Origin of the sequence: Modicisalibacter xianhensis (assembly GCF_900113605.1) — a bacterium.
Taxonomy (GTDB): Bacteria; Pseudomonadota; Gammaproteobacteria; order Pseudomonadales; family Halomonadaceae; genus Modicisalibacter; species Modicisalibacter xianhensis.
Genome location: NZ_FOPY01000010.1, coordinates 57672 through 115342, shown reverse-complemented (window position 1 = coordinate 115342; position 57671 = coordinate 57672). Strand labels below are relative to the sequence as shown.

The 57671-nt window shown below is 62.9% G+C and carries 38 protein-coding genes (2 of these 38 cut by a window edge); 11 read left to right on the top strand and 27 right to left on the bottom strand.

All coding sequences use genetic code 11. From position 1 onward, the window contains the following. From glgB to BM194_RS13120, 12 genes are all read right to left on the bottom strand, one after another. Positions 1-36 carry the 5' end (the start) of a 1,4-alpha-glucan branching protein GlgB gene (glgB, locus tag BM194_RS13175; RefSeq protein WP_092847435.1) on the bottom strand. It extends 2193 nt beyond the left edge of the window, so the window shows 36 of its 2229 coding nt (coding positions 1-36); it begins with the start codon at positions 34-36; its stop codon lies beyond the left edge, outside the window. Continuing rightward, positions 29-3367: a maltose alpha-D-glucosyltransferase gene (treS, locus tag BM194_RS13170; protein WP_092847554.1), complete on the bottom strand. Its 3339-nt coding sequence runs from the start codon at positions 3365-3367 to the stop codon at positions 29-31. Before treS ends, glgB begins: the two co-directional genes overlap by 8 nt. A 23-nt stretch (positions 3368-3390) precedes the next feature. After that, positions 3391-5424, bottom strand: a complete 2034-nt coding sequence (locus BM194_RS13165) for an alpha-1,4-glucan--maltose-1-phosphate maltosyltransferase (RefSeq protein WP_218155399.1) — start codon at positions 5422-5424, stop codon at positions 3391-3393. A 92-nt stretch (positions 5425-5516) separates the two neighbouring features. Continuing rightward, complete coding sequence (gene glgX, locus BM194_RS13160; RefSeq protein WP_218155398.1) at positions 5517-7703, bottom strand: glycogen debranching protein GlgX; 2187 nt, start codon at positions 7701-7703, stop codon at positions 5517-5519. A 90-nt stretch (positions 7704-7793) separates the two neighbouring features. Next, complete coding sequence (locus BM194_RS13155) at positions 7794-8459, bottom strand: DUF2934 domain-containing protein (RefSeq protein WP_092847434.1); 666 nt, start codon at positions 8457-8459, stop codon at positions 7794-7796. A 90-nt stretch (positions 8460-8549) separates the two neighbouring features. Next, a complete protein-coding gene (gene treY / locus BM194_RS13150) occupies positions 8550-11342 on the bottom strand; it encodes a malto-oligosyltrehalose synthase (protein WP_092847432.1) in 2793 nt (930 codons plus the stop codon). Further along, positions 11339-13471: a 4-alpha-glucanotransferase gene (gene malQ / locus BM194_RS13145; protein WP_092847430.1), complete on the bottom strand. Its 2133-nt coding sequence runs from the start codon at positions 13469-13471 to the stop codon at positions 11339-11341. Before malQ ends, treY begins: the two co-directional genes overlap by 4 nt. Next, the gene (gene treZ / locus BM194_RS13140; RefSeq protein WP_092847428.1) at positions 13468-15288 is read right to left on the bottom strand and encodes a malto-oligosyltrehalose trehalohydrolase; all 1821 of its coding nucleotides are present in this window, start codon (positions 15286-15288) and stop codon (positions 13468-13470) included. The genes malQ and treZ overlap by 4 nt, the downstream gene beginning before the upstream one ends. Continuing rightward, positions 15285-16712: an alpha amylase C-terminal domain-containing protein gene (locus tag BM194_RS13135; RefSeq protein WP_177223413.1), complete on the bottom strand. Its 1428-nt coding sequence runs from the start codon at positions 16710-16712 to the stop codon at positions 15285-15287. Before BM194_RS13135 ends, treZ begins: the two co-directional genes overlap by 4 nt. A 77-nt stretch (positions 16713-16789) precedes the next feature. Next, complete coding sequence (glgA, locus tag BM194_RS13130) at positions 16790-18373, bottom strand: glycogen synthase GlgA (RefSeq protein WP_092847425.1); 1584 nt, start codon at positions 18371-18373, stop codon at positions 16790-16792. A gap of 585 nt (positions 18374-18958) precedes the next feature. Further along, entirely contained in the window at positions 18959-22159 is a 3201-nt protein-coding gene (locus tag BM194_RS13125) for an efflux RND transporter permease subunit (protein ID WP_092847423.1), read from the bottom strand. Positions 22160-22174: 15 nt separating this feature from the next. Next, complete coding sequence (locus BM194_RS13120; protein ID WP_244890965.1) at positions 22175-23455, bottom strand: efflux RND transporter periplasmic adaptor subunit; 1281 nt, start codon at positions 23453-23455, stop codon at positions 22175-22177. A 143-nt stretch (positions 23456-23598) separates the two neighbouring features. Here BM194_RS13120 and BM194_RS13115 point away from each other — a divergent pair, with 143 nt between their 5' ends. Then, positions 23599-24216 carry a TetR family transcriptional regulator gene (locus BM194_RS13115; protein WP_092847422.1) on the top strand — a complete coding sequence of 206 codons (618 nt, stop codon included), beginning with the start codon at positions 23599-23601 and terminating at the stop codon, positions 24214-24216. Positions 24217-24283: 67 nt separating this feature from the next. Continuing rightward, entirely contained in the window at positions 24284-25204 is a 921-nt protein-coding gene (locus tag BM194_RS13110) for an alpha/beta fold hydrolase (protein WP_092847421.1), read from the top strand. A gap of 72 nt (positions 25205-25276) precedes the next feature. On the opposite strand, the gene BM194_RS13105 is transcribed toward BM194_RS13110, so the two are convergent. From BM194_RS13105 to BM194_RS13095, 3 genes are read right to left on the bottom strand one after another with little or no spacing between them, the layout of a single operon-like run. Further along, positions 25277-26107: a fructosamine kinase family protein gene (locus tag BM194_RS13105; RefSeq protein ID WP_092847420.1), complete on the bottom strand. Its 831-nt coding sequence runs from the start codon at positions 26105-26107 to the stop codon at positions 25277-25279. A 48-nt stretch (positions 26108-26155) separates the two neighbouring features. Next, on the bottom strand, positions 26156-27970 hold the full coding sequence (locus tag BM194_RS13100; RefSeq protein ID WP_092847418.1) for a monovalent cation:proton antiporter-2 (CPA2) family protein: 1815 nt from the start codon (positions 27968-27970) through the stop codon (positions 26156-26158). A 19-nt stretch (positions 27971-27989) separates the two neighbouring features. After that, a complete protein-coding gene (locus BM194_RS13095; protein WP_244890964.1) occupies positions 27990-29141 on the bottom strand; it encodes a GNAT family N-acetyltransferase in 1152 nt (383 codons plus the stop codon). A 137-nt stretch (positions 29142-29278) separates the two neighbouring features. Here BM194_RS13095 and BM194_RS13090 point away from each other — a divergent pair, with 137 nt between their 5' ends. Both BM194_RS13090 and BM194_RS13085 read left to right on the top strand, forming a co-directional pair. After that, positions 29279-29578 (top strand): DUF4190 domain-containing protein, encoded by a 300-nt coding sequence (locus tag BM194_RS13090; RefSeq protein ID WP_244890963.1) that lies wholly within the window; start codon positions 29279-29281, stop codon positions 29576-29578. Between the two features lie 13 nt (positions 29579-29591). After that, positions 29592-31013: a coniferyl aldehyde dehydrogenase gene (locus BM194_RS13085; RefSeq protein WP_092847416.1), complete on the top strand. Its 1422-nt coding sequence runs from the start codon at positions 29592-29594 to the stop codon at positions 31011-31013. A gap of 6 nt (positions 31014-31019) precedes the next feature. Here BM194_RS13085 and BM194_RS13080 read toward each other — a convergent pair whose 3' ends face one another. From BM194_RS13080 to gap, 4 genes are all read right to left on the bottom strand, one after another. Then, on the bottom strand, positions 31020-31874 hold the full coding sequence (locus tag BM194_RS13080) for a dienelactone hydrolase family protein (RefSeq protein ID WP_092847415.1): 855 nt from the start codon (positions 31872-31874) through the stop codon (positions 31020-31022). A gap of 64 nt (positions 31875-31938) precedes the next feature. Beyond that, the gene (locus BM194_RS13075) at positions 31939-33612 is read right to left on the bottom strand and encodes a sensor domain-containing diguanylate cyclase (RefSeq protein WP_177223412.1); all 1674 of its coding nucleotides are present in this window, start codon (positions 33610-33612) and stop codon (positions 31939-31941) included. A 13-nt stretch (positions 33613-33625) separates the two neighbouring features. Beyond that, on the bottom strand, positions 33626-33988 hold the full coding sequence (locus BM194_RS13070) for a hypothetical protein (RefSeq protein WP_092847411.1): 363 nt from the start codon (positions 33986-33988) through the stop codon (positions 33626-33628). A gap of 257 nt (positions 33989-34245) precedes the next feature. Beyond that, complete coding sequence (gene gap / locus BM194_RS13065; RefSeq protein WP_092847409.1) at positions 34246-35247, bottom strand: type I glyceraldehyde-3-phosphate dehydrogenase; 1002 nt, start codon at positions 35245-35247, stop codon at positions 34246-34248. 200 nt (positions 35248-35447) lie between these two features. Here gap and edd point away from each other — a divergent pair, with 200 nt between their 5' ends. The 6 genes from edd to BM194_RS13035 all read left to right on the top strand — a co-directional run bounded on the left by edd (position 35448) and on the right by BM194_RS13035 (position 42742). Then, the gene (gene edd / locus BM194_RS13060; RefSeq protein WP_092847407.1) at positions 35448-37304 is read left to right on the top strand and encodes a phosphogluconate dehydratase; all 1857 of its coding nucleotides are present in this window, start codon (positions 35448-35450) and stop codon (positions 37302-37304) included. Further along, on the top strand, positions 37301-38269 hold the full coding sequence (gene glk, locus BM194_RS13055; RefSeq protein WP_092847405.1) for a glucokinase: 969 nt from the start codon (positions 37301-37303) through the stop codon (positions 38267-38269). The genes edd and glk overlap by 4 nt, the downstream gene beginning before the upstream one ends. Continuing rightward, entirely contained in the window at positions 38266-39129 is an 864-nt protein-coding gene (locus BM194_RS13050) for a D-hexose-6-phosphate mutarotase (protein ID WP_092847403.1), read from the top strand. The genes glk and BM194_RS13050 overlap by 4 nt, the downstream gene beginning before the upstream one ends. Positions 39130-39131: 2 nt before the next feature. Continuing rightward, positions 39132-40001, top strand: coding sequence for an aldo/keto reductase (locus BM194_RS13045; protein ID WP_092847401.1), 870 nt, complete (start codon positions 39132-39134; stop codon positions 39999-40001). Positions 40002-40103: 102 nt separating this feature from the next. Beyond that, positions 40104-41774 (top strand): glucose-6-phosphate isomerase, encoded by a 1671-nt coding sequence (pgi, locus tag BM194_RS13040; protein WP_092847400.1) that lies wholly within the window; start codon positions 40104-40106, stop codon positions 41772-41774. After that, entirely contained in the window at positions 41771-42742 is a 972-nt protein-coding gene (locus BM194_RS13035) for a carbohydrate kinase family protein (protein WP_092847398.1), read from the top strand. Before pgi ends, BM194_RS13035 begins: the two co-directional genes overlap by 4 nt. Before the next feature lie 3 nt (positions 42743-42745). On the opposite strand, the gene BM194_RS13030 is transcribed toward BM194_RS13035, so the two are convergent. From BM194_RS13030 to BM194_RS13005, 6 genes are all read right to left on the bottom strand, one after another. After that, positions 42746-43678: a prenyltransferase gene (locus BM194_RS13030; RefSeq protein ID WP_218155397.1), complete on the bottom strand. Its 933-nt coding sequence runs from the start codon at positions 43676-43678 to the stop codon at positions 42746-42748. Positions 43679-43699: 21 nt separating this feature from the next. Further along, on the bottom strand, positions 43700-44365 hold the full coding sequence (locus BM194_RS13025) for an alpha/beta hydrolase (protein WP_092847394.1): 666 nt from the start codon (positions 44363-44365) through the stop codon (positions 43700-43702). A gap of 73 nt (positions 44366-44438) precedes the next feature. Further along, positions 44439-46208: an SLC13 family permease gene (locus tag BM194_RS13020; RefSeq protein WP_092847391.1), complete on the bottom strand. Its 1770-nt coding sequence runs from the start codon at positions 46206-46208 to the stop codon at positions 44439-44441. A gap of 104 nt (positions 46209-46312) precedes the next feature. Then, positions 46313-48331, bottom strand: a complete 2019-nt coding sequence (gene mdoH / locus BM194_RS13015; protein WP_092847389.1) for a glucans biosynthesis glucosyltransferase MdoH — start codon at positions 48329-48331, stop codon at positions 46313-46315. A gap of 22 nt (positions 48332-48353) precedes the next feature. Beyond that, positions 48354-50063, bottom strand: coding sequence for an OpgD/OpgG family glucan biosynthesis protein (locus BM194_RS13010; protein ID WP_092847387.1), 1710 nt, complete (start codon positions 50061-50063; stop codon positions 48354-48356). A 771-nt stretch (positions 50064-50834) separates the two neighbouring features. Next, the gene (locus BM194_RS13005; protein ID WP_092847385.1) at positions 50835-53498 is read right to left on the bottom strand and encodes a bifunctional acetate--CoA ligase family protein/GNAT family N-acetyltransferase; all 2664 of its coding nucleotides are present in this window, start codon (positions 53496-53498) and stop codon (positions 50835-50837) included. A 311-nt stretch (positions 53499-53809) separates the two neighbouring features. On the opposite strand from BM194_RS13005, the gene BM194_RS13000 reads away from it, so the two are divergent. Then, a complete protein-coding gene (locus tag BM194_RS13000; RefSeq protein WP_092847383.1) occupies positions 53810-54232 on the top strand; it encodes a CBS domain-containing protein in 423 nt (140 codons plus the stop codon). A gap of 47 nt (positions 54233-54279) precedes the next feature. Here the strand turns inward: BM194_RS13000 and BM194_RS12995 are convergent, their stop codons facing one another. Both BM194_RS12995 and BM194_RS12990 read right to left on the bottom strand, forming a co-directional pair. Beyond that, complete coding sequence (locus BM194_RS12995) at positions 54280-56163, bottom strand: diguanylate cyclase domain-containing protein (protein WP_143097592.1); 1884 nt, start codon at positions 56161-56163, stop codon at positions 54280-54282. A 149-nt stretch (positions 56164-56312) separates the two neighbouring features. Beyond that, a protein-coding gene (locus BM194_RS12990) for an N-acetylmuramoyl-L-alanine amidase (protein ID WP_092847379.1) crosses the window boundary here: on the bottom strand, positions 56313-57671 show its 3' portion. Its footprint extends 66 nt past the window's final position; 1359 of the gene's 1425 nt are visible here — the last part of the coding sequence; the start codon falls outside the window, past its right edge; the stop codon is at positions 56313-56315.

The window sequence follows — 57671 nt, the reverse complement described above, 5'->3', positions numbered from 1 at the left end:
ATCGTCCTTGATGATATTGACGTTCAGATCAGTCATGTGCCCCTCGCGTAGACAGTTGGTCGACGATGGCTGCCAGTCCGCGCAGCGGCACACCCAGCCAGGCGGGGCGATTGGCAGCCTCGTAGGCGATTTCATAAGCCGTCTTTTCCAGCACGAACAATTCCAGTGCCGCGTTGGCGCCTTCACTGGCCGTCCAGCGGTGAGCGATATTGCTGGCACTCTGCCAGTAGGCTGTCAGGAAGGCACGACGGCTCGTCAGTAGGTAACGCTCGGCGACGCCATGCGCCACTTCGACCGCGCTTTCGTCGCTGGCCTTGCCGGCGGCCGCCTCGTCCAGCTTGGCACCGGCATAATCGAAGGAACGCAACATGCCGGCCACGTCGCGTAGCGGGCAGTCCTTGGCGCGCCGTTCTTCCAGCGAGCGCGCTGGCTCACCCTCGAAGTCGATGATGTAGGCGTCGTCGTGTGCCACCAGCACCTGACCGAGATGCAGGTCGCCATGGATGCGGGTCAGCAGACTGCCCTTGGCCTGCTGCGCCAAGGGGTCGATGGCAGCCAGCAGGACATCGCGCTCGGCCAGCACCCGCTCGGCCAGCGCCTGGTCGGCCTCTCCGGCACTGCTCTTGTGCCGTTCGAGCAGACCCAGGGCCTTATCGACCTGTTCTCGAACCCGCTGCGACCACGCAGCCACGTGCGCGTCACCGGCCTGTTCCGGAGCAAAGTCAGGATTTTCACTCGGCGACGCCAGCACCCGATGCAGTTCGCCGAGTCGCTGCCCAAGGGTCGTCGCGAACACCTCGAGTTCGTCGAGTGCCCCGTAGCCCCCCTCCTCGGGGTTGGCCTCGGTGTCCTCGCTCGCCTCGCGAATCGCACGCTCGAGGGCGTTGCGCGTCCATGACCAGGCATCCCCCTGGTTGGCGATGAAGCCCTGTACGAGCATCAGGGTCTGCGACTCGCCGTCAACGTTGCGACGCGCCACCTCACCGTAGAGCGGCGGCACGTTGGCGAAGCCGTGCTCGCTCAGGTAATGGCCGATCTCGGCTTCGGGATGCAGCCCCGGCTCCAGACGCCGGAACAGCTTGAGCACCACCTTGTGGCCGATGATCACCGAACTGTTGGACTGCTCGACGTTGTTATGGGCAACATCGACGTCCTCGGGCAGTTCCAGTTCGCTCAGCGCCTGCGTTGGCACGAAGCGTATCTCGCCTTCGTCACAGGGCAGGCTGACCCCGGTGCGCAGCAGGTCGAGGATGCGCAGGGCAAAGGCGTCCAGCCCCAGTGCATCGGTCAGCAGGCCAACGTCGCGCCCGCGACGAACCCGTGCCAGCGCCAATTGCTGGGCCATGGCCCCGCCACGCTCGTCCTCGCCCAAAAAGCCCAGCGGCAACTGGTAGCGCTCGGTACCCTGGGAATGCTCAACCTCGAGTTCACTGAGCAACATGGTGTGCTGAGCATCCTCGATGCGTACCGCATAGGGGATACGGACCCGCTGGATACGTGCCTGCTTGGCAGCGAACCAGCGCCGCTTGGGCAGGTACTTGGGCAGGGCCTCGTTCTCCAGCATGCCGCGTGACGGCGTGTCGAGAATCTCCTCCAGATGGCGCTTGATGATCAGCGTGACGTAATCCGGCATGGGCTCGGGGGCCGGCACGTGCCACTCGGGCATGGCGGTCTCGGGCGCCAGCAGGAACCAGTAGAAGCCGTAGGGTGGCAAGGTCAGCAGGTAGGGCAAGTTGCCTATCGGCGGAAAGGCGCTGCCGCCGACCATTTCCACCGGCACCTGTCCGGCAAAGGCCGACAGGTCGAGTTCCACCGCCTGGGCGTTGCGTGCCACGTTGGCCACGCACAGCAGCACCTCGCTCTCGCCATTGTCCAGGGTCATCTCGCGCAGGTAAGCGAGGATGTGCCGGTTACGGGGATACAGCGGACGCATGGTGCCACGACTGAACGCGCGATGCTGGCTACGCACCACCAGCAGCCGGCGCATGTTGTTGAGCAGCGAGTGGGGATCGCGGGCCTGCGCCTCGACGTTGATCGATTGATAACCGTACAGCGGATCCATGATGGCCGGCAGCACGAGCTTGGCAGGGTCGGCCTTCGAGAAACCGCCGTTGCGGTCCATCGACCACTGCATCGGGGTGCGCACGCCATCGCGGTCGCCCAGGTAGATGTTATCGCCCATGCCGATCTCGTCACCGTAGTAGAGCACCGGCGTGCCCGGCATCGACAGCAGCAGGCTGTTGAGCAATTCGACGCGGCGCCGGTCGCGCTCGAGCAGCGGTGCCAGGCGACGCCGGATGCCCAGATTGATACGTGCACGGCGGTCGGCGGCGTAATGATTCCAGAGATAGTCACGCTCCTTGTCGGTGACCATCTCCAGGGTCAGTTCGTCATGGTTGCGCAGGAAGATCGCCCACTGGCAGGTCGGCGGGATCTCCGGCGTCTGCCGCAGGATATCGGTGATCGGGAACCGGTCTTCCTGGGCCAGCGCCATGTACATCCGTGGCATCAGCGGAAAATGAAACGCCATGTGGCATTCGTCGCCATCGCCGAAATAGGGCCGCGTATCCTCCGGCCACTGATTGGCCTCGGCCAGTAACATGCGGTCCGGATAGCGCTCGTCGATCACCGTGCGGATCTTCTTGAGTACGTCGTGCGTCTCGGGCAGGTTCTCGTTATTGGTGCCCTCGCGCTCGACCAGGTAGGGAATCGCATCCAGGCGCAGCCCGTCGACCCCCATGTCCAGCCAGTACTCCATGACCTTGAGCACTTCGTCGAGCACCTGGGGGTTGTCGAAGTTCAGATCCGGCTGGTGGGAATAGAAGCGGTGCCAGAAGTAGGCATTGGCGACCGGATCCCAGGTCCAGTTGGACGACTCGGTATCCAGGAAGATGATGCGCGTGCCGGGATACTTCTGGTCGCTGTCCGACCACACGTAGAAGTCGCGCTCCGGCGAACCCGGCGGCGCGCGGCGCGCGCGCTGGAACCACTCGTGCTGATCCGAGGTGTGGTTGATGACCAGTTCGGTGATCACGCGCAGGCCACGCTTGTGTGCTTCCGCGATGAAGCGCTGGGCGTCCTCGAGCGTGCCATAGTCGGGGCTGACGCCGGTATATTCGGCAATATCGTAGCCGTCATCGCGCCTCGGCGACGGGTAGAACGGCAGAATCCAGATGGTGTTCACGCCCAGGCTGACAATGTAATCCAGCTTCTCGATCAGCCCCCTGAAGTCCCCGATGCCGTCATCGTTGGCATCGAAGAACGACTTGACGTGCACCTGGTAGATGACGGCGTCCTTGTACCATAGCGGATCGTCGAGAAAATCGATGGTCTCGACGGCGTGCGACTCGCTGCTGGCATCCATCATGGTGCTATTTCCTCCTTGGCTGATCAGCGCACCGGGTGGATGCGCCAGATGGCGAACGGCAAATGCCACGGCTCCAATCGCATCGACTGCCATTTGCCATGCCATGTCCAGCGATGACCGGACATCAAGTCTTCCACGTGCAGCGCTGCGTCATCGGGCAGGTCGAACTCCCACAGCGGTAGTTCGAAGGGGCCTTCCTGGGCCTCGAACGGATCGAGGTTGACCATCACCAGAATGAAGTTGCCCAGGTCATCGGTACGCTTGCCGAAGTACAGCAACCGATCGTTGTGCACGGGATAGAAAGCGATCCCTAGATGAGTCTGCAGCGCCCGATTCTCGCGGCGGATGCGATTGAGCTGGGTAATCTCGTAGGTGATGTTGCCGGGTGCGGTGTAGTCGCGTGGCTTGATCTCGTACTTCTCGGAGTCGAGGTACTCCTCCTTGCCCGGCACCGGCTCGCCTTCGCAAAGCTCGAACCCGGAATACATGCCCCACAGCCCGGAGCCCATGGTGGCCAGTGCGGCACGGATCAGGAAGCCGGGGCGCCCCGAGGACTGCAGGAAATAGGGATTGATGTCCGGCGTATTGACGAAGAAATTGGGCCGGTAGCACTCGCGCATCGGCGACTCGTTGAGCTCGGTCAGATACTCGGTCAACTCGCCCTTGGTGTTACGCCAGGTGAAGTAGGTATAGCTCATGTTGAAGCCGATCTTGCCCAGGCGCTTCATCATCGCCGGCCGGGTGAAGGCTTCGGCCAGGAACAATACGCCCGGATCACGCGAGCGGATGTCAGCGATCAGCCATTCCCAGAACGGCAGCGGCTTGGTATGCGGATTGTCGACGCGGAAGATCTTCACGCCTTCGTCCACCCAGCCCTGCACCACGTCGCGCAGCGTCAGCCACAGCGAGGGCACGGAATCCTCGGCATAGAAGTCGACGTTGACGATGTCCTGGTATTTCTTTGGCGGGTTCTCGGCGTAGCGCAGCGACCCGTCGGGCCGCCAGGAAAACCAGCCGGGATGCTCCTTGAGCCAGGGGTGATCCGGCGAGCACTGGATGGCGAAGTCCAGGGCGATCTCCAGGCCGTGTTCGGCGGCAGCCTTGACCAGGTTGCGAAAATCCTCGCGCGTGCCGAGTTCGGGATGGATCGCGTCATGGCCGCCCTCTTCACTACCGATGGCATACGGGCTGCCAGGATCATCCGGGCCGGCCTGCAGCGTATTGTTGCGCCCCTTGCGGTGGGCCCGCCCCACCGGGTGGATCGGTGGAAAATAGAGCACGTCGAAGCCCATGTCGCGGATCATCGGCAAGCGCTTGTGAACATCGTCGAAGGTGCCATGCCGATTGGGGTCGTCGGTTTCAGAGCGCGGGAACAGCTCGTACCAGCTACCGAACTGGGCCGCGCGGCGCTCGACCTCGAGTGGATAGGCCGCCTCGCTGCGCGCCAGGTGCGGTCGTGCATCGGCGGCATGCATCGCCTGGGCGGTGCGGGTATCGAGCATGACGCCGACGCGCTCGCCATCGCTGTGGCAGGCCTGGAAGCGTTCGTGGATTTCTTCCAGGGTGTCGCGCAACTCCCCTTCCGAGCGCTCGGCGGCGGCCGTCACCAGGCGACGCCCTTCCTCGAGCTCGAGCGAGACCGGCACGCCTGCCTGATGCTTCTTGAACAGTTCGTCGCGGTAGGTGCCGAACACATCCCACCACGCCTCGATCACGAAGGTATGCCGACCGACCCGGTGCGGAATGAAGGTCGTCTCCCAGATATCCTTGCCCAGCGGCCGCACCAGATGCATCGGCTCGCGCCGGCACTGGTCCTGGTCGTCGCACCAGTTAACGGCGGCCGCCAGCACGTCATGGCCGTCGGCAAAGATCACTGCGGAGACGGTGACCGGCTCGCCGGCGATCGCCTTGGCGGCAAACCGCCCATGCTCGAGCGACGGCTGAACGGACTCGATGGCGATACGCGGCGATTGCGCCGCTGCCTGGACACTGTCATCTCCCGGCGATGACGCAGCCATCGTGTCCGGAGTCAGGTGTACGGATGAACTCGTTGTCATTGGCGTCTCCTTCCGTCCCTGGGGCGGAGTTGCGGTCTGTGCGGCATGGCCGTGCTGCCCCTTACGGGCATCACACGGCCGCGACTTCAAGGCTAGGCGCGCTCCTGGACCAGTTCCAGCAGCGCTAGAGAGCGCCCCATGAGGCGATGGTCATCACCGAAGGCGCGTTGACAGTTGGTATCCTCGGGGGCCATGGCCGTATCCAGCCGACACATCCAGCCATTGCCCCGCGGGACCTCGGGCAACTGGAATGACACGGCCTCGGGATGGGCGTTGAGCAACAGCAGCAGCGTGACATCGGCGCCAGGTCGGCGCACACCGCTGGGCCGGGCACGCCCATCGAGAAGCACGCCAATGCTGCGCGCCTCGGGATCTTCCCAGCGCTCGACATCCATCTCGCTGCCATCCGGTGTCAACCAGGTGACTTCCTTGAGCCCCAACTCCTCATTGTAGTCACCGCTCAAGAAGCGTCCGCGGCGCAGGATCGGGTAACGCTGACGCAAGGCGATGATATGGCGCAGGTAGTCGATCATGGCGTGCGCATCGCCGCTCATGTTCCAGTCCAGCCAATTGATCTCGTTGTCCTGGCAATAAGCGTTGTTGTTGCCGCCCTGGGTACGCAGCATCTCGTCGCCGGCAAGCACCATCGGGGTGCCTTGGGAGAACATCAGCGTGGCAAAGAAATTGCGGATCTGGCGCAGGCGCAGCGTGCGGATGTCGGGATCGTCGGTCGGCCCCTCGACACCGTGGTTCCACGACAGGTTGTGGTCGTGCCCGTCGTTGTTGTCCTCGCCATTGGCCTCGTTGTGCTTTTCGTCGTACGAGACCAGGTCGTACAGGGTGTAGCCGTCGTGGGCGGTCACGAAATTGACCGAGGCGAACGGGCGCCGCCCGCGACGATCGAAGAAGTCCGCCGACCCCATGATGCGGGTCGCCAGTTCGGCCAGTTGGCCTTCGTCGCCACGCCAGAAGGCGCGTGTGGTGTCGCGATAGCGGTCGTTCCACTCCGCCCAGCCGGGCGGAAAGCCGCCCACCTGATAACCGCCAGGACCGCAGTCCCAAGGCTCCGCGATCAGCTTGACCTGGCTGAGCACCGGGTCCTGACGGCAGGAGTCAAGGAAGCCACCGCCTTCGTCGAAGCCATGCGGCTCGCGACCGAGAATGGTCGCCAGATCGAAGCGGAAGCCGTCGACGCGCATTTCGGTAGCCCAGTAGCGCAGCGAGTCGGTGACCATCTGCAGCACGCGTGAATGGCTAAGATTGACCGTGTTGCCGGTACCGGTGTCATCGATGTAATAGCGCAGGTCGTCCGGCATCAGCCGGTAATAGGAGGCATTGTCGATGCCCTTGAGTGACAATGTCGGGCCAAGCTCGTTGCCTTCCGCCGTATGGTTGTAGACGACGTCGAGAATCACTTCGAGATCGGCGGCATGGAAACGCGCCACCATCTCCTTGAACTCGTTGATGCTGTCGCCGGCCAGGTAGCTGGAATGCGGCGCGAAGAACCCCAGGGTGTTGTAGCCCCAGTAGTTGCGCAGCCCTTTCTCCAGCAAATGCTGATCCTGAACGAAGGCGTGAATCGGCATCAGCTCCACCGACGACACCCCCAGCGAGCGGATGTGGTCGATCACCTCGTTGACCATCAGCCCCGAGAACGTGCCGCGCTGCGCTTCAGGCACCGCCGGATGGTGCATGGTGTAGCCACGCACATGGGTCTCGTAGACGATGGTGTGATCCCAGGGCATCTGGATACGTTGCGAACGCCCCCAGGTAAAGGCGGGATCGACGACCCGGCATCGCGGCATGAACGGCGCGCTATCACGCTCGTCGAAGCTCAGATCCTCGTCGGGATGACCGATGGTGTAGCCGAACAGCGCCTCGTCCCAGACCAACTCGCCAACGATCTGTCGGGCATACGGATCGAGCAGCAGCTTGTTGGGATTGAAGCGATGCCCCTCTTCAGGGGCATAGGGCCCGTGAACGCGATAGCCGTACAACTGTCCCGGACGCGCATCGGGCAGGTAGCCATGCCACACCTCGTCGGTGTATTCAGGCAGTTCGATGCGCTCGACCTCATGTTCGCCATCGGCATCGAACAGACACAGCTCGACCTTGGTGGCATGGGCCGAGAACAGGGCAAAGTTGACTCCCAATCCATCCCAGGTCGCCCCCAGGGGAAAGGGCAATCCTTCACGCACCCGCGAACGGTTCCTGACGAGCGGAGGCTCGTTGGTCATGGCTGGCTCGTCGTTCTGGCGCGGTGCTTCCTTGGTAGTCATTCCTTACATCCTTGGGTCAGGCAGGCCAACGAGACCCTTCCCGATCGCCTGCCCGACATCATGTCGCAGGGGTTACTCAACTGTCCGGCGTCATTTTTTGTTCTTGCGCGCCGTGTCGCTGGTCTTGGTCTTCTTCTCGCCCTTCTCGGGCGTCTCGCTCTTGGTGCCTGTCGCCGACCGCGACCGGGTCGATGTTCCGGCCGCCTTGCCGCCCGACTTGGCTTTCGACGCGGTACTTGCCTTGGCCGACTTGGTGCTGGTCGCCTTGGTCGCCCCGGCCCGTGAGCGCGTGGTGGCACTTCTGCCTGGCGACGAGGTATCGGTGGCATTGGGTTGGGAAACAGTGTCTTCGGTGCGACGGGGTTTGCGCGCACGCTTCACCGTGGCGGATTCCTCAGGCAATGGCGTTTCAGCACTGGCCGCATCGCTCCGCGTTACCGGCACCCCCTCCCGCTCACGGCCCAGATTGCGATCCGGGGCCTCGTCGGCGAGCGCATCCGCCTCCGGGTCCGTGGACGACCCCAGGCCCAAGTCATCCTGGTCCACACCGAGGTCGTCATCGCGTACGGGCAGATCCGGGTCTGTATCGTCGGGTTCGATTTCGACATCCGGATGCGCCTCGCGTCCCGACTCATGCTCAGCCGCGACGATCTTGCGCGCCATTTCCCAGTGACGTTGTTCCTGCCCGTCGGGGCGTCCCTCGGATTCCCAGATGCGATAGGCCAACTGGCGTATCCGCAGTTCGTCGTCTGCCATCCTCTAGCTCCCCTTAGCCCTGGTCATGAGACGTCAGCACGCGAGCATGACCCGGCGGCTTATGTGTGCCTCATTGAAGTCCATATATCTCTAGCCATCGCGCGCAGCCCCATCGTCCCTGGCCAGGACAGCGACCGGGAACGCACCCAGCAACTCACCGACCGGAATCGTCCCTTCGCGTAGCCGAAGCGTGGAATCCGACAGCACATCGCGCCACTCTCCCTGCATCGCTGGCATGACCTGAAGTTGGGTATCGCCCCAGTTTTCCGCCGGTATATGGGGTAGCGTAGTCCCTTCCAGCAGTTTTGCGGGCATGCGCGGCACCACGACCATTACCGCCTGTGCGTCATGCTCACGCATGAAGCCCAGCACATGACTGGCCTTGTCGCCAGCGACATGCAGCGGTTGATAATCGCCTTCGGCAAACAGGGTCGGAGAGTGGCGGCGCAACATCAGCAGGCGATGCACCACCGCCTGCTTGACCTGACCATCGTGCCAGTGCGCCATGGCCTCGGCCGGCGATTCGCCCCGCCCCAGCGAGGCTTGGCGGGCCGCATAATCGACGGGACGGCGATTGTCCGGATCGACGAGACTGAAGTCCCAGTATTCGGTGCCCTGATAGAGGTCGGGCACGCCGGGCACGGTCATGCGCAGCGCTACCTGAACCAGGCCATTGATGGCGCCGGGCAGGTCCAGCTCCCGGGCAGCGGTACGCAGGGCGAGACGACGGCCCGGCTCGGCGAGCCACCCTTCGAGGAATGCCCGGCACGCCTGTTCGTAGCCTTCGTCAGGCCACAGCCAATGGCTGCGCAGCTTGGCCTCACGCAACGCCTTCATCTGCCACTGGGCAAGGCGCTCGGTAAATTCGCCCATGGCCTCGTCGTCGTCTGCCTCGAGAGATGGCGGCCAGGCCCCCAGCAGCATCTGGTAGAGAATCAACTCGTCGCCCGGTGAGGGTGCCATGCCGCTGGGCACGTCGCGACGCAACGGGCTGGCCTGGCTACGCCACTCGCGCACACGCTCGGCGAACGCCTCGGCCCGTTCGCTCAACACCGCCAGGCGCGCTCGCACGTCTTCGCCACGCTTGTGGTCGTGGGTTGCCGTAGTGACCAGCGAGTGCGGAAAATGGTGATGGCGAAACGCGCTGGCAGTGTGGAATTCCGCAGGAGCGACACAGAAGTTCTGCGGGTCGAAGCCCACATCGTTACGCGATATGAGTACGGTACTGCGATACCCGGCGGTGTCCTCCACCGCCTTGGCCGCCGCCGGTGACGTCAGTTGCTGGAAGCGGGTCATGGCACGCAGGCGCAGGCTACGCACATCGTCATCCTGGCAGTCGCGGGGCGCTTCGCCGCCCAACCAGCGCTCCAGTTGCTCAAGCACCGCCACATCGGGGGGATTCAGCGCATCTCGCGCCCCGGTCATTGCCTGCTGAAAGAACGGCTCGTCCTGCCTGGGGCGCCCGTGCTCATCAGCATAGGTGCGATAGACCGGGAAGTGCACAACCAAGGCCTTCAAGGCGCGCTTGATCGCGCCCAGCGTAATGTCCCGCGTCTCGCGGCTGGCCCGGGCCACCCTGTGCAGGGCCAGGCCGCAGGCCTCGAATTCGCTGGCCAGCACGGTGTCGAGCATTTCCGCTCGCGCCTGGCGAACCTCGGCCAGGAAATCGTCTTCACGCCCGCTGATCTCGCGCCACAACCCACGCAACGGCACCGCCCCGTCGGGATCATGCTGGACCCCGGACACCTCGTTCATGAATTCATAGCCGGTAGTGCCGTCCACACCCCAATCGGTATGCAGGTGCTCGCCTTCAGCGAGGATCTTCTCCACATACAGCGCAGCCCGACCAGGCACGTCGGCGGGCCGCTTGTCCTGCAGCAGGTCGAGGCGTTCACGCAGGCGCAGGCAATAGCCCCGCGGGTCGGCCAGCCCATCGACATGATCGACACGCAGGCCATCCACCCAGCCCGCCTCGACGAGACGCAGGATCAAGGGGTGTGTTGCCTCGAAGACCTCGGGCAGCTCGACACGCAGGCCGCCCAGTTCGGTAATGTCGAAAAAGCGCCGCCAATTGATCTCGTCGGAGGCGGTGCGCCACCAGGCCAGCCGGTAATTCTGTCGCTCGAGCAGGGCATGCAATCGCTCGGCCCCGGCCGGTGAATTGCCTGCGAAATGTTCCAGTGCACGGGACAATGCACCTCGGGCCATCTCGTCCTCGAGTGCGTGGCGCAACTGACGCCGCAACTCACCGACGCTGGTATAGGCATCGAGACGCGTCTGCAACCCGTCGAACTGCACCGCGAGTTCGTGCAATGCCTCATGCTCGGCATGACGCAGGATATCGCCATAGCGGCGCGGATCGATGGGAAAACGATGTTCGTGGTATTCGAGGGTGAAACTCGCCGACTCGGGGACATAGGCCAGCTTGAGCAGGCCCGAGGTCAGCACTTCATCGTAGGGCGCCCCCAGAAACGGTACCAACAGACGCCCCTTGAGCAGCGGATCGGGCGATTGCCAGTCGATGTCGAAGAAATCGGCGTACGGACTGTCGCGCCCCCAGGCCAGGACTTCCTGCCACCAGGGATTTTCCGAGCCGCCCACCGCAACATGGTTGGGCACGATATCCAGGATCAGTCCCATGCCTCGCGAGCGCAACTGCTCCACCAGCCGCTCGAGTGCCGCTTCGCCACCGATTTCCGGATCGATGCGGGTCGGGTCGATGCCGTCATAACCATGCGTCGAGCCGGCCCGGGAGGCCAGTAGCGGCGAGGCATAGGCATGACTCACACCAAGCTCGGCAAAATAGTCGACCCACTGTGCAGCATCGTCGAGGGTAAAATCGGCATGAAACTGCAGTCGTACGGTCGCACGAATGTCCTTCATGACTTGGGCTCCAGAGGCGCGTGTGCGACCTGTCGCGAAATGTCTCGGGTGCGCTGCAACTCGCCCAGGCGATGACGCACTTCATCGGGCGCCAGCAGCGTATCGGCCTCGCTCATCCAGCGCCGCCGCCAGTTGGGATGCTCATCGAGCGTACCGGGCAGGTTGGCCTGCTCCTCGAGCCCCAGCACGTCTTCTACTGGCAGGATCGCCAGCGGTGACGGCGTGTGCCCTATATGCCGGGCACAGGCATCCAGCACCTGCGACGCCGACAGGTCCGAGGCCTGCAATGTCGCGGGGCGTGGGGATGCGTGACCAAGCAGTTCCAGTGTGCCTGCCAGGCTGGCCCGTGCCTTGCCGCGTGCCTGACGCTCGCTATCGGCATCCTGATCCTCGCCAAGCATGTCCAGCCGGCTTCGCCAGTCGATGTCGCGCCCGGCCCACCAGCCGGCCACGGTGGGCAGGTCATGGGTCGAGGTAGTCGCCATGGCGGTGTTCGACCACTGTGTGGCGGGCAGGAAACCACCGTTGTCATCCTCCTCGAACCACAGCACCTGCATGCCGAGGATGCCGCGCTCGGCAAGCTTGTCGCGAAAGCCGGGCGCCACGGTGCCCAGATCCTCGCCGATGACAATGCCGCGATGACGCCAGGATTCCAGCGCCACCAGCCGCAGCATGTCGTCCAGCGGATAGCTCACGTAGCCACCTTGCGTCGGCGGAGCGCCATGTGGCACCAGCCACAGGCGCATCAACCCGAGAATGTGATCGATGCGCAGCCCGCCGGCATGCCGGAAACTGGCGCGCAGCATGTCGATGAAGGTGCGAAAGCCGGAGCGCACCAGGCCATGCGGAGAGAAGGCCGCCAACCCCCAGTCCTGGCCCTGGGCGTTAAAGGCATCGGGCGGCGCACCGACCGACACGCCTTCGAGCATCTCGCCCTGCCGGCTCCAGGACTGGCTGCCGGCGTCATCGGTACCCACCGCCAGATCGGCGATCAGACCGATCGACATGCCGGCTTCGCGCGCCACGGCCTGGGCGTCGGCCAGGCCTTCCGTCACCTGCCACTGCAGGAAGGCATGGAAGCCCACCTCGTGAGCATGCTCTTCGGCAAAGCGCGCAACCTCGGGACTGGCCGGGTCCTGCAGGGGCGCCGGCCAGTCCCGCCAGTAGCCGGCACCGCGCACGGCCTGCAAGGCCTCGAAACGGCAGTGATCCTCGAGCGAGCTACCCCCGGCTTCACGGAACTCGGCCAACCGACGGCGCAACGCGAGCGCCTCGTCGTCGTCGCGCACCAGAAGATCATCGTAGAGCCTGCGCAGCCAGGTCAGCTTGGCACGCCCCGCGGCGGGCCAATCGAGATCATCGTCGGCTTCGAGCCGACGCAGGTCGTCATCCAGCCCGCAGACGGCGGTGGCACGGGCGACGGCCTGCTCGCCCAACAACCGCTCGGGGGCACCGTACAGCGCATTGCTGAGCAGCCGGCTGGACGGCGAATAAGGGCTGTAGCGCTCGGGATCGGCACTGAACATGGCATGAGTCGGGCTGATGGCCAGCGTGGCGGCGCCCTGCTCGGCCGCCCGGCGGGCAAAGTGCGCCAGCGCCAGGGTATCGCCGATGCCGCCATCGCCGGGACGACGCAGCGCATAGAGCTGTACGGCCATCCCCCATAGCCGGGGCGCCGGCTGACCACTGGCATCCGCCGGACCGAAGCACTGCTGCGGTGCGACGGCCACGGTCAGTTCGGTACCCGCAATACGTAGACGGTGATACCCCATCTCGGCAATAGGTGGCAGCCGGCCATCCACCCCGATTTCGCCACGCTGCTCGTCGCCGCCTTCCAGCGTCAGCCAGTAAGTCGTGCCCGGGGAGACCGCACCGGGCAAGGCGACCGGCGACTCGCAGTCGGCCGTAATCAACGGTGGCCACTGTGCAGGCTCCCCGGGGTGACGCCATTGTTCCAGGCGCGTGAGGCTGGCCTCGATCGCCGCCTCGTCATCGGCAGGGAAGCCCAGCACGCCAAGCAGGGTGCGCTGCGTGTCGGGCGAGAGTTCGCAGGGTTCGCTGTCGCTGTTTTCCCACTCGACGAGCAGGCCGGCGGCGTCGGCAAGTTCCCTGAGGCGATCGTCGCTCATGCAGTAACCTCGTTGGTGTCTTCGCTATCCAGCCAGGCGGCAGCGCCGTGCGACACAAGGCGCCCTTCCGTCACGCCGCCGGCTACACCGGGACGCGACTCGAACAGACAGCGCCCATTGCCAATCCCTTGTACCGGCACCTCGCTGCCGCTGAGGTTGAGGGCAATGGTCAACCGGCTGCCGTCGTTCATGCGCCAGCGCGCTACCACGGCCTTGTCGCCCAGCGCTTGAGCGCCCAACGACCGGGTACCCGGCAGCCGCGGCACGATGTCGTGGTGGCGCAGGCGCAGCAGGGTTCGGGTGCGGTCCAGCCAATCGTCGTGCGGGGGCGTCTCACGCAACTGGTAGTCGGGGACCGAATCCTCGAACGTCTGCGGCGCATTGGGATCGGGAATGCGACTGCGCGTTGCCTCATCCCGGAACACACTGAAATCGGCGAATTCGGCGCGTCGTCCCTCGCGCACGGCATCGGCCAGTTCATCGTGATGTTCGGTGAAGAACAGGAAGGGGCGCGTTGAGCCCCACTCCTCGCCCATGAACAGCAACGGCACCATCGGCGACAGCAGCAACAGCACGCTGGCGGCGACGAGTGCATCGGGATCGGCCAGTACACTCAGGCGTTCGCCGAGGGCACGATTGCCGGTCTGGTCATGGTTCTGTAGGAAGATCACGAACGCGCTGGTCGGCAGGTGCGCACTGGGCTCGCCGCGCGTATGCCCATGACGCGAACGCTCGCCCTGGTAGATGAACCCTTCGCTCAGGCAGCGCACCAGCTTGGCTGTGGCATCCTCGACGAAATCCGAGTAGTAGCCCTCATGCTCCCCGGTAAGCAACACGTGCATGACGTTGTGCCAGTCGTCGCTCCACTGGGCGGTATAGTGATCGGCATCGAGCAGGCTGGCGTTGTTGCCTTCGTTCTCAAGAACCAGGTGAACGTGACGCTGCGGATCGACGTGGCGTCGAATCTCCTGGGCCATCTCGACCAGGAAGTCGCGCTCGCTGATGGCATGTACGGCATCGAAACGCAGTCCGTCGAAGCGGTACTCCTGCAGCCACATCAGGGCATTGTCGATGAAGTAGCGGCGCACATGCGGCTCGCGAAAATCGATGGACGGCCCCCAGGGCGTCTGCAGGTCCTCACGAAAGAAGGCATCGGCGTAGGTCGCCAGGTAGTTGCCGTCCGGGCCGAAGTGGTTGTAGACCACGTCGAGGAAGACCATCAACCCATGGGCATGGGCCTCGTCGATCAGCGCCTTCATGTCGTCCGGGCTACCGTAGGAGGCTTCCACGGCGTAGGGCAACACGCCGTCGTACCCCCAGTTGCGCCCGCCGGGAAACTCGGAGACGGGCATCAGTTCGATGGCGGTGATACCGAGTTCGGCCAGGTAGGGCAGTTTCTCGCGAACACCGGCCAGGCCGCCCAGCGTGCCGACATGCAGCTCATAGAGCACAGTCTCGTGCCATGGGCGACCTTTCCACGCGGTATGGCGCCATTGATAGCGCTGCGGGTCGATGACCAGGCTAGGCCCGTCGATATCACCCTCCTGGGCCCGCGAGGCGGGGTCGGGTACCAATGTCCCCTCGTCGTCGTCCGACGCGAACACACGGTAGCGGTAGCGTGCGCCATGCCCGCAGGCCACCTCGGCTTCGTAATGCCCTTCGGTGGTTGGCTGCATTGGCTGGCTACCGTGTCCCTCCACTTCGACATGCACGGCATGGGCGCTGGGTGCCCAGAACACGAAATGGGTACGTTCGGTATCCAGCAGGTGGGCGCCGTAGGTCGGCGTGAAGATGGCCTGTCGTGTTTCGTCCTTCATGCGGGCCAGTCTCCTTGTCTCAGCAGCAGTGTGGCCAATGGCGGCAAGGTCAACTCCAGCGAGGCCGGATAGCCATGGCTGGGCGACAATTGCGCCCTGACGCCATGCGCATTGCCGACGTTCGAGCCACCATAGAATGTACTATCGGTATTGAGCACCTCGTACCATGTCCCCAGCGCCGGCACCCCCAGGCGGTAGCCGGACAGGACATGGGGCGTGAAATTGGCAATCGCCAGCAGTGGTGCCGTGCCCTCGGGCCCGTAGCGCAGGAAGGCGATCACGCTGTTGGCGCTGTCGTCACCGACGACCCAGGCGAAGCCTTCCGGCTGGCAGTCGAAGTAATGCAGGGCCGGTTCGTTGCCATAGAGGCGGTTGAGATCGGCGACCAGGCGCAACATGCCGGCATGGCAGGGATCGTCGAGCAGCGACCAGTCGAGCTCGCCGGCCGGGCGCCAGCCCTGGCCATGCGCGAACTCGGTGCCCATGCCGACCAGCTTCTTGCCCGGATGCGCCCACATGAAGCCGAGCCCGGCACGCAGGTTGGCAAAGCGCTGCCAAGTATCGCCGGCCATGCGTCCCAGCCAGGTTGCATCGCCATCATCGGACTGCTCGTCGATCAGCGGCAGCACGAAATGCGATTCGAAGGCGCTGGCCAGACCCTCGACCAGGCGATGATGATGGTGACCGCGCACCTCGGGCGGCTCGCTCAGGTAGGCCTGCGTGGCCCGCGACCAATGGGTGTTGAGCGCCAGGGCGCGCGCCGCGACCGGTGCCGCGTCGGCATCGTGATCGTCGACGAACAGCAGGACGTCCGGGACCTGGGCCACCAGGGCGTCCATGAAACGCCCCAGAGCGGCGCCATCACTCTCAGGCGAGGCCGGCTTGAGGCGCAACCCATCGATATGCAGCAATTCGAGCCAGTCATGCGCCAACGCAAGCGAGGTCGGCGCGTCCAGATCCGCCTGCGGAAAGGCCAGTGGCCATTCGACGATCACGCCGAGACCGCCGACATGGCAGGCCTCGACGAACCGGGCGAAGGCTACGCCGGCATCCGCCTCGGCCACATGCCTGACCTCGACATGCGTAAACCCCAGGTCGGCGGCATAGGGCACCAGCCGGGAGGCCAGGGCTTCCCAGCCCAACGGGTTTCCCGCTGTGTCATGACGCCAGGCGTGCGGATCGAGCCGATAGATCGACAGGGGATAGAGCAACGGGTCCTCGCGGCGACGTTGCCGCATCCACACGGCATCTTGCCAACGGTGCGAGGCCAGGCAGCCCTGCCAGGCGCCTCGCTGCCCCTCGTGCATCTGCGCATGCTCGCTGGCGACATGCCCTTCCAGGGCGGTCCACCACGCACTGACCGTGTCCTGCAGCGTCGCTCCGGAAGACGGCAACGGCGACCGGAGGGAAAAATGGCTGGTCATGGTTACCATCCTTGTCATGTGAAGCATGCCGGGCCGTCACCCGGCATGGCAGACGGGAGCGGCCCGAACCGGCCAAGTCAACGCGCGGCAGCGAGAGCGGCGTGCGGGGTCTCACTGCCGCGCACAACCGTGCGGTACAATTGGCTGTAGGGCTCGATCGACTGTCGCCAGTGGTAACGCCCGGCCATGGCCGCGCGGCGCATGGCATAGAACAGGTCGGTGGCACGGAATACGGTGATGGCACGCTGGATGGCGTGGATGTAGCTCTCCAGCGTCATCTCGTCGAACAGGAAACCGGTGACGCCATCCTCGATGGTGTCGGCCAGGCCGCCGGTACGGTGAGCGATCGGCAACGACCCGAAGCGCTGGGCGTACATCTGACTCAGCCCGCACGGCTCGAAGCGCGAAGGCATGAGCAGGAAGTCGCTGCCGGCGTACATGCAACGCGCCTCGCCCTCGTCGAAGCCGATGTTGACGCCTATGGCCCCCGGGAACCGGGCCGCCAGGTTGCGCAGCGCCTTTTCCACCGGCATCTCGCCGCGTCCGATGAACACGATCTGTCCGCCGGCGCGCACGATGGATTCCGCAGCCCCGATGGTCAGGTCCAGCCCCTTCTGGTGAACCAGGCGCGAGACCACCGCAAACAGCGGGCCGCTGCTCACACCCAACCCGAACAGGCGACGCACGTGCTCGGCATTGGCCCGCTTGCCGCGCCAGTCGTTCATGGCGAAGGCCTGGGCAAGATGGGTGTCGGTACGCGGATCCCAGGAGTCGTCGATGCCGTTGGGAATGCCGCTCAACTCGCCCTTGGCGGCACGCTGATCCAGCAGGCCATTGAGGCCGCAACCGAACTGGGGCGTGGTGATCTCGCGGGCATAGGTGGCGCTCACCGTGGTGATATGCGAGCCATACACCAGGCCGGCCTTCATGAACGACAGCTGGCCGAAGTACTCGACTTCATGCATGTTGAAGGCCGAGGCCGGCACGCCCAGCGCTTGGCAGCGCGACATGTCGTACAGCCCCTGATAGGCCAGGTTATGAATGGTGAAGATACTGGGCACCTCGATGCCCCACCAATGCAGGTAACCGGCGGCCAGGCCACAGGTCCAGTCGTTGAGATGCAGCAGTTCGGGCTGCCAGTCGAGACCGGCCCGACCGCTGGCAAGCTGGGCGGCAGCCAGCGACAGGCGCGCAAAGCGAATGTCGTTGTCTTCCCAGCCGATACCGGTCTCGTCGCAGTAGGGATTGCCCTCGCGCTCGAAGAGCTCGGGACAGACCAGCAGATAGATGACCAGACCGTCGCTGCAGGTGATCTTGCCCAGTTCGCAGGCGGGAATCTCGGCATGGCCGGGCAACTTGCCCAGGATCTCGATCTCGTGATCGGAGGCGATCATTTCCCGGTAGGCGGGAATCAGGATCCGTACGTCGTGCCGCGACGCCAGCGCCCTCGGCAGGGCCGACGACACGTCGCCCAGCCCGCCGACCTTGACGAAGTCAGCGATTTCGGGCGTCACGAAAAGGATACGAAAGCTATCGTCGCCATCCCTGGCAACCGGGTCGTTCCCTGCTGGACGCAAGTGAGGAACGACCTTGTCCGAGACGTATCGGACCGGAGTCATACCCTGAGTCGAAGAAACACCATGCAATGCCACACTTCCCATGTTCGACCTCCCTGCTCGATTCACATGGTGATGAACCCTGGAATCAGGGTTCGATAATTGTTCCGCACTACCCTCAAGCAATCCTTTATTCGTCCTCCTTGTCCCTGGAAGGCGAATGCTGCGCGTGCCAAATCTTGCTTTTCTTATTTATATATTTTGTTTCAGCAAACCGAACTCAATCTTCCGCCAACACTATCCGGTCATTCACGGCTCGCAGGCGAACCCACCATAAACCACTATCACTGAAGGATGTATAAGTCACACATCGCCCTGCGGTCAAAGCACCTAACGAAATGGATTCATCTGTAATAAAAGACAGTGTGCGATTAACCGTTCAGTAACATCTAGCGCTTTCATTTCCTGACCAAGCATAGACTACGGCAGACTTTCGTCTGTGGGGAAGTTCATATGCTTCGTTAAAAATACCTACCTTGACGATGGTCAAGGGATGGTCAAGGAATCCCCCTCCCATGCCAAAAGACCGAGAAGGCTCATCCAGGCCACCAGCCGGGCAAACGCAAAGCGCCGCCACAAACGTGGCGGCGCTGCAGGCAAGGAAAAGCAGGCAAAAACTAGCCCCGGAAATCAGCCAGCCGACTGTTGGGGTTCGCTCTCTTCTCTTTCGCCTTCGCGACGACGCTTGTCCCCTCCCAGCTTGGCGGACAGCCAGCCCTGGACCTGCATGATCAGTACATAGGCCGCCGGCACGAAGACGCTGGCCAGTACTGTTATCGTGATCATGCCGCCCACCACGGGAGTCCCGATCTGGTTACGGCTCGCCGCGCTCGCTCCGGTGGCCAGCGCCAGTGGCAAGGTACCACCGATGAAGGCCAGCGACGTCATGACGATCGGGCGGAAGCGCTGACGGGCTGCAATCTGTGCCGCCTCGATGATCGATTTGCCGGCCTGGGCTCGCTGCTGCTCGGCGAACTCGACGATCAGGATGGCATTCTTGGCCGCCAGGCCGACCACCACCAGCAATCCGATCTGCAGGTAGACACTGGTCGACATGTCGCGCAGAAAAACCGCCAGGATGGCACCCAGGAAAGCGAATGGCGTCGCGGTTACCACTGCCAGTGGCAACGTCCAGCTCTCGTACTGGGCTGCCAGGATCAGGAACATCATCACGATGCCGAAGGTCAGCGCCAGGGTCGCGGCCGTTCCCACATTGAGCTGCTGATAAGCCTCGCCCGTCCAGCCCATGGCGTATTGACCACCAAGCGTTTCCTGGACGACCTGCTGCATCGCCTCGACCGCCTCGCCAGAGCTGTATCCCGGCGCTGGGCTGCCCTGGAACTGGGCCGCCGGGTAGACGTTATAGCGGTTGAGTACCGAGGGCGCATGATCGCGCTCGATCGACACCAGGGCTGACAGCGGTATCCGCTGCCCGTCGCCACCCCGCACGTAGACGTTGGCCAGATCATCCGGAGAACGCCGGAATTCGTCCTCGGACTGGACATAGACCTGGAAATTGCGGCTAAAGCGTGTGAAGTAGTTGACGAAGGCATTACCGAACGTGCTCGACAGCGTGGTGTTCAAATCGCTGAGACTCACGCCCAGACTGCGTACCTTGTCCTCGTCCACCGTCAGCCGGTAGGTCGGCACGCTGACATTGAGCGTGGTGAACACCTGGGCAAGCTCGGGACGCTGGTTGGCTGCCTGCATGACCTTGAGCGAGGCCTGGTAAAGCTCCTGTGGCGAATCGCCCCCGAACGACTGCAAATAGCCGGTGAACCCGCCGGTCGGCGACAGTCCTTGGATCGGCGGCACGTTGAAGGCCATGGCCTTGCCTCCCGGCACCTGAGCCCCGAGCTGCATGATCTTGCCAGTCAGGTCATCCACCGAAATGTCGCGTTGCTCCCAGGGCTTCATGGTGATGAACATGGTTGCCTTGGCGGTGTTTGCCGCGCCGGACAACAGGTCGAAACCGGCGATCCCGGTCACGTATTCCACCGCCGGGATCTCAGCCTGGATGAGTTCGGTCAGTTCGTGCACGTACTCATCCGTGCGCGCCAGCGAAGCGCCCGCGGGCAGGTTGATCGAGGCGATGGCCACGCCCTGGTCAGTGGCAGGAATCAGACCACCGGGAAGGCGCTCATAGACCCACCAGGATGCCACGCAAGTCGCCACGAACAGGGCCAGCATGATCATCAGGTGGCGAATCAGGAAATTCGTCACCGCCATGAAGAAGTCGGTCACCTTCTCGAAGCCCTTGTTGAACCAGTCGAAAGGCTTCTTGATGGCACGTACCACACGCGACTGATGCATGCGCGACTTGTTCTTGAGAAAGATCGCGCTGATCGCCGGCGTGAAGGAGAGCGCCACGACGGCCGAGATGGCGACCGACATGGCGATGGTGATCGCGAACTGCTGATACATCTGCCCTGTCAGCCCCCCCATGAAGCCGACCGGAATGAATACCGCCGCCATGATCAGCGATGTGGCGATGACCGCCCCGGACACCTCGCGCATGGCCTCAAAGGCGGCCTGCAGCGGCGTGGCGTTCTCGTCCTCGTCGAGGATACGCTCGATGTTCTCGATGACCACGATGGCGTCATCGACCACGATGCCGATGGCCAGAATCATCCCGAACAGCGACAGCAGGTTGATCGAGAAATCCAGCAAGTACATGCCCGCAAACGTCCCGATCACCGAAATCGGCACCACCGACATCGCGACCAGGGTCGAGCGCCAGCTCTGCAGGAACAGGAAGACGATCACCGCGACCAGCAGCAACGCCTCGATGAAGGTATGCTCCACCGCCTGGATCGAAGCATCGATGAACAGCGTGGTGTCATACGGAATCACGTAATCCAGGCCCGCCGGGAAGCGCTCCTTCAGGTCCTGCATGGCCTGTTTGACTTCCGCAGCGACCTCCAGGGCGTTGGCACCAGGCTGCAGGTAGATGGCTACAGGTGCGATAGGGGCATTGTTGACGTAACCCTGCACACCATAGCTGTTCTGGCCAAGTTCGACGCGAGCCACGTCACTCAGGCGCAGCGACGCGCCTTCGTCGTCGGTACGCAACAGGATGTTGCGGAACTCGTCGACGCCCTCGAAGCGCCCCTGCGATGTCAGCGTGTAGGTATACGGCGTAGGATCGCTCTGCGGCTCGGCCCCCAGCTTGCCGGCGGCAACGACGCTGTTCTGGGCGCGAATCGCCGAAGTGACCTCGGCCGGCGTCAGGTCGTACAACGACAGCTTTTCCGGGTCGAGCCAGACCCGCATGGCGAACTCCTGATTGCCCAGCACCTGGGCCTGGCCGACCCCGGGTAACTGATTGAGTTCGTCGATGACATTGAGGTTGGTGTAATTGTTGATGTACAGCGAATCGTACTCGCCGGACTCCGAGGTCATGGCAATGAACAGCAAGACGCTATTGGAGCGCTGTTCCACCGTGACGCCCTGGGCCTGCACTTCGCTGGGCAGCTGCGACATGGCCCGCTGCACGCGGTTGTTGACGTTGATGGTGGCAACCTGGGGATCGGTGCCGATGGCAAAGTACACCTGCATCGACATCGTGCCGGCGTCGGAACTGGTCGACGTCAGATAGATCATATCGTCGACGCCGTTGACCTCCTCGGACAATGTCGCCGCCACGGTATCCGATACGGTCTGGGCATCGGCCCCCGGGTAGGTCGCCGAGATGCTGACGCTGGGCGGCACGACCTGCGGATACTGTTCGATCGGAAGGCTCCGGGCCGCCATCAGGCCGATCAGGGTGATGATCACCGAGAGGACCGTGGCGAATATCGGGCGCCTGATGAATACGCTGGAAAAGTTCATCCGTGTGCTCCGCCGTTATCCTTGGTCGCCCTGGCTGCCTTGCGCCGTGCTTACGCCCTGTGCCGCACCCTCGCCTTGCGAAGTCGCGGCCTGCACCTGTCCCGAGTCCGCTTCCTGAGTCACTTCGGGATCACCATCGAACGGCTGCGGCTTGACCTTGTCACCAGGGCTGAGACTGCCGATGGCACTGACCACCACACGCTCACCCGGCTTCAGGTTGGCGGTGATGATCTGCCAGTCTCCGGCCTGTTCGCCGAGATCGACGAAACGGCTGGTGACGGTCTGGTTGTCGTCGAGCACGTAGACCTGCGGTCCCTTGAGCCCTTCGGTCACGGCGACTTCAGGCACGGCCAGCACCTGGAACCGTTGCAGCCCCTCTAGGGCCACACGCACGAACTGGCCCGGCAAGAAGAGTTGGTCGGGGTTATCGAACACCGCCTCGGCCTGCACCGTACTGGTGCTGGTATCGACACTGGCTCCCAGGTAATCGATGGTGCCGCGAATGCCCTGATTGGCCAGGCTCGGCAGGCTCGGTGCCAGCGTGGGCGCGCGTAGCCAGGCGCTCACTTCGGGTGCGTCCGGTTGGCGACGCTGATAGCGCAAGGCGACGGCATCGTCCTCGGGGAGCGAGAAGCGCGCCTCGACAACCTGAAGCGGCGTGATGGTCGCCAGTGTCTGCTGTTCCTGAACGTAATTGCCGACATCGACTTCACTCAGGCTGATCTGTCCCGTCACCGGGGCTTCCACGGTGGTGTAGTCGAGATCGAGCTGGGCCTGGTCGAGCGCTGCCTGGGCCTGCGCCACGGCAGCCTGGGCGGTTTCCTGAGTTGCCCTGGCCTCGTCGAGCTGCTGCTGGCTCACCGAGTTCTGCTGGTAAAGGCGCTGGTAGCGGTCAAGGTTGCGCTGCGCCTGATTCAACTCGGCGCGAGCACTTTGCAGATCGGCGCGCTGCTGGCGAACGGCAGCCTCGTACTGTGCCTGTTCGATGGTGAACAGCAACTCGCCCTCGTCGACCTGTTCACCTTCTTCGTAATGGCGCTCCTGAAGCACCCCGGAGACGCGCGCCACCACGGTGACTTGCTGCTCACTGCGCAGCAGGGCGGGATAGCTCTTGTCGAGCTGCAGATCGCGGAGTTCGACCGTCATGACCTGCGCCGGCCTGGGCGGCTTCTGCTGTTGCTGACCGCCGCCCTGCTGGGCCTGTTGCTCGCTCTCGCTGCCACATGCCGAAAGCATGAGAGCCAGCAACGGCGCAGCAATGGCGGCAAACCTACGATGTATCGTTGTCAGACGCATGCCTGGTCACCTTGGATATGCGATGGAATCGCGCGAGCTTACAAGCATACATACATGAATGTAAACTGCAGAAGGTTGCGTTAAGATGCTTGCCATCGACTTGTCACATTTTCCGGTACGACCGAAACAGCGGGGGCCCGACCATGCCCAGACGAACCAAAGCCGAAGCCGAAGCAACCCGCGAGGCCCTGCTCGATGCTGCCGAGGAGGTGTTCTACGACAACGGTGTGGCACGTACCTCCTTGGAGCAGATTGCGCGGCATGCCGGCATGACACGCGGCGCTGTCTATTGGCACTTCAAGAACAAGGCCGACCTGTTCCATGCCCTGCTCGACCGGGTGCGCATGCCTTTCGAGGAGATGATGGACGAGGTGCGGGACACCACGGATGTCGACTCCCCCCTGGAAACCCTGCGCCTGGCCTGTCTCAATGGCCTGACGCGTATCGAGCAGCCCAAGTCCCGGCGTATCCATGCCATCCTCCTGCACCGCTGTGAATTCTTCAGCGATATCAATCCGCTGGAAATGCAGAATCGCCTGGTGGAAGAATGCCAGGCCGGCATGCGCGAGCAGTTTCGCTACGCTCACGAACTGGGTCTGCTGAAGCCGCACTTGTCGCCTGACACGGCATCCCGCTTGTTGCAGGCGACCCTGGGTGGTCTCATCCACGACTGGTTGCGCAATCCCGAGCGCTTTTCACTGCAGGAAGAAGGCCGCGAGGTAGTCAACACGCTTTTCCGGCTCATGCGATACGAGCCCTGAGAATTCGCATGTTGCAAAGCAGCGTAGTCGCTACACTGCTTTTACGCATAGCGATACGGGAAGAACCATGGACGCCCTGGAACTGGTGGAAATCAAGGCTCAGGAAATTGCGGTGCGTATCTGGAACCCCCGGGCTCCTCGCACCCTGATCGCCTGGCATGGCCTGGCCCGTCATGGTGGTGACTTCGAAGGACTGGCACGCGAACTCGGCCCCGGCTGGCGCGTGATTGCCCCCGACACGCCCGGGCGTGGCCTGTCGAGCTGGCCGCTGTTTCCCGCACACGATTATCTCTATGAACGCTACATGCAGGTTGCCCTGGCATTGCTCGATCATTATCGGCTGACCAGTGTAGCCTGGCTGGGTACTTCGATGGGGGGCCTGCTGGGCATGTTGCTGGCCGCGTCCGAGTTGGGGCACCGTCGAATCGAACGACTGGTCATCAATGACGTTGGCCCCGAGATCGAGCAGGAAGGCCTGGCCGACCTGGCCAGTTATTTCGGGGTGCCGCATTATTTCCCCACCTTCGGCGCCCTGCTGAACGAACTCAAGGCGCACTACACCGGGTTCGGCATCGACGATGAGGGGACTTGGCGCCGCCTTGCGCTAGACAGTGCGAGGCGCATGCCCGACGGTACCTGGACGTTCCACTACGATCCACGCATCGCCGAGCAATTCGTCCATGATACGCCCCGCGACATGTGGGCGGAGTGGCGCGCTATCCGCTGCCCGTTGATGGTCGTGCGCGGCGAGTTCTCGCCGCTGCTCAGCGAAGCGACAGTCAAACGCATGGGCAGGATCCACCCCGACATGGCCGCCGTGACCGCCAAGGGCTGTGGTCATGCCCCGCTGTTGGACCGTGCCGAACAGGTCACCCCGATACGGGAGTTTCTGGAACGATCTGGCAGTACCAGCAGCCACTCGTCCCGCCCGGCTGGCTGGTGGCAACGCCTCAGGCACAGGCTGGCCACGAATCGCGGCCCAAGCTGAGCTCAGCCCCATCTCGGTATGCAACGCCCCTATGGCCCATTGGGCGACGCGCTGACCTCGGAGTTGCCGGCGCTATAACAACTCTGCGATGGCGCGCGCCACCGCGCCACGATAGCCGCTGCCGAACAACAGCAGGTGGTTGAGTAGCGGATAGAGCTGGAACAGGGTCTGCCGGCGTGACCAGTCGTCCGGTGCCGGCCCGTCCCAGTAGGCCTCGAAGAATGCGGTCGAAGGCGACCCGAACAGGGTCAGCATGGCCAGGTCCACCTCGGGATAGTGCCGGTAGACGGCCGGATCGATGATCGCCGGACCCCGTGTGGTACACAGCACGTTCCCCGACCACAGGTCGCCATGCAGCAGGCGGGGCCGGGTATCGGGCAGCCACTCCTCGAGTCGCTCGGCAATACTGTCCAGCGAGTTCAGGGTCGCCTTGTCCAGCAGCCCCTTGTCGTGACAGGCGCGGCCCAGTGGCAGCAGCCGGTAATCGCGCTGGAAGGTGCGGCCGTCGTCACAGGGCGTATTGGGCTGTGGCGTCAGACCACAGGCATTGTCTCGTTCCCAGCCATGCGTCTCGCCCGTCACCGCATGCAGCTCGCGCAACCCTTCACCCAGGGCCTGCTCGTTGCGCCGTCCGCCGGTTTCCAGCGCCTCCATGACCAGCAGGTCGTCATCGAGCCCCAGGATCCCGGGCACCACCAGTGACGTCCTGGCTGACTGCAAGGCCCGCAACCCGTCAGCTTCGCCGGCCAGACGCTGGGCATCGTCCTGCTTGAGGATCACCGGGCCCTGGGTGGTTTCCAGGCGCCACACGGCGGCAATGTCGCCTCCAGTAAGCGGGGTCGGATTGCCCTGGGGAATGATATCCAGCCCCTCCAGGCGCTGTTGCCAGTCTCTGGGTGCCATGGCTTTCTCCCTTGAATCGTCGTGTCGGCCTCGCTTCTGGGGCCTGGTCTAAGGCACTTCCGGCTCGGTACGTTCAACCCCTGGCGTCTCGTCGCGCAATGGCCGACCGTTCAATTCCTTCTGAAACAGGGATTGTAGCTCGGCCATGGCCGCCTTCTCGTTGGCGACCAGCATTTCCTCGTCGTGGCGATGCTCGTAGGAATCCTGGAATAGCTGGATGTCGAAATCACGGAAGGTACGCACCGCATCCATGGCGTTGGAACTCGGGTAGCCCAACCCCTTGAGCACTTCGGCACTCATCTCCAGGCTTGCCGGGAATGTCTCGCGGACCACCGCCTCGACACCGATTTCCATCAGTTGCCAGGCATGATGACGATTGCGTGCCCGGGCATAGATCTTGATCTGGGGAAAATGCATCTTCGCCAATCGGGCGATGGTATTGGCGGTCTCGGCGTTGTCGACCGCAATCACCAGCACCCGCGCCTGCTCGGCACCGGCCGCCCGGAGCAGGTCCAGCCGCGTGGCATCAGCATAGTAGATGCGCGACCCGAACCGGCGAATGAACTCCACCTGGCGGATATTGGGATCAAGCGCGGTGAAGTTGATGTCCTGGGTCTTGAGCATGCGCGCCACCATCTGGCCGAAGCGCCCCAGCCCGGCGATCAGCACCGGCGGAGAGTCATCAACGAAGTCGCCATCGTAGGGCCGCGTCTCGCGGAAACGCGCTCCGAAACGTTCTCCGGCGCGATAGAGAAACGGCGTCAGTGCCATCGACAGCGTGACTGCAGCGATGCACAGGCTGGCGACACGCTGATCGAACACCCCGGCACTCACCGCCGCGGTCAGCAGTACAAAGGCAAATTCGCCGCCTTGGGAAATCACCGTGGCCAGACGCGGCAGCTCGGTCTTCGGCAGCCTCGCTACCACTCCTACCGCGGCAATGATGGCCGTCTTGGCGAGCAGCAGTCCGAAGGTAATGCCCAGCACCCAAAGCAGGTTGTCGAACACCAGCGACAAGTCCACCGACATGCCCACGGCAATGAAGAACAGGCCCAGCAGCAGCCCCTTGAAGGGCTCGATATTGGCCTCGAGCTCGTGCCGGTAGACGGTATCGGCCAGCATCACCCCTCCCAGGAACGCACCCAGGGCCATCGACAGCCCGGCCCACTCCATGACCAGTGCCATGCCCAGCACCATGAACAGGGCCGAGGCGGTGAACACCTCATGCACTGCACTGCGCGCGACAATAGCCAGCACCCGCGGGAATACCAGCCGTCCGAAAACGATGGCGGCCACCACGCAGCCCACGCCACGCAGCACGGCCAGCCAGGAATCTTCCGAGGTCACGGCAATGTCTCCGGCAAACAGCGGGAGCAATGCCAGCAACGGTATCACCGCCAGGTCCTGGAACAGCAGGATGGCGAAGGCAGCCTGACCGTGCGGCGACGGCAACTGGTGATGTTCGTTGAGAACCTGCAGGGCAAAGGCCGTCGACGACAGGGCCAGGATCAATCCCAGTAGGACCGAGACCTCGATGGTCAGCCCCAGGGTCAGACCCAGCGGCATCAATAGCGCGGCACAGCCCAGCAACTGCAGGGAACCGAGGCCAAGCAGGCGCTTGCGCATTGCCCACAGCCGGGAGGGCTCCAGTTCCAGCCCGATGATGAACAGCAGCATGACCACGCCGAACTCGGCGAAGTGCAACACCGTCTCGGGTTCGGCGACGAAGCCAGTCACCGACGGGCCGAGCAACAGCCCGGCGGTCAGATAGCCAAGAATCGAGCCGAGGCCCAGACGCTGAAACAGGGGCACGATGATGATTGCCGCCCCCAGCAGTACCGCCGCTTCATAGAGAAAGTGCATGTGACCGGAGCTTCCTTATCTAGCGTTCCTGTTGATTCTCGGCCTGACGAAACGGTAGCCGTGTCAGTGCCTGGCGATGGTAGGCCTCGATATAGTCGCGCTCCTCGCGACAGAAGCGTGCCACCGCGTGGTGAAAACCGGGATCGGCGATATGATGCAGCGAACGCAGACGACGAGGAACGAAGCCGCGCACCAGCTTGTGCTCACCCTGGGTACCGGGATCGAAACGCACCAGGCCATGAGCCAGGCAGTGCTCGATGCCTTGGTAGTAACAGGTTTCGAAGTGCAGAAAGTCGGCCTCCACCTCGCTGCCCCAATAGCGCCCGTACAGGGTCTGATCTCCTTGCAGGCAGAGTGCCGACGCCACTGGCTGATCGGCCAGGCGCGCCTGCACCAGCAACAGCGATTCGGGCATCCGGTCTCGCAGCCGCTGGAAGAAGGCGCGCGGCAGGTAGGGATGCTGACCGCGCTCCATGTAGGTGATCTGGTAGCAGCGGTAGAAATGCGCCAATGCCTTGTCGTCAATGGCGTCGCCGGTCAGGCGGTGCATGACCAGCCCCTGCTCGGCGATACGCCGCCGCTCGCGCCGGATCTCCTTGCGGCGTTTCGAGGTCATCGCCGACAGAAAGCCATCGAAGTCGCCGAAATGCTGATCCTGCCATTGAAACTGTACGGCATGACGCTCGATGAGCTGCGGGCGCACCTGCAACCAGGCATCCACTTCGCTGTCCTCGGCAAACAGCAGGTGCCAGCTCGATTGCTCCTCGTTGCAGCACTGCTCAGCCAAGGCGCGCAGCACCTCCTGCCTTTCTGCCTGCCGCGCCAGGATCACCCGCGGGCCAGGCACCGGCGTGAAGGGAATGGCCGTCAATCCCTTGGGATAGTAGTCGCCACCTGCGCGCTCCCAGGCATCCGCCCAGGCCCAATCGAAGACGTACTCGCCGTAGGAATGCATCTTGGCATAGCGTGGCATCGCGGCAACCAACTTGCTTTTCCACCACACCAGCAGGTGACGCGGCGACCAACCTTTCTCGGGCGTCACGGCGCCCGTCGCCTCCAAGGCATGCAGGAACTCATGACGCAGGAAGGGCTGGTCGTCGCCGACCAGTGCATTCCAGAGATCGGCGGGCACTGCCTCGATGGCATCGATCGTGGTTACCTCGTGGCGCATCTCGTCTCCCGTCATGACATGGAAGGCCGGGTGCGTTCACGATAGCCTTCCGGTTGGGTTACTGTCTAAGCAGGGCACCGACACGACAACCAATCGGTGCTCTCCAAGAGCCAGGCGGTACAAACAGAGAGACAGACATGGCCGAGTATCCTTCGTTCCCTCCCCCGTCGCCCCCGGGTGCCGGCACCAATCTGATGGCCTTGGTCGCCTTCGGGCTAAGCGTGCTGGCAGTGTTCGTCGCCCCGGCGGCCTTGGGCGGCGTGGTATGCGGACACATCGCCAGGCACCAGATTCGCCGCAATGGTGAACAGGGAGACGCTTGGGCGCTGGCTGCATTGATCCTGGGTTATCTGCTCATCTTGCTTTCGTTGGCGGGCCTGCTGCTGTTCGGTGGCTTCGTGCTGACGCTGTTCGGCATCATGGCATTCACTATCTAGAGGACACTCGCGCATGACGACAACGCAGACTGCCCCCGCCCGCGCCACTTCGCTGCAACGTCACTTTGCACAACAGCAAGCCGCATTTCGCCAGGCGCCCTACCCAAGCCTGGCGGTCCGTCGCGAACGCCTGGCCCGGCTGGAAAGCATGACACGGCAGCATGTCGATGAGATCGAGCGCGCCATTCGCCAGGACTACGGCCACCGCTCCTCGGTCGAGACACGCCTGGCCGAAATCACCACGCTACAACTGGCGCTACGCCACACACGTCGGCATCTCAAGTACTGGATGCGCCCGCGGCGTGTGGCGCTCAACTGGCGCTTCCTGCCGGCACGCGGCGAGATCCACCGCCAGCCTCTGGGCGTGGTGGGCATCATTTCACCGTGGAATTATCCCTGGCAACTGGCCATGATGCCTGCAGTCAGCGCCCTGGCTGCCGGCAATCGTGTCATGATCAACCCCAGCGAGCTGACACCGGCCACCTCGCGCCTGATGGCAGAGCTTGCCGAGCATTACTTTGCAGCGGATGAGCTGCATGTCGTGCCCGGTGACCGGGAGACGGGCCAGGCTTTCGCCAGACTGCCCTTCGACCATCTGTTCTTTACCGGCTCCACCCAGGTCGGTCGACAAGTTGCCCAGGCGGCGGCAGCCAACCTGACACCGGTCACGCTGGAGCTCGGTGGCAAGTCACCCGCCATCGTCGCCGACGATGCCGACCTCGACGAGGCCGCCCGGCGCATCGCCTTCGGCAAGTGGTTCAACGCAGGACAGACCTGCATCGCGCCGGATTATGTCCTGGTATCGGAGCGTCGACTCAACGGACTGGTCAAGGCGCTCGAGCGTACTGTCAGCCAGTTCTATTCCCGTCTGGCTGACAATGACGATTACACGGCCATCATCAATCGGCAATACCGGCAACGTCTCGTCGACCTGAGGAACGAAGCGGAAGACCGGGGCTGTCGCGTGATGGAGTTGGTAGCCAGCGCCGAACAACTGGAGGCCAGCGGCAAGTTGCCCCCGACGCTCATCATCAATCCGCACGATGAACTGAGACTAATGCAGGAAGAGATCTTCGGCCCGCTGCTGCCGATCATCGGGGTCAAGGATGACGAGGCGGCCATCGACCATGTCATCCGACGCCCGCGTCCTCTGGCACTGTATGCCTTTACCCGCGATGCGGCCTACCGTGGGCGCCTGATCGCCGGCACGCACTCCGGCGGCATGGCCTTCAACGACACAATGCTCCAGGCCGCCCAGGACGCCCTCCCCTTCGGCGGCGTCGGCCAGAGCGGTATTGGCGCCTATCACGGCGAGCACGGCTTCGTCACTTTCAGTCATGAGCGCAGCGTCTTCCAGCAGGCGCGTCGCAACACTGCCTGGCTTATGCAGCCACCCTATCGGCGCTGGCTGCTCAAGCTGCTACGCCTCATCTGACGGCCATCAGTCATTCAGCGCCTCGTCCAGCGCCAGCAACGCTGCCTGCCAGGACGCGGCATCGGCTGCCGCGTCATAGCCCAACGGCAGGCCAAACTCTGCGGCAGCCTCGCCGGATTCGGGACTGGTAAAACCGTGAGTGGCCCCCGGATAGTTGACCACCTTCACCTCGGCGCCCTGGGCCTCTAGCGCCCTGGCCATGCCCATCAAAGCCTCGCGCTTGACCAAGGGATCCTCAGCGCCATTATGAATCTGTACGATCCCCTCGAAGGGCTGCGGATTCTTCACGGCCTGGGTCGGGGAGCCATGAAAACTAATTGCTGCCTCGATGGGCATCCCTGACAGCGCCATGTTCATGACGATGCCACCACCAAAACAATAGCCGATGGCGGCCATGCCGGTATCCGCCACGGCCGGATGCTCGCTCAGCTTGGTCATGGCGGCCTCGAGACGCGCACGCGCGGCGGGCCAGTCCTGCATGACCTGTCTCGAGAAGGCACCGGCTTCATCGGGATGCGTCGCGACCTGCCCCTGGCCATACATGTCGACGGCCAGCGCCACGAATCCCAGCGCAGCCAGCTGATCGGCGCGGGTCCTGGCGTAATCGTTGAGTCCCCACCATTCATGCACGACCAGCACGGCGGGACGCGGCGTCTTGTCACTGACGTTGCGTGCCAGATAGCCCTGGTAGGTCTCGCCGCCCGTCGAGTACTCAAATATCTCGCCCTTGACCTGGGGGCCCTGGACGACATTGATCTGGGTATCATCGGCCTGGACAGGGTTGGTCTGGATCTGGGCCTGCGCCACCGCCGCCGCCAACAGCAGCGGCAAAAGACACAACCACGTGAAGCGCGCTTTCATGGCAATCTCCTTGTTTCTCGTTGTTCGAAAGCTCCAGCCAATGACACAAGCCGTTGGGCGACGCTCACGATTCGGTGTAAAGGGCCTGATGCACGCGGTTGCGTCCTTCTCGCTTGGCCACGTAGAGCCCCATGTCGGCCCGATGCATGAGATCGTCCAGGGTCTCGCCATCACGGCGCTCGGCAATGCCAAAGCTGACGGTGAAATTGAGCCATTGGCCATGGAACTCTACGCGAACGCCCTCGAACTTCTTGCGCAGGCGCTCGGCAAGCATTGCCGACTCGCTCAGTGAGCGCCCGGTGAGTACCAGGGCGAACTCCTCTCCCCCGATACGGCCAAAGATATCGTGAGAGCGCAACGTGCTGCGACAGATTTCGCCCAGGCTGGCCAGCACCAGATCACCGGCGGCATGACCCCAGGTATCGTTGATGGCCTTGAAATGGTCGATGTCGAAGATCATTAGCGACAGGCGCGACGGCATGCTCTCGGCCGCCTCGATCGAGGTTTTCAGGCAACCCAGGAAGGCACCCCGGTTGAGCGCCCCTGTCAGGCTGTCGGTGGTCGAGAGCTCATGCAGCTTCATCTCGCGCAGCTTGCGGTCGGTGACGTCGCGACCGACGGCGAGCACCCATTCGTAACGGCCATTGTAGGGGTTGATGTAGGGGGAGCAGCTGGTTTCCAGCCAGAGATAATGGCCCTGGCAATGGCGCACCCGCAATTCAAGCTGCAGGTTGCGCCCCATTCGCGACGATTCGTGAATCCGGCGCTGGATGCGAGGCGCATCGTCGGGCGGCAGCAATTCGATCAACGCGCGTGCCGTGAGATCCTCGGGAACGTAGCCCAGCACATTGCCGACCGAAGGCGATGCATAGCGGCAGATCCCATCGGCATCGATCAGCATGATGAGGTCGCTGACGTGCTCGACGATGAAGCGATAGCGACGTTCGCTTTCGGCCAGCGCCTGCTGGGCCTGCTTGCGCAGGGTGACGTCCTCGCAGAACCCATGCCACAGGATGCCGCCATCCGCCTCGCGCTCCGGCGAGGCCTGACCGCAGACCCACAGCTCACGTCCATCGGGATGCAGGCAGCGGAACTCGTGACGCCAGGTACTCAGGCGCGCGGCACTACGCCGAATACTGCGCCAGACCCCTTCGATGTCCTGCGGGTGTACACGAGACAACGCCGCGTCGGCGCAGTCGGTCACCTCGCTGGGCGAAATTCCGAACATGCGCAGCACGCCCGAACTCACCAGGGGAAAGGATAACTGGCCATCCTTTGTCATGCGGCACTGATACAAGGTGCCCGGCAATTGGTCACTGAGCTTCTCGAAACGCTGGAGCAGGTTCTGGCGCTCGGTGATGTCGACCAGCGCACCCACCAGTTCGCTCACGGTCCCATCGTTATCGCGATGAATCACGACATCGTCCTGAAGATGGTGCAATGAACCATCGTGGTGGCGCAGGGTATAGTGAAGGGAAACCTGATTGTCCCCGCTTGTGCAGGCTTGCTCCAGCCGCGCCAGCACCTCGTCTCGTGATGCCGCTGGCAGCAGATCCAGCCAACGCGAGGGGGATTCCCGCAGCCAGTCACGATCGATACCGCATAGCGTCTTGACGTTGACGCCCAAATAATGAAGCTTTCCCAGCCACCATTGGGAATCCGTGGCATAAACCACTGCCGGAGACGCGCAAAGCAGTGCATCGAGGAATCGGGGCAGCAGCTGCAACGTTGCCGGCATGTTCATGGTTCCTTTATGACGATCCTTGTGCAAACGCGAAGCGCGGCCCATCAATGGCCGTATGCGACTCCTCCTTGACCAACCCCATGGGCGGTGCAGGCAAGCGAGGCATACTGGCCTGCAGGCATGCGCTTTGATGGCCGTTGCCCCAGACTCTCCGGCTCGGGGGGACGGTATCACAGGCCTGGACCAGGGTACGCAACTCCTGGGCCGTCAGCGGTACGCGCTCGGCCTGCCCCTGCCCCTCCCAGACAATCAGCAATGCCGGCTGACCGCGATTCTGGTCGATGCCTATGATGCATCCCTGGCGCCGACGCCGGGGATCGCGTAGACGCGCCCCGATCAACCGCTGTGCTTGGGTAACGCTATCATTCATGTGCAATGCAGTCTGTAAAACGTTGGTCCTTAACTTTACTTAAAGCTAACACATCAGCCACGGCAAGGCGCGCCAGCTGCGGCTAGCAAACCCCACTTTAACGCTAGGCGCGACATATCACCATGGCTGCATGAAGTGCCAACCACATTGCCGCACTCCCGGCGCACCGAAACGCCAAGAAAAAAGGGCGCCGAAGCACCCTATTTCTTCCTAGAGACCCGGCTCGTCAATGCCAGGACCTGGGGGTCTTTCCTCACTCAGGCCGTAGCTTGCATGGCCAACGCCGTGTCCAGCATCCGATTGGAGAAGCCCCATTCGTTGTCGTACCAGGCCATGACCTTGACCAAGCGACCGTTCACGCGGGTATGGTTGGCGTCAAAGATAGACGAATGCGCGTTATGGTTGAAGTCCACCGACACCAGCGGCTGGGCATTCACGTCCAGCACGGCGGACTGGGCGGCGGCCTTCTCGACCACGGCATTGACCTCTTCCCTGCTGGTGTCGCGGCTGGCGGTGAACACAAGATCGACCAAGGACACGTTGATCACCGGCACACGCACGGCCAGGCCGTCGAACTTGCCTTGCAGCTCGGGCAGCACCAGGCCGACCGCCGCTGCCGCCCCGGTCTTGGTCGGAATCATCGATTGGGTGGCGCTGCGCGCACGGTAGGGGTCCTTGTGATAGACATCTGACAGATTCTGGTCATTCGTGTAGGCGTGCACCGTCGTCATCAGCCCGTTGTCGATACCGATGGCATCGTTGAGCGCCTTGGCCAGCGGCGCGAGGCAATTGGTGGTGCAGGATGCATTGGAGACGACACGGTGTTCCGGCTTGAGTACCTGCTCGTTGACACCGTAGACCACCGTGGCATCGGCGTCCGAGGTCGCCGTCGATATCAGCACGCGGCCTGCGCCGGCCTCCAGATGCTTGGCGGCATCGGCCCGCTTGGTGAACAGCCCGGTACATTCCATGACCAGGTCGACCTGCAACTTGTCCCAGGGCAGTTGGGCCGGATCGCGCTGGGCGAAGGTCAGGATACGATCCCCGTCCACCACCAGCGCTTCTTCATCATGGTCGACGGAATGACTAAAGTGCCCATGGACACTATCGTGCCTGAGCAGATGCGCATTCAGCGCCGGATCGCCCAGGTCGTTGATGGCGACGACCTGAACCCGATCGCGGTAGCCGTTTTCGTAAAGGGCACGCAACACGTTACGCCCGATGCGCCCGAAGCCGTTGATAGCGATACGCAGCGTCATGTGACCTCCTCACTGCAACAAGTGGTGGCGTGAATCTCGGGTGACCACGCTCGCCTGCCGCCGGCAGCGGTCAGGAGGCAGTCACGATGAAACAATCCTACGCTTTAGACCATAATCTGACCCAAAAGGGTCACGACATTCAAGCATTGTTTTGGTAAGTTTACGAAAAATCCTTTACTCGACCGTGAAGAGAGGTCCCCATGGCCGTTCATGAAACCGTGTCCCGCGTGACCCAGCGCATCCGCGAACGCTCAAGCGACCGGCGGGCGCTCTACGAGCGTCACATGCAGGACCAGCACCGCCGTGGCGTCCACCGGGGCGAGTTGTCCTGCGGCAACCTGGCTCACGGCTTTGCTGCCTGTGGCACCGAGGACAAGAACCAGTTGAAGCTGATGAACAGCGCGAACCTGGGTATCGTTTCGTCATATAACGACATGCTCTCGGCTCATCAACCGTTTGCCACCTTTCCCGAGGTCATCAAGGAAGCGGCGCGCAGCATGGGCTCGACGGCCCAGTTCGCCGGCGGCGTACCCGCCATGTGCGATGGCGTCACCCAAGGCCAGCCGGGCATGGAGTTGTCACTGTTTTCACGCGACGTGATCGCCATGGCCACCGGCGTGGCGTTGTCCCACAACATGTTCGATGCGGCACTGCTTCTTGGTATCTGTGACAAGATCGTACCAGGCCTGTTCATAGGAATTGCTCGTTTCGGCCACCTGCCCGCAATCTTCGTGCCGGGCGGGCCAATGACGAGCGGCCTGCCCAACAAGGAGAAGGCCCGCGTCCGCCAGCTCTATACAGAGGGCAAGGTGGGCCGCGACGAACTGCTCGAAGCCGAATCGCAGTCCTACCACGGGCCGGGAACCTGCACCTTCTATGGCACCGCCAATTCCAATCAGCTGATGATGGAGATGATGGGCCTGCACCTGCCAGGCGCGTCGTTCGTCAATCCTTATACGCCGCTGCGAGATGCCCTGACCCAGTACGCTGCAGAACAGGCGGTCCGCAACAGCGCACCGGGCGGCGACTATCGCCCCTTCTGGCAGCAGATCGACGAGAAGGCGATCGTCAACGCGGTGATTGGCCTGCTCGCCTCGGGTGGGTCAACCAATCACACGCTGCACCTGGTGGCGATGGCCGGCGCCGTGGGCCTGACCCTGACTTGGGACGATTTCACCGAGCTCTCGGCGGTGATTCCCAGCCTGACGCGCATCTACCCCAACGGTCAGGCGGACGTGAACCACTTCCAGGCCGCCGGCGGCATGAGTTTCCTGATCCGCGAACTGCTCGACGCCGGCCTGCTCCATGAAGACATTCCGACTGTTTTCGGCGGCAGCATGCGCGACTACACCAAGGAGCCGTTCCTCGAGGACGGCAAGCTGGTGTGGCGCGAAGGCCCCACCGAAAGCATGGATCCCGACGTGCTGCGTCCGGTTGCCAACCCGTTTTCGCCCACCGGCGGACTGACCGTACTCGACGGCAACCTCGGTCGCGGGGTGATCAAGATTTCCGCCGTGCAGCCCGAGCACCGCGTGGTCGAGGCGCCAGTACGCCTGTTCAGCGATCAGAGCCAACTCAAGGCGGCCTTCGATGCCGGCGAACTCGACCGCGACGTGGTCGTCGTCGTGCGTTTCCAGGGGCCACGCGCCAATGGCATGCCCGAACTCCACCAGCTAACGCCCTACCTCGGCGTGCTGCAGGATCGCGGCTACAAGGTGGCCTTGGTGACCGATGGACGCATGTCAGGCGCCTCCGGCAAGGTGCCCGCAGCAATTCACCTGTCCCCCGAAGCGGTCGATGGCGGTCCGCTGGCGCGCCTCAAGGAAGGCGATGTCATCCGTCTGGACGCCAACAAGGGCGAACTGAACGCCCTGGTCGACGAGGCCGAATGGCAATCCCGCGAGCTGGCCACCACTCACCTCGAGGACTACCGCTACGGCATGGGCCGTGAACTGTTCGCCGGCTTCCGTAGCCAGGTCGGCCGCGCCGAGGACGGTGCCGCCACCTTCGGTGGCTTCGAGGCCCAGGACCTGATCGACAAGGGTGGCCAGGCATGACCCGAGCGGCACTGATCGGTGATATCGGCGGCACCAATGCGCGTTTCGCCCTGGTGACGCCGGAGACGTTCGACCTGCGCGACATCCAGACGCTGCCCTGCGTGGATTACCCCCATCTGGTCGATGCCGTGCGCGACTATCTGGAACGGGTGGGAGCGACCGGGGCGAACGCGCCAGTGGAAGCCTGCCTGGCCTTCGCCTGCCCGGTGCATGACGACATCGTCAGTATGACCAATAACCATTGGCGCTTTTCCAAGCGCGAGGTGAAACAGTCTCTCGGACTAGACCTGTTCAAGGTCATCAATGACTTCACCGCCCAGGCGTTGGGCGTGCCTCACATCGGCGATGAGGAACGGATCCAGGTCAAGCCAGGCCATGCCGAACAGAACCGGGCCCGATTGATCATGGGGCCCGGGACCGGGCTGGGTGTTGCCGGTCTGTTTCCGGGAAGCGAGGCCTGGATTCCCCTGACCACCGAGGGGGGGCACGTCACCTTCGCCCCCACCGATGAACAGGAACTGGCGCTGGCCGGTTACTTCATCAGTCGGTATGGCCGCGTCTCGGTGGAGCGCCTACTGTGCGGCCAGGGGCTACTCGACCTATACCGCGCCCATGCGGAGCTGCACCGGGCGGCACCGCGCTACAATACCCCGGCCGAAGTCACCGGCGCGGCCCGCGCCGGCGACAGCGTGTCTGTCGAGACCCTCAAGCGCTTTCTCAAGATCATGGGCGATGTGTGCGGCGACGCGGCACTTTCCCTCGGTGCGCGGGGCGGCGTCTACCTATGCGGCGGTATCATGCCGCGGCTGATCGATTGGCTGCAGCACAGCCGATTTCAGGAAGCCTTCATCAACAAGGGTCGCATGCGCGAGTACAATGACAGCATTCCTATCTGGGTGGTCACCGCGCCCTGGACCGGGCTGCTGGGGGCCGCCGAAGCATTGCACAACAAGGAGGTGGAATGATTCCTCAATCCCTGCGCGAGCTACTCGACGCTACCGACGGACAGCGCCAGGCCGACTGGGAGGGCCGGCGCGTGTGGCTGGCCCGCGAGGCTTGGGGAGAGCTGGCCGTGTCGCTGCAAGGCGCTCAGGTACTGCATTTCCGACCGGACGGCGATGACAGCGCCGGCTGGCTGTGGGTCACCACGACACCCCAGGCCATGCCCGGTGCGATTCGTGGTGGCATCCCGTTGTGCTGGCCCTGGTTCGCCGATGAGTCGCCGGATGGCCAGGGGCCGATGCATGGCACGGCGCGCAAGGCCCAGTGGCGGCTCGACGCCGTCGACGAACATGAGCAGGGAGTCGAGCTGCACCTGTCACCCGAAACGCGGCTGCACGACCAGTTGGTGCCGCGCGCGGTGATCCAGGCCAATGCCCAGCGCCTGCATGTCGAGCTCATCACCGAACACCGCGGTGAGACGCCGGTCAAGTATACCGGCGCCCTGCACACTTACTTCAGCGTGGGCGACACTCACCAGTGCCGTATCGAGGGGCTGGCCGGGTCCCGCTATCTGGACAAGCTCAAGGGCTTCGCCGAAGACGTCCAGCAGGGCGAACCGGGCATCCGTGGCGCCATCGATCGTATTTATCAGTCCAATCGTGAAGTGGTGCTCGATGACGGCCAGCGTCGACTGCGTATCGCCAAGCAAGGCAGCGACTCCACCGTGGTCTGGCATCCCGACACCGAACTGCCCTCGGACACGCCAGCCGACGTGGCGCGTCGTTTCCTGTGTGTCGAGGCTGCCTGTACGCGTGTCGATCCAGTGTGGCTGGTTCCCGGCGCTCAGCACCTGCTCGCCACCACCTTGTCACGAGAGTCCTAGCCATGACCTCCGGCTTCGATGCTCCCTTCCTGCTGGGCATGATGCGCCTGAGCGATTCTCCGTCGTTGAGTGACCCCAGGACACTGGCGGACTGGATCGAAGCCCGGCTCGACGAGGGCCTGACATGGTTCGACCATGCCGACACCTATGGCGACCGCCGTTGCGAAGCCCTGTTCGGTGAAGCCCTGGCACTGCGCCCCGCTCTGAAGTCGCGGATTCACACTGTCGCCAAGGCCGGTGTCGTGCTGCCCGGACGCGATACCTCACGCTTCGGGGTCAAGCATTATAATACCTCTCCGGCCTATCTCGGCCAGGCGATCGACGGCATCCTGTCGCGGCTGGGCGTGGAGCATCTCGACCACTTCCTCGTGCAACGCCCCGACCCGCTGATGGACGTGAGCGCGACCGCACACGTGCTGGACACCGCCATCGCCGCCGGCAAGGTCGGCGCCGTCGGGGTATCGAATTTCCTGCCCGAGCAGTGGCGGCGCCTGCAGCAAGCCATGACCAGCCCCCTCGTGGTGAATCAACTGGAGCTGTCGTTGGCCCACCCCGCTTCGCTGTTCAATGGCTTGTACGACGCGGTGCTCAGCGATGGGCATCAACCGATCGCCCGCTCGTCACTGGGTGGTGGGTCGGTGTTCGAGGACGTGCTGGGGACCGCCATCGAACGCATGGCCAAGGAATTGCAAATCAGTCACGCCGGCCTGGCCCTGGCCTGGCTGCGCCGCCTGCCCGGCCAACCGGTGCCGGTGATTGGCACACTCAAGGACAACCGGATACACGAGCTCGCCCGCGAGGGGCGGGTCGACCTGGACCGCCCGACCTGGTTTGCACTGCTCGAGGAAGCGCGCAGCCAGCGAGTCGGCTGACGCGTTCGGCCTGTGACGCTGACCGACAATCGAAAGCGTGGTACCGTGCCAGGCGCCAAGGTGACACGATTCATCGACTTCAAAACAACAAAGGACACGCTCATGTTCCAGCTTACCCGCAGCGTTACCTGGCAGGCCCTCGAGCGCCTGCATCGCGATACCGCCAACGACCGTATCGGCGATTACTTCAGCCATGACCCACAGCGCTTCGAGAAGATGAGCCTGCGTGTCGGTGGGCTGTTCCTCGACTATTCCAAGCATCACCTCTCCGATGCCGTGCTTGCCAAGCTGCTCGAGCTGGCCGATCACTCAGCATTGGTGCAACGGCGCGCGCAGATGTTCTCCGGCGACATCATCAACGTTACCGAGGACCGCCCGGTCCTGCATACGGCGCTGCGCAGCCTGGGCGACGAGCAGGTGATCGTCGACGGCCAGGACGTGATGCCCGAGATCAAGCGCACCCGCGAGCAGATTCGCGCCTTTTCCGAGGCCGTGCGTGATGGCACCTGGAAGGGCTACAGTGGTGAGCGTATTCGCGACGTGGTCAACATCGGCATCGGCGGCTCGGACCTTGGACCCAACATGGCCTGCCGCGCCCTGCTCAACTACCGGCATGGCGACCTCAATTTCCATTTCGTCTCCAACGTCGATGGTGCACATATACAGAAGGTGCTGCGGCGCCTCGACCCGGCCACTACGCTGTTCATCGTCTCTACCAAGACCTTCTCTACCCAGGAAACCCTGCTCAACGCCAAGACCGCGCGGCGCTGGTTTCTCGACAATGCTGGCGAAGACGCCGACGTGGGCGCCCACTTCATCGCAGCCTCCACCAACCGCAAGGCAGCCATGGAATTCGGCATCCGCGAGGAGAACGTTTTCGAGTTCTGGGCCTGGGTCGGCGGACGCTATTCGATGTGGTCGTCGATCGGCCTGCCCATCGCCCTGTCCATCGGCTACGAAGGCTTTCTCGAACTGCTCGAAGGCGCCTACGAGATGGACCGTCACTTCATCGAGGCGCCTTTCGCCGAGAACATGCCGGTACTGATGGCGCTGATCGGTATCTGGTACATCAACTTCATGGGCGCGGAAACCCAGGCCATCGTGCCTTACGATCAGGCGCTGCATCAGTTGCCGGCATTCCTGCAGCAGCTCGACATGGAATCCAACGGCAAGTCCGTGGATATCTTCGGCCAGCCGGTGAACTACAAGACCGGCCCGATCGTCTGGGGCCAGACCGGCTCGAACGGCCAGCACGCGTTCTTCCAGTTGTTGCATCAGGGCACCCGCTACGTGCCGATCGACTTCATCGCCTCGCTCAAGCCCGAGCCCGGCATGGAAGAGCATCACTTCGCCCTGCTCACCAACATGCTCGCCCAGGCCAATGCCTTCATGGAGGGTAGCCAGAAAGGCAGTCAGCTCGACCCCTACAGCTGCCCAGGCAACCGCCCCTCGAGCACCCTGCTGCTCGACGAGTTGACGCCGCGCAACCTGGGGGCACTGATCGCGCTCTACGAGCACAAGGTGTTCGTCCAGGGCGTGATCTGGAACATCAACTCGTTCGACCAGTGGGGCGTGCAACTGGGCAAGCGCATCGCCGGGGAAATCAGCGAGCGCATCGACGAGCGCACCCAGGACTTCGACGCCTCCACCCAAGGTCTGTTAGCGTTGGTGCGTCAGCATTTTCCTGCCCATCAGCCGGCCACACAGACCCAGGCCGGCCGATCCGGGGGAAAGACCAAGGCCAAAGCCACCAGCCAGGGGAAAACGTCATGATTCCCGTCATCGCCTTCGGCGAAGCCCTCGTCGACATGCTATCGAGCCGCCTGGGGAATGGCAGCGGACCGGAAACCTTCACGCCCTATGCCGGCGGCGCGCCAGCCAATGTCGCCGTCGCCTGTGCACGGCTCGGCGTACCCAGCCGATTCCTGGGCATGGTCGGCGACGACCGTTTCGGGCGTTTCCTGACCACGGAAATGGCCAGTCACGGCGTCGACACCTCGGGCGTGGTGACCACCCGGCAGGCCCGCACGGCACTGGCCTTCGTCTCGCGGGATGCCGAGGGCGAGCGCACCTTCGACTTCTATCGCCCGCCGGCCGCCGACCTGCTCTACCGGCTCGAGCACCTGCCTGCCGGCATCTTCAGCGAGCCGGCCATCGTGCACCTGTGCAGCAATAGCCTGACCGAGGAAAGCATCGCCGAGACGACCCTGGCATTGGCCGACATCGCCAAGCGCTCGGGCAGTCTGGTGAGTGTCGACGCCAACCTGCGCGATAACCTGTGGCCGGAGGGCAAGGTGGATATCGGCCTGGCCACCTCGCTCCTCGACCGGGCGCACCTGCTCAAGCTGTCCCGCGAGGAGGTCGACAAGCTGCGTGGCGATCACCCGGAAGACGCCTGGCTCAACCGGCGGCTCGCCGCCGGCGTGAAGCTGATCGTGATTACCGACGGTCCGCGCCCCGTGGAGATCCATCGGCTCGGCCGTCGCCTGGAGGTGTTGCCGCCACAGGTTCGGGCCGTCGACACCACGGCCGGTGGCGACGCCTTCATTGGCGGTTTGTTGGCCCTACTGGCCGAGGCCGATGTGGATGCCGCCGGCTTTGCTGACTGGAGCGATGACGACGAACGCCTGGTCCGCGCAGTGGAGACCGCCTGCCGCTGCGGCGCGCATGCAGTGACACGCCCCGGCGCCTATGCCGCCCTGCCCTCACGCGAAGACCTCGACGCCATGCTCGGGCACTGACACTCAGCCAGCCCACCACAGCCCCAGGTCGAGCACAGCCAGTGTGACGAGCAGGATGCCGACCTGGGCCGCCAACAATGGCAGTAACTGGCGACGCTCACCGTCGCCTGCGCACTCCTCGAGCCGATATAACCCCAGGCATAGCCATCCCGCCGCCAACCCAGGCAGCAGCGCCGGCCAGGTATCCTCAGGCAACCCGCCCGCCATGAGCGCCAATGCCAGCCAGGCAAAGGCTGCGGTATTTAGCCAGGCCGCCACCCGCGCCGCCCGGCGCAGCCCCAGAACGATCGCCAGATGGCGACGCCCGACTTGCCGGTCGGCGTCGATATCCGGCAACTGGTTGACCAGCAACAAGGCGCTCACCAGCAGTGTGGGTATCGGCGCTGCCGTCAGCACAGTACCGCTCAGCCGGCCACTGACCGCCCAGTGGCTGCCCAGTACCATCAGCACGCCGAACCCCACGCCAGGCGCCAGCAGACACAACCAGGGGCGACGCACGATCCAACCAGTGTAGCCCCAGACCAGGGCCAGCCCGGCGACACCGAAGACCAGCATCGGCACACCGCGCTGCATCAGGAAATAGCCGCCAACGAGCACGGTGGCGGTCAAGCAGGCCGCACCAGCCAGAGCCACGAGGGGCGCCGCCCGGGGGCAGGCCGGTAGGGCACCGCTACCGCCCGAGAATGGCGTCCGTCGCGTCATGGCATCGAGCCCGCTGCGAAAGTCATGGTACTCGTTGAGCAGATTGACCGCGGCATGTGCCGTCAGGCTACCCAACAGGGCCAACCAGACATCCCGCCAGGTCAACGGCAGGCCCTCTACCCGCGCGGCGCCGACACCGATCAGCACACACAGCGGCGCCAACAGCAGAAATGGCGGACGTGTCGCGTGCAGGCAGGCCTGCCAGCGCATGCGCCGGGAAGCGTCGTTCTTCACTCCGTCAGTCAACTCTCGTGTTCAGCCCAGGCAATGGCCCAGCCAGTTGCCGATATCCACGGTCTGCTGGGGGCAGAGCGCATGCGCCATGGGATAGGTGCGGTATTCCGCCGGGATGCCCAGGGCCCTGAGACGTTCGAAACCGGCCCGCCCCAGCGACTCCGGCACGACCGGATCGAAGGTGCCATGATGCACCTCGGTCGCCAGGTGACGGTTGGCCTCGGCCAATTCGATACTGTCACCGGTAGCGAAATAGGTCGACAGCGCCAGCAGGCCGCCCAGCGGCTCGGGATAGCTCAACGCCGCCTCGTAGGCGACTGCGCCCCCCTGAGAGAAGCCGGCAACGATGATCCGTTCGCTGTCGATCCCCAAACGACGCTGCTCGTCGATCAGGCCCTGGACCTGCTTGGCGGACGCCTTGAGCTGGATTTCATCGATTCGCCGCCCCAGGTTCATGTCCAGAATGTCGTACCAGGCCGGCATGCGCATGCCTCCATTGATGGTCACCGGCCGACTGGGAGCGTGCGGCAGCACGTAGCGGATAGCTGGCTTGCCGGGCACGTTCAAGGCAGGAATCAGCGGTGCGAAGTCGTGACCGTCTGCGCCCAGGCCATGCAGGATGATGACGGCGGCATCGGCCTGGCGGCCCTGGTCGGGTTCGATGATGAGCGGCTTGGATTCAGGCATGAGGCATTCCTTTGAGAACGATGCCCTTACTGTAACCCGACAGCCCCATTTCCGACGAACCCGGCAAGCCGCCCTAGAAGGGCCAGATCCGCGGTATCAGGATTAGCGCCACTACACCCACCAGAATATTGAGTACGCCGCCGACACGCAGGAAATCGCTGAAGCGATAGCCCCCTGGCCCATACACCATAAGATTGGTCTGGTAGCCGATCGGGGTCAGGAAGCTCGACGATGCGGCAAACATGACGGCGATAGCATAGGGCAGCACATTGACACCCAGACTCTCGGCACTCGCGGTCACGATGGGAAAGGCAATCACGGCAGCGGCATTGTTGGTTACCACCTCCGTCAACAGCGCCACCAGGATATACGCACCGATGAGCAGCAGATACGGATTACCACCGGCCAGCGCCAGGGCATGGCTGGCCAGGCTGGCCGCAGCACCGGAACTTTCCAGGGCAAGCCCCAGCCCGAAGGACGCGGCAATGGTCAGCAGCACCTGCGTGTCCAGGCCGCGCTTGGCAGCACTGATCGAGCAGCAGCCGGTGAGCACGGCGAGTGCTGCGCCCAGCATTGCCGCGTTGAGCATGCTCAGTGCGCCGAACGAAGCCAGGGCCACGACACCGGCGAGTATGCTCCAGGCCAGCCAGGCCTTTTCGTGGATGGGGCGAGCCTGGCCATTGACCCGGCTGATCAGCAGGAAATCCTTGGACTGGCGGTGACGCTCGATGAAGGGCGGCCGCGCCTCGAGCAGCAGGACATCGGCCGGCTGAAGTCGAATCTGCCCAAGGTTGCCGGCGACTCGCTCGCCATGACGACACACGGCCAGCACGGCGGCACCATAGAGTGTTCGAAAGTGCCCCTCACGAATGCGCCGGCCGATGAACTGGCACTGATCCGAGACGACGGCCTCGACCAGGCGGCGCTCGCGATAGTCCTTCTGCAGGCTGGATTCGCCCTGGATCGATGGTCGCAGCCCACGTATCTGCTGCAGTTCGACGGCTGCCTCTGTGGTGCCTGCAAAGACCAGACGGTCCCCGCCCTTCAGCTTCTCGCCCGGCCCGACCACGCTGACCACGTTACCGCTGCGCTCGATCTCGACCAGAAACAAGCCCTCGAGATGGCGCAGGCCCGCTTCCTCGACCGTCCTGTCGACGATAGGACCGTCAGGCGCGACCTCCATCTCAATGGTGAACTCACGCGGATTGTCGAAGAGTTGTGCAGTGCCGGCACGCTCGGGCAGCAGGAAGCGCCCGGCCAGCAGCAGGTAGGCCAGCCCCAGGACAGCGACCGGTACGCCCACCCAGGCGATATCGAACAGGCCCAGAGAGAGCTCCGGATAGCGATCCTCAAGCAGGCCATTGACGACCAGGTTGGTGCTGGTCCCCAGCAGCGAGCAGGTACCGCCCAGGATCGAGGCAAAGCTCAGCGGCATGAGGAAGCGGTGCGACGACAGGCCCAGCCGGCGGCTCCAGCTCATCACGGCAGGAATGTAGGTTGCCACCACCGGGGTATTGTTGAGAAACGCGCTGATCGCGGAGACGGGAAACAGCAGCCGAACCTGGGCCCCCGTCTCGGTGCGCGGCCGCCCGAGCACGTAGCGAATGATCAGGTCGATGCCACCGGTTTCGCGAATGCACGCGACCAGCACGTACATGAACGCGACGGTGAACAGGCCACTGTTCGAGAATCCGGCCAGCGCCTGGGACGTGTCGAGAATACCCAGCGTCAACAGCCACACCACGGCCCCCAGCAGAATCATGTCGGGGCCGATACGTGTCGTGGCCATCAGTACGAACGCAGCCAATGTCGTGGCCAACGTAATCCAGGCATCCCAAGGCATGGTGGCGGTCCATCAATACAGTCAGTGAATCTGCCCGCATTCTGACCGCCACGCTTTATGCCTGGAAGTTATTTGTGGAAATTTGCCTAGACGAAATAGACATATCAAACTGGCGTTTGCGCCCCACCCAGTCCGAAGGGGGCACGCAGCGATTGCACCGGCATGTCCTGACGACGCTCCCTGCCGGGTAACAGCATATGGTCGTCGAGTTTGACATCGTGCATGGCCGGTGCCGCTTCCTCGTGCGCTTCCAACCGCTCGAGCACCTCCGGTAACCGCACCTCGGCCGGAATGCACAAAAGACCATGGCGCTGCAGCCACTCACCGGCCCGTATGCTGCTCGTGAAACGGATGATGAACACGGACGTCACCATGCCCAGCAGTACCGGCGAGAGCCACCAGAAGAACAGCGGTGAATAGTAGTAACTGACCGTTCCCCAGACCAGGCCGGCCAAGGTCATTGCCCAACTCCGCCGCCATGCTTCACGCCAGGGGATCAATCGCCCACCACGCGCCTGGGTGCTCCACGAGACGGTCCGACCCGAGAGCACGCTGATCACGAACCAGGCATGGAACGCCATCATCAGCGGTGCGATCAGGATCGAGAAGACGATTTCCAGCAAGGCGCTGAACGTCAGCTTGAGTCCGCCGCCGAACTCCTTGCGCCGCTGGACCAAGGCCACGGCCAGCCCCAGTAGCTTGGGCACGACCAGCATGATGACGGTTATCACCAGCAACGAGGCGATCATCGCCACGCGCGACTCCGGCCACTCGGGAAACAGCTGATAGTCCTGGCTGAAGAAGCGTACCTTGACCACGGCACGCGTCACCGCGTCCACGGTGCTCAACGCCAGCATGACCAGCCACAGCAGCGAGGCCATGTAAGCCAGTGCACCCAGCAGGAAGTGCAGCCGGTTGACCCAGTGCAGCCCGCTGGAAAACAGCAGGCGCAGGTGCTGCATGTTGCCCTGGCACCAGCGGCGATCGCGCTTGGCGTACTCGATGATGCTGCCCGGCAACTCCTCGTAGCTGTCCTCGACACCGGCATGCAGGCGCACTTCCCAGCCGGCGCGACGCAGCATGGCCGCCTCGACGAAGTCGTGACTGAGGATCTCCCCGCCCATCGGGGCCTTGCCGGGTAGCGATGGCAAGCCACAGGTATCGACGAAGGCGGCAATGCGAATGATCGCATTGTGTCCCCAGTAGTTCGCGGTGTCGCCCTGCCAGACACTCTGCCCCGCCGCCAGCATCGGGCTATAAAGTGTTGCCGCAAACTGCAGAAAACGTCCGAACAGTGTGCTCGAACGCACCGGCAGCGGCACGGTCTGCAGCAGGGCCAGACGCGGATTGGCTTGCATGGTTGCCGCCATGCCGACCATGGTGCGACCGCCCATGACACTGTCGGCATCGAGCACTAGCATGCTCTCGTAGTCCTGCCCCCAGCGGCAGCAGAAATCCGAGAGGTTGCCGACCTTGCGCCCGATGTTGCGTTCACGGCGCCGGTAGTACAGCGTCAGGTCGTCACCCAGCCGCTGGCGAAGCGCGTAGGCCGCCTGCTTTTCGGCAACTGCCATGGTCTCGTCGGTCGTGTCGCTGAGCAGGAAGACATCGAAGGCCGCGGCCTGTCCGGTCGCGATCAGCGAGCGACATGTGGCCTCCAGGCCGGCAATGACCCGCTCGGTGTCCTCGTTGTAGACCGGCATCACCAAGGCAACGCGGCGCTCGGGATCGAGCGTCTGCTCGAGCGGCCTGTCCCGCTTCAGGGTCAGCGGGTTGCGCTTGAAGGCGACAACCAGAAAGCCGGCGATGCCCGTCCAGAACGAGACCGACAGCCAAGCGAACATGACCACGAACAGCAGCCAGATCGACATTTCCAGCATGTTCATGCCATTGGCACGCAGGATGTCGAACATCATGTAGCCGCCCTGGATGGCGGTGAGCAGCGACAGTGTGAAAAAGACCAGGCGCCGCAGTCCCAGCAGCGGAATACGCTGCATTTTCGAACGGGGCGGTGCCTGCGTAGTCTTGCGCGTGGAGGTCTCGGGGTCGGCCGTGTGTTCGGCCTGCCTCGGCGGAGATATGACACGCTCGGTATGATCGGGACTCAATTCCTGCTCGCTCATACCGTATCCACGACTTTGATTGTCATAAGTCATTGGGATCCCATATGTAGCTCCAGGTTTCGGTAAGCGGCTTGCCACGCAACGTCAGCTTCAGTTGCATGTCAGCCGGCTCATCGTCCTGCGGCGACAGCTTGAACATGGCCCGCCAGGTCTCGCCGTCCGGCATCTTCCTGACATGGAGTTCGCTGGTCTCACCCTTGGAGGTCGTCAACTGGGCCTCGACCGGCTGGGAAGCGGACAGAGACGGTAATTCGCCTCCCTTGAAGTCGACCACGAAACGGCGCAGGCTGCGCGGCGGTCCGTTCGATTCGCCCGGCTGCGCCCCCCATCCCTGGCGGGTACGAATGACACGGGCAAATTCCCTATGGGGAATCGGCTCGTCATAGGTGGTCAGCCTATATTGGTAATGGCGCTCATCGCCGGCCCGGAAATCGTCATCGGGGACCCAGTAGGCAACAATATTGTCGTAGGTTTCGGAATCTGCAGGAATCTCGACGAGTTCCACACCGCCCTCGCCCCAGTCGCCGCCCAGCGTTTCGACCCACAGGCTTGGGCGCTCCTCGTAATTGAGTGCGGTATCCAGGTAGTGCTCGAAATCCCGATCGCGCTGCATCAGGCCGAAGCCCTGCGGTGTGTTATCACGCAACTGAGTGACGTTGAGCGACGGCGGATTGGAAAGCGGACGCCAGATCCACTGATTGCCTGAGGTATGCATCAGCATGCCATCCGAATCGTGGACCTCGGGGCGGAAATCATCGTAATGCTGAACGCTGTTCTCACCATACAGGAACATGCTGGTCAGCGGCGCCACACCCAGCTTGGCCACATCGTTGCGGGCAAACAGGCGAGAATCCACATTGATGACGGTATTGTTGGCCGCCTCGATATCGAAGCGATAGGCACCCGTTACCGACGGGCTGTCGAGCAGGGCGAATACCGTAATTCGCGACGAGTCTGGCTCCGGTGGAATCAGCCAGAATTCCCGGAACGCAGGAAACTCCTCACCGCCCTGGGTCGCGGTATTCACTGCCAGGCCGCGCGCAGAGATGCCATAGGTCTGGTCACGCCCGATCATGCGGAAATACGACGCGCCCAGAAAGACCAGAAACTCATCCTTGTACTGAGGGGTGTTCAGGGGGAAGTGCAGGCGGAAGCCAGCGAAGCCCAGATTTTCCGGCTTCATGCCTTGTACGATATCGCGGATGTGCCCGGTCTGGCCTTCGTATTCGAACATATTGCTGTCGAACGCAACCTCGTCGATGCGGCCGCCACGCAGCACGTGGATATCGACGGGCGTGTCGTAGAGAAAACCGGGGTGAAAGAGTTGTACCTCGAACAGCCGCTCGTTGCGCCACAGGGCGGCATCGCGCCGAAAGCGGATGTTGCGGAAATCATGGTATTCCATGTTGGCCAGTTCGTCGGGAAGCGACGACTCTGGTGCCACATAGGACGAGCCGGCCATTTCTTTTGCACGCCCCACTACATGCTCGAACAAAGCGTCTGGAGTCCAGTCCTGCTTGGGGGCGGAGCCGTTATCGGCCTGCTGGGCTGTTTCCTGCTCGCTGGGGGCGGACTCTGCCGACTGCGGGTTGGTGTTGTCCTGCTCAGCCTCGGAGGGCTGGGCCTCGGCCGCTTGCGAGCCGTCCTTGGGAGGAGTGGATGTCTCCTGAGCTTGCGCAACGGTCAGCACACAGGCCAACCCTGACACAACGATGCATTGCCACACCTTCATGCGCCTTCCTCATTTCCATATTCATTAGGCGACCCCTCGTCCCTGAGCAACTCGAGTTGCTTCTTCTTCGGCGCGTTGCAATTGTGTATACGCCTGCCGGTAACGGGACTGCTGCCATTACCCTTGACGTTGTTATCCTCGGCGCTCGGTTACCGATGTCTTACCATACCTATGTCGTAGACGTACGTCGATGGCCTCGTGCCTCGGACCATGAGGTGATACGGGAACGACAAGTGCCGGTAAGGTGCGCCCGGCCACACACTCGAACGAGTCAGATCGCGTTTTCTTGTGGTAAAACGGCAGGACATAGAAGAATGAAGACGAAGCTATCTTCGGTTGGTCTCGGTCAGGTGTGGCATGACCGTTTCTGTCTGTGTCTACCGCTGACCTGAAGCATAGTGCTCAACGCGGGGTCGATCAAAAAAGAACATTCACTTACCGAGAGGCAACTTCCCTTATGCTGTGCAAGCAACTTCCGCCCGCCTCCCGTCGCCGGGCCTTGCAGCATGCCGCCCAGCTTGCTTGGCCACACTACCGATAGCGCCGAAAGTATGCAGCAACACCAGAGAAATCAGCGATTGATATTAACTAATTACCAATCGCCAATATGAGGATTTAGAAATCAAGTATTAACAGTGAGACAAATAACGTTTATTTTTAAACTCTATTTTTTCGCCGCACACATCAAACCCAAAGTTACGTTAGCCATTCTCTTCTGACTGATTCCTCACCCTATTATCAAGATAGCTTGACTAGGCGATTTCGAGCGTTTCATCGCGTGTTCAGGTCGATCTCGACAGTCACTGTATCGTCGCCCTGAAGCTTGTGACTGACAAAAAACCCCAACTCACGCGCCATCTTCAGCATGGGTTCGTTTTCTGCCAACACGTCGGCAAAGACACGGCGTATCCCGGCTTCCCTGGCGTAAGCGAGAATTTCGCTCATCAGGCGATAACCCAACCCGGTGTGCTTGATGTCCGACCGGACCATGACGGCATATTCCGCGCTGTCCTTGTCAGGGTCGGCGATCAGCCGCACCACACCACAGATTTCCTGCCCACCCGGTGCGAACGCAACCAACGCCATCTCGCGGTCATAGTCGATCTGACTCAGCCGGGCGGCGAAGGCATGATCGAAGGATTTGATGGCAGCAAAGAAACGTAACCTGAGGTCTTCCGGAGACGATCGGCGCAGCATCTCGACCAGGGCCGGCTCGTCTTCCGGGCGGATCGGCCGCAGGCAATATTGCTGCCCCGAACGGGTCGTGACATGGCGTTCAAGCGATTGTGGATAAGGCCGGATCGCCAGTGGCTTGCGGTCCCGGCGAACCACGACCCGCGCATCCAGGGCAATGACTCCCGAGGCATCCGCCAGCAGCGGATTGATATCGAGTTCCACGACACGATCCAGTGTCGTGACGAGTTGCGATACGCGCACCAGCGTCAGTGTCAACGCCTCGAGGTCGACCGCCTGACGGTTGCGATAGCCGTGCAACAGACGAGCAACTCGTGTCCCGTCGATCATTTCGCGCGCCAGCAGCGGGTTGAGCGGCGGTAGCCCCATCATCCGGTCGCCGACTACCTCGACTGCCGTGCCACCTTGTCCGAAGAGGATCATCGGACCGAAGACACGATCCTCGGCCACGCCGACAATCAACTCGTGGGCCTCGGGACGACGAATCATCTTCTGAACATTGAACCCGTCGATGCGCGCCTCGGGAGCAACCTTACGCACTCGCTCGAGCATGGCTTCGGCCGCATCGTGTACCGCCTCGGGCGTTGTCAGATTCAATGCCACCCCACCGACATCCGACTTGTGGGAAATATCGCGCGACACGATCTTGAGCACGACCGACCCACCCAGTTCCTTGGCTGCGGCCGCCGCATCGGCTGGGTCGCGCGCCGTCCTGGCCGGTGCCGTAGGAATGCCATATGCTGCCAGCAGCGCTGTCGCCTCGGGCTCGGTGAGCAAGCTGCGCTCATCCGCCAGCACGGCATCGATGATGGCCTCGGCACGCGCCTGATCGAATTCCAGCCCGGCGAGCGCGGGCGGTGTCTGCATCAGCAATTGCTGGTTGTGCCGATACTGCCAGAGGTGTGCGAAAGCCCGCACGGCCTGCTCCGGCGTTTCATACGATGGCAGTCCGTGTGTGGCGAACAGATGTCTTGCCTGCTCTCCGGCCGCTTCGCCCAGCCAGCAGTTCAATACGGGAACGCGGCGTGAGCCAATGGCTTGGGTGACCGACCGCGCTGCATCCAGGCTATCCGCGACGGCTGTCGGACAATTGATGACCAGCAGCGCATCGGCAGCCGGTTCATCCAGCAGTATCTCGAGGGCATCGGTATAGCGCTTGCCCGGCGCATCGCCGAGGATATCGACCGGATTTCCCCGAGACCAGGCGGCGGGCAGCACCTCGTTGAGACGCGCAACGCTCGTTTCCGACAGCGCGGCCAACTGGCCATGGCCCTCGGCCAGTTCGTCGACGGCCAAGACCCCGATACCCCCGCCATTGGTCAGGATCGCCAATCGGTCGCCCTTGACCCTTATCCCAGTGGCCAGCGTGCCCACCGCCTGGAACAGCTCGTCGAGCGTCTTGACCCGCAGCATGCCGGCACGCCGGAAAGCGGCATCATAGACGGCATCCGAACCGGCCAGGGCCCCGGTATGCGACAGGGCCGCCTTGGCCCCGGCGTCGCTGCGCCCTGCCTTGACCACGATGACCGGCTTGTTGCGTGACGCCATTCGGGCAGCAGAGAGGAACTTGCGAGCCTGGCTGACGGCTTCGACATAAAGCAGGATGGCATGGGTCTTGGGATCGAGCGCCAGGTAATCGAGCATGTCACCGAAATCGACATCACTCATGCCCCCCAGCGATACCACGTGCGAGAAACCGATCCCCCGGCTATCGGCCCAGTCCAGGATCGAGGTCGCCACTGCCCCCGACTGGGTGACGAAAGCCACGTGCCCTTGGCGTGGCGCGACATGCCCGAAGCTGGCATTCACCCCGGCATGTGGCGCCATGATACCCAGGCAGTTCGGTCCCACGATACGCATCAGGTAAGGCCTGGCCGCCTCCAGCATGGCCTGCTTGAGCCGCTTGCCCTCCTCCCGGTCGCCTTCGCCGAACCCGGCCGTGATCACCACGGCGGCACGGCAGCCGCGCTCTCCGAGCTCCTTGATCAACTCAGGCACAGTCGCCGGCGGTGTACTAATCACCGCCAGGTCGGGAACCTCCGGCAGCTCGGCGACGGAGCGATAGTTCAGCGTCGAGCGGATCGCCCGCTCGTGCGGATTGACGGTCATGATCGGCCCGGCAAAGCCGCCCTCGAACAGGTTGCGAGCCAGTACGGCACCGACGGATCCCGGGCGGTTGCTGGCACCAATCAGAGCGATGGAAGACGGATTGAACAACACATCGAGGTTGCGAATGGACAAGGCGATCTCCTGCCCCGGGGGCGGCACGACGAAGGGGAACGATCAGACTCACGCCCTATCATCGTTGCCTGCGTTCCATCTCGCCATCATTCGATGGACAAGGGACAGACTCTGTTGATGTCGCTCAAGTTTCAGGCCTTGGCCACCCTAACCGGACGGACCTCGGCGGCTCACACACTGAAACCCAAGTGAAAAGAATCTCTTTGAAGTCGTCATTGATAATTCGCGGGCTGCTTTCTATTCCTGACGTGTAGCCAGCATGATCCATGCGCTGGCCGATCTCATGGAAACGAGACAAGGGAGGTATCGTCATGCAAGTCAAAGATGTAATGACCAAGCGGCCCGATTACCTGTCCGTCGATGCCACCATTCGCGAAGTGGCCGAACGCATGAGCCGGGATTCCAGCGGCTTCGAGCCTCTGGTCCAGGGTGACAAGATCGCTTGCACGATTACCGATCGCGACATCGCAGTACGTGCGGTAGCCGAAGGCAAAAGCCCCGATGACAAGGCCAGCAGTATTGCGACCAAGGATGTCCTGTACACTTATGAAGACGAAGACGTGGTCAATGTGCTGAAGAATATGCAAGAACAGCATGTCCAGCGCTTGATCGTACTCAACAACCCCAATGACAAGGACCTGGCCGGCGTAGTGACCGTCGGCGATATCGCCGATCGTTGCGACGATGACAACCTCGCCCGGGAAATCGTCAACTGCAGCAAGCATTATCACTGATCATGGACACAAGGGCGCCGCCACTGGCGGCGTCCCGCAGCTTCCCACTAGTTTGCCTCCTTTTCCCTGTAAGCCTCGGTTCGACTGCGCCCATTGGCTTTGGCCCGGTACAGTGCCTGGTCGGCTCGGTCGATCAATTGCTGCGACGCTTGCCCCGTCACTGGCAGCATTGAGGCTGCACCGATACTGACCGTCACTCGATCTGATACGGGTGACGCAGCGAACGGAATGTTACGCTCGGCCAACAATTCATGGATCCGCTGAGCTATATTGAGCGCCCCGTCCATCTCCGTATGCGGTAACAGCACCGCCATTTCTTCGCCACCATAGCGTGCGGCCAAGTCGCCTGGGCGTCGTATCGCTTCGCTCAACACGCTTGCGACCTGTTGCAAGCTGTTATCGCCGGCCGGATGACCATAAACGTCGTTGTAATGCTTGAAACAGTCGACATCGATCAACAATAGAGCCAGAGGATGCCCCTCGCGGCTACCGCGTGACCACTCACTTTCCAAGTGGCGATCCAGTTCACGACGGTTACTGATGCCCAATAGGCTGTCGGTCCGCGCCAGTCGGTCCAGCTCCTGGTTGAGCATCTCGAGCGCCTTCTGATCCTCCTTGAGCCGAGTGATTTCCTGTGTCAGGAGCAGGCAGCGCAGCACTTGGCCGGACTCGTTGCGTAGTGGTGTGGCAAAGGCCTTGAAGACGCGTTGCTGGAAGATGATTTCCTGCTCCCCCTCCCTACCGGCCAATGCAGTATCCACCAGCGATTCCAGCCGAGCCGCGTGATCCGCCGGGAAGACTTCACGAATGGTTTTGCCCACCATAGCCTGAGGGTTGTAATCGGGATGGTCCTGCCACAGGCGCCCCTCCACGAAGGCGTAGCGATAGCCCCGCTCGATCACGAAAACGCGTCCATTGGGCAGGTTATGAGCGATAGCATGGCACAGCTGCAGCGTTTCCTGCTGCCGCCGCTGCGCACCTGTCGTGGCCTCGCGTGCCTTCACCGCGACACGCAATGCACGATCGATCAGCACCCAGGCCAGAATCACCCCGCCGGTAAAGATAAGAAACAAAATCGCGTTGCGCCGAAACGCAGGCAACAGATCTTCGATGAACGCTGCATAGCTGTACGAAGCCGCCATGGTCACGGGATACATGTCCATATTGCGAAAGGCAGCGATCCGGTCCTGACCATCCACTGGCGAACTGACAAGTAGCGTATCGGCAGCCTTGGCAGTGAACAGTGCGGATAATTCATGCTGGGACGTGGGACGCTCCGCCAGTGGCGAGGGGTGCAGGATCAGCACAGTACCGTCCCGATGAAACATGCCGATACGCAGCTCACTGTCATTGATGACCCGATCATAGAAATCCCGGAAATACTCTGCCTGGAGCAAGACCACGGCAAATCCGGCAAATTCGCCGTTCCGATCCACCAGGCGGTGACTGACGGGGATCATCTGCCGGTCGGACTCACCCAAGGTCAATGGCCAGCCCACGACATCGTAGGCCCCTTGGCGATGCGCTTGATAGAGCGCCCCTTGGGCCAGAACATCGAAATCGGCGGGAAACTTCTTGGCCGTGAAGATGACATCACCTTCGGCATTCGCCACGAATAGCCCGCCGAACAACGGCGTACCCAGAATGCGCTGGTACAAAGGGCGGCTGGACAGGTATTGCTGCATTGCCTGCCTGTTCTGCTCCCACTCGATATCAGCCAGGACCTGGCGCGCCGTGGTAAACGCCAACTCGGCATGCTCCGTCAACAAGGTGGCCTGCGCCTCGAGGTTGCTCTCAACTGAAGCGAGATCGCGCTTGTATACCAGCCACGACTCGATAGCGAGGAACCCACCCACCGACAGGGTGGCCAGTGTGCTGAAGAACAGCAGAAGGCGGCGGGGCGTGGCTAGCGGCATAGTTAGTATGGTCAAGTACTCGGTTGCGTCACCGCAATGGTACGCATCGCACCTTCGCTTGGCGAATGCTGGCTTGGTAACGCTAGCGAAGCGCCATACTGACGATGCGGCACATCTCTCAAGCCGCCTATCAAACAGGTAGGCATACCCCTGATGTAATTGGTTCAAGTACCCGTATTGTCAGGGCCGGCGGGGAGTCGGAGGGTTGCCCCGGCCTGCAGGGGAAGCTCCTCGACCGGGTTTTCATCTCGCAGGCTATCGAGAGGTATGCCCAAAGCCTTGCTAATCTGAGCCAGAGTCTCCCCTTCCTGAATCTGGTATACAGCCGGCCTTTGGGGCTTCTCAACAGCGACTTGCTTCTCGAGCATTGCATTGGTTATCGCCACGCGGCTTGTTTTCTGCTGTGCCAGCCAAGTCCCAGGGGGGGACTTCTTGTCGAAATGCCCCACAAGTCCATTCAGGATGGCATCCGTCAACTTGGCTTGATGGATTGGATCTTTCAGTCGCTGCTCTTCTTGCGCATTAGTGATGAAGCCGGTTTCCACCAGCAACGAGGGTATATCGGGAGATTTGAGAACCACAAAGGCCGCTTGCTCGACCCGAGGCTTATGCAGGCGGTTGACCTCACCCATTTCCTTGAGAACCCGGTCGCCTGCCGAGATCGAGTCAGTCAGGGTTATGCCCATTGCCAGGTCGAGCAGAACCGAGCGGAGCATGGGATCGGCTTCCGCAAGCGCGATATGCTCATCTTCCTCCCCCAGTAGAGATGCGCTTTCCTGCCTCGTCAGCCAGCGGGCGGTTTCCGAGCTGGCGCCCGAGGTCGACAATGCGTAGATCGAACTCCCCTGGGCACTCTTGCGAGTGGCTGCATCGGCATGGATGGAGACGAAGAAATCTGCGGATAGGTCTCGTGCTATTCGGGTCCGCTCTCGCAGGCTTAGGAAGGTGTCATCCTTGCGGGTCAACTCCCCTTCGAAGCCTGGGATACCATCCAGGCGCCGTTCCAATTGCCGAGCAATGGCCAGGACCACATCCTTCTCATAGGTGCCATTGGCTCCGACCGCTCCCGGATCTTTCCCGCCGTGGCCGGCGTCGACCACCACGATGATATCCCGCCCGGGTGATGCCGGCGCATTTTGCAGTGGTCCCGGTAGCGTAACAGAGGCTATCGGCTGCGTTGCCGTGGCACCTTTGCCAGCATGAGTCAGGTCGAGAACCAGCCGATCGGGCTGCCCTTGGTGGGGCGCCAGCAGGAAGTGTTTCACCTGAACCGGCTCGGAAAGATCGAGCACCAGCCTCGTCATGTGGCGATGCTCGCCAGTACGCATGGCCCTGATGGGAGAGCCTGAAAAGGCCAATTGTTCACCAAGATCGGCACCGGCTACCGCTCCCGGAAGGTCGACCACTAGCCGATGAGGATTGGCAAGCTCGAAAACCGTTGGAGTGACCGGGGCTGAAAGCTCCAGCACAACGCGGGTTTTACCTGCATCATCCGTCCAGGACCGGGCCTGGGTAATATTGGC

What these genes read in the sequence shown, in the direction of transcription:
- treS (WP_092847554.1), bottom strand. Translation starts at nt 3,367, where the DNA reads ATGATGGATGCCAGCAGCGAGTCGCACGCCGTCGAGACCATCGATTTT.
- BM194_RS13165 (WP_218155399.1), bottom strand. Translation starts at nt 5,424, where the DNA reads ATGACAACGAGTTCATCCGTACACCTGACTCCGGACACGATGGCTGCG.
- glgX (WP_218155398.1), bottom strand. Translation starts at nt 7,703, where the DNA reads ATGACTACCAAGGAAGCACCGCGCCAGAACGACGAGCCAGCCATGACC.
- BM194_RS13155 (WP_092847434.1), bottom strand. Translation starts at nt 8,459, where the DNA reads ATGGCAGACGACGAACTGCGGATACGCCAGTTGGCCTATCGCATCTGG.
- treY (WP_092847432.1), bottom strand. Translation starts at nt 11,342, where the DNA reads ATGAAGGACATTCGTGCGACCGTACGACTGCAGTTTCATGCCGATTTT.
- malQ (WP_092847430.1), bottom strand. Translation starts at nt 13,471, where the DNA reads ATGAGCGACGATCGCCTCAGGGAACTTGCCGACGCCGCCGGCCTGCTC.
- treZ (WP_092847428.1), bottom strand. Translation starts at nt 15,288, where the DNA reads ATGAAGGACGAAACACGACAGGCCATCTTCACGCCGACCTACGGCGCC.
- BM194_RS13135 (WP_177223413.1), bottom strand. Translation starts at nt 16,712, where the DNA reads ATGACCAGCCATTTTTCCCTCCGGTCGCCGTTGCCGTCTTCCGGAGCG.
- glgA (WP_092847425.1), bottom strand. Translation starts at nt 18,373, where the DNA reads ATGGGAAGTGTGGCATTGCATGGTGTTTCTTCGACTCAGGGTATGACT.
- BM194_RS13125 (WP_092847423.1), bottom strand. Translation starts at nt 22,159, where the DNA reads ATGAACTTTTCCAGCGTATTCATCAGGCGCCCGATATTCGCCACGGTC.
- BM194_RS13120 (WP_244890965.1), bottom strand. Translation starts at nt 23,455, where the DNA reads ATGCGTCTGACAACGATACATCGTAGGTTTGCCGCCATTGCTGCGCCG.
- BM194_RS13115 (WP_092847422.1), top strand. Translation starts at nt 23,599, where the DNA reads ATGCCCAGACGAACCAAAGCCGAAGCCGAAGCAACCCGCGAGGCCCTG.
- BM194_RS13110 (WP_092847421.1), top strand. Translation starts at nt 24,284, where the DNA reads ATGGACGCCCTGGAACTGGTGGAAATCAAGGCTCAGGAAATTGCGGTG.
- BM194_RS13105 (WP_092847420.1), bottom strand. Translation starts at nt 26,107, where the DNA reads ATGGCACCCAGAGACTGGCAACAGCGCCTGGAGGGGCTGGATATCATT.
- BM194_RS13100 (WP_092847418.1), bottom strand. Translation starts at nt 27,970, where the DNA reads ATGCACTTTCTCTATGAAGCGGCGGTACTGCTGGGGGCGGCAATCATC.
- BM194_RS13095 (WP_244890964.1), bottom strand. Translation starts at nt 29,141, where the DNA reads ATGCGCCACGAGGTAACCACGATCGATGCCATCGAGGCAGTGCCCGCC.
- BM194_RS13090 (WP_244890963.1), top strand. Translation starts at nt 29,279, where the DNA reads ATGGCCGAGTATCCTTCGTTCCCTCCCCCGTCGCCCCCGGGTGCCGGC.
- BM194_RS13085 (WP_092847416.1), top strand. Translation starts at nt 29,592, where the DNA reads ATGACGACAACGCAGACTGCCCCCGCCCGCGCCACTTCGCTGCAACGT.
- BM194_RS13080 (WP_092847415.1), bottom strand. Translation starts at nt 31,874, where the DNA reads ATGAAAGCGCGCTTCACGTGGTTGTGTCTTTTGCCGCTGCTGTTGGCG.
- BM194_RS13075 (WP_177223412.1), bottom strand. Translation starts at nt 33,612, where the DNA reads ATGCCGGCAACGTTGCAGCTGCTGCCCCGATTCCTCGATGCACTGCTT.
- BM194_RS13070 (WP_092847411.1), bottom strand. Translation starts at nt 33,988, where the DNA reads ATGAATGATAGCGTTACCCAAGCACAGCGGTTGATCGGGGCGCGTCTA.
- gap (WP_092847409.1), bottom strand. Translation starts at nt 35,247, where the DNA reads ATGACGCTGCGTATCGCTATCAACGGCTTCGGGCGCATCGGGCGTAAC.
- edd (WP_092847407.1), top strand. Translation starts at nt 35,448, where the DNA reads ATGGCCGTTCATGAAACCGTGTCCCGCGTGACCCAGCGCATCCGCGAA.
- glk (WP_092847405.1), top strand. Translation starts at nt 37,301, where the DNA reads ATGACCCGAGCGGCACTGATCGGTGATATCGGCGGCACCAATGCGCGT.
- BM194_RS13050 (WP_092847403.1), top strand. Translation starts at nt 38,266, where the DNA reads ATGATTCCTCAATCCCTGCGCGAGCTACTCGACGCTACCGACGGACAG.
- BM194_RS13045 (WP_092847401.1), top strand. Translation starts at nt 39,132, where the DNA reads ATGACCTCCGGCTTCGATGCTCCCTTCCTGCTGGGCATGATGCGCCTG.
- pgi (WP_092847400.1), top strand. Translation starts at nt 40,104, where the DNA reads ATGTTCCAGCTTACCCGCAGCGTTACCTGGCAGGCCCTCGAGCGCCTG.
- BM194_RS13035 (WP_092847398.1), top strand. Translation starts at nt 41,771, where the DNA reads ATGATTCCCGTCATCGCCTTCGGCGAAGCCCTCGTCGACATGCTATCG.
- BM194_RS13025 (WP_092847394.1), bottom strand. Translation starts at nt 44,365, where the DNA reads ATGCCTGAATCCAAGCCGCTCATCATCGAACCCGACCAGGGCCGCCAG.
- BM194_RS13020 (WP_092847391.1), bottom strand. Translation starts at nt 46,208, where the DNA reads ATGCCTTGGGATGCCTGGATTACGTTGGCCACGACATTGGCTGCGTTC.
- mdoH (WP_092847389.1), bottom strand. Translation starts at nt 48,331, where the DNA reads ATGAGCGAGCAGGAATTGAGTCCCGATCATACCGAGCGTGTCATATCT.
- BM194_RS13010 (WP_092847387.1), bottom strand. Translation starts at nt 50,063, where the DNA reads ATGAAGGTGTGGCAATGCATCGTTGTGTCAGGGTTGGCCTGTGTGCTG.
- BM194_RS13000 (WP_092847383.1), top strand. Translation starts at nt 53,810, where the DNA reads ATGCAAGTCAAAGATGTAATGACCAAGCGGCCCGATTACCTGTCCGTC.